57 protein-coding genes and 2 pseudogenes (2 of these 59 cut by a window edge) are annotated in these 55,559 nt (G+C 64.3%); 31 read left to right on the forward strand and 28 right to left on the reverse strand.

From position 1 onward, the window contains the following. From XH92_RS12795 to XH92_RS12820, 6 genes are all read left to right on the forward strand, one after another. Window positions 1-238, forward strand: partial view of an MFS transporter gene (locus XH92_RS12795; RefSeq protein ID WP_194459527.1) — the 3' portion only. The gene continues 953 nt to the left of window position 1, outside the view; only the last 238 of its 1,191 coding nucleotides appear in the window; its start codon lies off the left edge, out of view; its stop codon occupies window positions 236-238. Window positions 239-448: 210 nt separating this feature from the next. Further along, on the forward strand, window positions 449-1,987 hold the full coding sequence (locus XH92_RS12800; protein ID WP_194459528.1) for an SUMF1/EgtB/PvdO family nonheme iron enzyme: 1,539 nt from the start codon (window positions 449-451) through the stop codon (window positions 1,985-1,987). Between the two features lie 24 nt (window positions 1,988-2,011). Next, window positions 2,012-2,437, forward strand: coding sequence for a DUF4399 domain-containing protein (locus XH92_RS12805; protein ID WP_194459529.1), 426 nt, complete (start codon window positions 2,012-2,014; stop codon window positions 2,435-2,437). 154 nt (window positions 2,438-2,591) lie between these two features. After that, window positions 2,592-3,338, forward strand: a complete 747-nt coding sequence (locus tag XH92_RS12810) for a transporter substrate-binding domain-containing protein (RefSeq protein ID WP_194459530.1) — start codon at window positions 2,592-2,594, stop codon at window positions 3,336-3,338. Between the two features lie 499 nt (window positions 3,339-3,837). Further along, entirely contained in the window at window positions 3,838-4,656 is an 819-nt protein-coding gene (locus XH92_RS12815; protein WP_050403146.1) for a formate/nitrite transporter family protein, read from the forward strand. A gap of 60 nt (window positions 4,657-4,716) precedes the next feature. Then, a complete protein-coding gene (locus XH92_RS12820; protein ID WP_194459531.1) occupies window positions 4,717-6,453 on the forward strand; it encodes a bifunctional protein-serine/threonine kinase/phosphatase in 1,737 nt (578 codons plus the stop codon). Between the two features lie 165 nt (window positions 6,454-6,618). Here the strand turns inward: XH92_RS12820 and XH92_RS12825 are convergent, their stop codons facing one another. Both XH92_RS12825 and XH92_RS12830 read right to left on the reverse strand, forming a co-directional pair. Then, entirely contained in the window at window positions 6,619-7,410 is a 792-nt protein-coding gene (locus XH92_RS12825; protein ID WP_194459532.1) for an extracellular solute-binding protein, read from the reverse strand. 131 nt (window positions 7,411-7,541) lie between these two features. After that, on the reverse strand, window positions 7,542-8,765 hold the full coding sequence (locus XH92_RS12830; protein ID WP_194459533.1) for a polyhydroxyalkanoate depolymerase: 1,224 nt from the start codon (window positions 8,763-8,765) through the stop codon (window positions 7,542-7,544). A 175-nt stretch (window positions 8,766-8,940) separates the two neighbouring features. On the opposite strand from XH92_RS12830, the gene XH92_RS12835 reads away from it, so the two are divergent. After that, window positions 8,941-9,597: a glutathione S-transferase gene (locus tag XH92_RS12835; protein WP_194459534.1), complete on the forward strand. Its 657-nt coding sequence runs from the start codon at window positions 8,941-8,943 to the stop codon at window positions 9,595-9,597. A gap of 318 nt (window positions 9,598-9,915) precedes the next feature. After that, on the forward strand, window positions 9,916-10,350 hold the full coding sequence (locus tag XH92_RS12840; RefSeq protein ID WP_194459535.1) for a cupin domain-containing protein: 435 nt from the start codon (window positions 9,916-9,918) through the stop codon (window positions 10,348-10,350). Between the two features lie 247 nt (window positions 10,351-10,597). Here the strand turns inward: XH92_RS12840 and XH92_RS12845 are convergent, their stop codons facing one another. Beyond that, window positions 10,598-10,822 (reverse strand): hypothetical protein, encoded by a 225-nt coding sequence (locus XH92_RS12845; RefSeq protein ID WP_194459536.1) that lies wholly within the window; start codon window positions 10,820-10,822, stop codon window positions 10,598-10,600. 194 nt (window positions 10,823-11,016) lie between these two features. Between XH92_RS12845 and XH92_RS12850 the strand changes: the two genes are divergently transcribed. Then, window positions 11,017-11,388 carry a hypothetical protein gene (locus XH92_RS12850; protein WP_194459537.1) on the forward strand — a complete coding sequence of 124 codons (372 nt, stop codon included), beginning with the start codon at window positions 11,017-11,019 and terminating at the stop codon, window positions 11,386-11,388. A 96-nt stretch (window positions 11,389-11,484) separates the two neighbouring features. Here XH92_RS12850 and XH92_RS12855 read toward each other — a convergent pair whose 3' ends face one another. Continuing rightward, window positions 11,485-12,588, reverse strand: coding sequence for a mandelate racemase/muconate lactonizing enzyme family protein (locus tag XH92_RS12855; protein ID WP_194459538.1), 1,104 nt, complete (start codon window positions 12,586-12,588; stop codon window positions 11,485-11,487). A 217-nt stretch (window positions 12,589-12,805) separates the two neighbouring features. Next, window positions 12,806-14,044, reverse strand: a complete 1,239-nt coding sequence (locus XH92_RS12860; protein WP_194459539.1) for an ABC transporter substrate-binding protein — start codon at window positions 14,042-14,044, stop codon at window positions 12,806-12,808. Window positions 14,045-14,284: 240 nt separating this feature from the next. On the opposite strand from XH92_RS12860, the gene XH92_RS12865 reads away from it, so the two are divergent. After that, a complete protein-coding gene (locus XH92_RS12865; protein WP_194459540.1) occupies window positions 14,285-15,124 on the forward strand; it encodes an AraC family transcriptional regulator in 840 nt (279 codons plus the stop codon). 343 nt (window positions 15,125-15,467) lie between these two features. Here the strand turns inward: XH92_RS12865 and XH92_RS12870 are convergent, their stop codons facing one another. Further along, window positions 15,468-16,478, reverse strand: a complete 1,011-nt coding sequence (locus XH92_RS12870; RefSeq protein ID WP_194459541.1) for a polyprenyl synthetase family protein — start codon at window positions 16,476-16,478, stop codon at window positions 15,468-15,470. Window positions 16,479-16,613: 135 nt separating this feature from the next. Between XH92_RS12870 and XH92_RS12875 the strand changes: the two genes are divergently transcribed. From XH92_RS12875 to XH92_RS12910, 8 genes are all read left to right on the forward strand, one after another. Continuing rightward, the gene (locus XH92_RS12875) at window positions 16,614-16,841 is read left to right on the forward strand and encodes a DUF2007 domain-containing protein (RefSeq protein WP_095735930.1); all 228 of its coding nucleotides are present in this window, start codon (window positions 16,614-16,616) and stop codon (window positions 16,839-16,841) included. Further along, a complete protein-coding gene (locus XH92_RS12880) occupies window positions 16,834-17,661 on the forward strand; it encodes a tRNA1(Val) (adenine(37)-N6)-methyltransferase (RefSeq protein ID WP_246788387.1) in 828 nt (275 codons plus the stop codon). The genes XH92_RS12875 and XH92_RS12880 overlap by 8 nt, the downstream gene beginning before the upstream one ends. A 244-nt stretch (window positions 17,662-17,905) precedes the next feature. Beyond that, window positions 17,906-18,829 (forward strand): S49 family peptidase, encoded by a 924-nt coding sequence (locus XH92_RS12885; protein ID WP_194459542.1) that lies wholly within the window; start codon window positions 17,906-17,908, stop codon window positions 18,827-18,829. Between the two features lie 116 nt (window positions 18,830-18,945). Beyond that, entirely contained in the window at window positions 18,946-19,137 is a 192-nt protein-coding gene (locus XH92_RS12890) for a hypothetical protein (RefSeq protein WP_021080015.1), read from the forward strand. Between the two features lie 118 nt (window positions 19,138-19,255). After that, complete coding sequence (locus XH92_RS12895) at window positions 19,256-20,191, forward strand: glycine--tRNA ligase subunit alpha (RefSeq protein WP_194459543.1); 936 nt, start codon at window positions 19,256-19,258, stop codon at window positions 20,189-20,191. Continuing rightward, window positions 20,191-22,287 (forward strand): glycine--tRNA ligase subunit beta, encoded by a 2,097-nt coding sequence (glyS, locus tag XH92_RS12900; protein ID WP_194459544.1) that lies wholly within the window; start codon window positions 20,191-20,193, stop codon window positions 22,285-22,287. The genes XH92_RS12895 and glyS overlap by 1 nt, the downstream gene beginning before the upstream one ends. A 3-nt stretch (window positions 22,288-22,290) precedes the next feature. Continuing rightward, entirely contained in the window at window positions 22,291-22,884 is a 594-nt protein-coding gene (locus tag XH92_RS12905) for a bifunctional 2-polyprenyl-6-hydroxyphenol methylase/3-demethylubiquinol 3-O-methyltransferase UbiG (RefSeq protein WP_194459545.1), read from the forward strand. Between the two features lie 121 nt (window positions 22,885-23,005). After that, window positions 23,006-24,106: a hypothetical protein gene (locus tag XH92_RS12910; protein WP_194459546.1), complete on the forward strand. Its 1,101-nt coding sequence runs from the start codon at window positions 23,006-23,008 to the stop codon at window positions 24,104-24,106. Window positions 24,107-24,251: 145 nt separating this feature from the next. On the opposite strand, the gene XH92_RS12915 is transcribed toward XH92_RS12910, so the two are convergent. After that, complete coding sequence (locus XH92_RS12915) at window positions 24,252-24,611, reverse strand: DUF1236 domain-containing protein (RefSeq protein ID WP_194459547.1); 360 nt, start codon at window positions 24,609-24,611, stop codon at window positions 24,252-24,254. Between the two features lie 235 nt (window positions 24,612-24,846). Between XH92_RS12915 and XH92_RS12920 the strand changes: the two genes are divergently transcribed. The 7 genes from XH92_RS12920 (at window position 24,847) to XH92_RS12950 (ending at window position 33,719) form a co-directional block, all read left to right on the forward strand. Further along, window positions 24,847-25,002, forward strand: coding sequence for a DUF3096 domain-containing protein (locus XH92_RS12920; RefSeq protein WP_076865695.1), 156 nt, complete (start codon window positions 24,847-24,849; stop codon window positions 25,000-25,002). A gap of 91 nt (window positions 25,003-25,093) precedes the next feature. Continuing rightward, window positions 25,094-27,997 carry a pyruvate, phosphate dikinase gene (gene ppdK / locus XH92_RS12925; RefSeq protein WP_194459548.1) on the forward strand — a complete coding sequence of 968 codons (2,904 nt, stop codon included), beginning with the start codon at window positions 25,094-25,096 and terminating at the stop codon, window positions 27,995-27,997. A 417-nt stretch (window positions 27,998-28,414) separates the two neighbouring features. Then, on the forward strand, window positions 28,415-29,911 hold the full coding sequence (locus tag XH92_RS12930) for a cell wall hydrolase (RefSeq protein WP_194459549.1): 1,497 nt from the start codon (window positions 28,415-28,417) through the stop codon (window positions 29,909-29,911). A gap of 392 nt (window positions 29,912-30,303) precedes the next feature. Then, window positions 30,304-31,548, forward strand: coding sequence for an MFS transporter (locus XH92_RS12935; RefSeq protein WP_194459550.1), 1,245 nt, complete (start codon window positions 30,304-30,306; stop codon window positions 31,546-31,548). Window positions 31,549-31,594: 46 nt separating this feature from the next. Further along, window positions 31,595-32,581: an MDR family oxidoreductase gene (locus tag XH92_RS12940; RefSeq protein ID WP_194459551.1), complete on the forward strand. Its 987-nt coding sequence runs from the start codon at window positions 31,595-31,597 to the stop codon at window positions 32,579-32,581. A 187-nt stretch (window positions 32,582-32,768) separates the two neighbouring features. Continuing rightward, window positions 32,769-33,347 carry a hypothetical protein gene (locus XH92_RS12945; protein WP_194459552.1) on the forward strand — a complete coding sequence of 193 codons (579 nt, stop codon included), beginning with the start codon at window positions 32,769-32,771 and terminating at the stop codon, window positions 33,345-33,347. Between the two features lie 138 nt (window positions 33,348-33,485). Then, the gene (locus XH92_RS12950) at window positions 33,486-33,719 is read left to right on the forward strand and encodes a hypothetical protein (protein ID WP_050403167.1); all 234 of its coding nucleotides are present in this window, start codon (window positions 33,486-33,488) and stop codon (window positions 33,717-33,719) included. Between the two features lie 28 nt (window positions 33,720-33,747). Here the strand turns inward: XH92_RS12950 and XH92_RS12955 are convergent, their stop codons facing one another. The 5 genes from XH92_RS12955 to XH92_RS12975 all read right to left on the reverse strand — a co-directional run bounded on the left by XH92_RS12955 (window position 33,748) and on the right by XH92_RS12975 (window position 39,306). Then, the gene (locus tag XH92_RS12955) at window positions 33,748-36,453 is read right to left on the reverse strand and encodes a DUF2339 domain-containing protein (RefSeq protein WP_194459553.1); all 2,706 of its coding nucleotides are present in this window, start codon (window positions 36,451-36,453) and stop codon (window positions 33,748-33,750) included. Window positions 36,454-36,563: 110 nt separating this feature from the next. Beyond that, window positions 36,564-37,070 carry a tyrosine phosphatase family protein gene (locus XH92_RS12960; protein WP_194459554.1) on the reverse strand — a complete coding sequence of 169 codons (507 nt, stop codon included), beginning with the start codon at window positions 37,068-37,070 and terminating at the stop codon, window positions 36,564-36,566. Between the two features lie 123 nt (window positions 37,071-37,193). After that, the gene (locus tag XH92_RS12965; protein ID WP_194459555.1) at window positions 37,194-37,805 is read right to left on the reverse strand and encodes a YfbR-like 5'-deoxynucleotidase; all 612 of its coding nucleotides are present in this window, start codon (window positions 37,803-37,805) and stop codon (window positions 37,194-37,196) included. Then, a complete protein-coding gene (locus tag XH92_RS12970; protein WP_194459556.1) occupies window positions 37,802-38,428 on the reverse strand; it encodes a DNA-3-methyladenine glycosylase I in 627 nt (208 codons plus the stop codon). The genes XH92_RS12965 and XH92_RS12970 overlap by 4 nt, the downstream gene beginning before the upstream one ends. Continuing rightward, window positions 38,425-39,306 carry a folate-binding protein YgfZ gene (locus XH92_RS12975; protein WP_194459557.1) on the reverse strand — a complete coding sequence of 294 codons (882 nt, stop codon included), beginning with the start codon at window positions 39,304-39,306 and terminating at the stop codon, window positions 38,425-38,427. Before XH92_RS12975 ends, XH92_RS12970 begins: the two co-directional genes overlap by 4 nt. Window positions 39,307-39,435: 129 nt before the next feature. On the opposite strand from XH92_RS12975, the gene XH92_RS12980 reads away from it, so the two are divergent. Continuing rightward, window positions 39,436-40,770, forward strand: coding sequence for a dihydroorotase (locus tag XH92_RS12980; protein ID WP_194459558.1), 1,335 nt, complete (start codon window positions 39,436-39,438; stop codon window positions 40,768-40,770). A 71-nt stretch (window positions 40,771-40,841) separates the two neighbouring features. On the opposite strand, the gene XH92_RS12985 is transcribed toward XH92_RS12980, so the two are convergent. The 5 genes from XH92_RS12985 to XH92_RS13005 form a co-directional block, all read right to left on the reverse strand. After that, complete coding sequence (locus tag XH92_RS12985) at window positions 40,842-41,108, reverse strand: hypothetical protein (RefSeq protein ID WP_028332620.1); 267 nt, start codon at window positions 41,106-41,108, stop codon at window positions 40,842-40,844. A 155-nt stretch (window positions 41,109-41,263) separates the two neighbouring features. Continuing rightward, window positions 41,264-41,920 carry an HAD family hydrolase gene (locus XH92_RS12990; protein ID WP_194459559.1) on the reverse strand — a complete coding sequence of 219 codons (657 nt, stop codon included), beginning with the start codon at window positions 41,918-41,920 and terminating at the stop codon, window positions 41,264-41,266. Next, a complete protein-coding gene (locus tag XH92_RS12995) occupies window positions 41,910-42,287 on the reverse strand; it encodes a TIGR02301 family protein (RefSeq protein WP_176529752.1) in 378 nt (125 codons plus the stop codon). The genes XH92_RS12990 and XH92_RS12995 overlap by 11 nt, the downstream gene beginning before the upstream one ends. Window positions 42,288-42,372: 85 nt before the next feature. Continuing rightward, window positions 42,373-42,792 (reverse strand): NUDIX hydrolase, encoded by a 420-nt coding sequence (locus tag XH92_RS13000; RefSeq protein WP_194459560.1) that lies wholly within the window; start codon window positions 42,790-42,792, stop codon window positions 42,373-42,375. 42 nt (window positions 42,793-42,834) lie between these two features. After that, window positions 42,835-43,335, reverse strand: a complete 501-nt coding sequence (locus tag XH92_RS13005) for a hypothetical protein (protein WP_194459561.1) — start codon at window positions 43,333-43,335, stop codon at window positions 42,835-42,837. Window positions 43,336-43,397: 62 nt separating this feature from the next. Here XH92_RS13005 and XH92_RS13010 point away from each other — a divergent pair, with 62 nt between their 5' ends. Further along, entirely contained in the window at window positions 43,398-44,159 is a 762-nt protein-coding gene (locus XH92_RS13010; protein WP_194459562.1) for an SOS response-associated peptidase, read from the forward strand. A gap of 82 nt (window positions 44,160-44,241) precedes the next feature. Here XH92_RS13010 and XH92_RS13015 read toward each other — a convergent pair whose 3' ends face one another. From XH92_RS13015 to XH92_RS13030, 4 genes are all read right to left on the reverse strand, one after another. Further along, window positions 44,242-45,183, reverse strand: coding sequence for an IS110 family transposase (locus XH92_RS13015; RefSeq protein ID WP_194455593.1), 942 nt, complete (start codon window positions 45,181-45,183; stop codon window positions 44,242-44,244). A 328-nt stretch (window positions 45,184-45,511) separates the two neighbouring features. Further along, window positions 45,512-45,907, reverse strand: coding sequence for a RidA family protein (locus tag XH92_RS13020; RefSeq protein WP_194459563.1), 396 nt, complete (start codon window positions 45,905-45,907; stop codon window positions 45,512-45,514). A gap of 4 nt (window positions 45,908-45,911) precedes the next feature. Continuing rightward, entirely contained in the window at window positions 45,912-46,391 is a 480-nt protein-coding gene (locus XH92_RS13025) for a DUF6691 family protein (protein ID WP_194459564.1), read from the reverse strand. 2 nt (window positions 46,392-46,393) lie between these two features. Next, complete coding sequence (locus XH92_RS13030) at window positions 46,394-47,029, reverse strand: YeeE/YedE family protein (protein WP_371818002.1); 636 nt, start codon at window positions 47,027-47,029, stop codon at window positions 46,394-46,396. Between XH92_RS13030 and XH92_RS13035 the strand changes: the two genes are divergently transcribed. Continuing rightward, a complete protein-coding gene (locus tag XH92_RS13035) occupies window positions 47,017-47,451 on the forward strand; it encodes a hypothetical protein (protein ID WP_194459566.1) in 435 nt (144 codons plus the stop codon). The two genes, XH92_RS13030 and XH92_RS13035, sit on opposite strands and share 13 nt — an antisense overlap. 42 nt (window positions 47,452-47,493) lie before the next feature. Here the strand turns inward: XH92_RS13035 and XH92_RS13040 are convergent, their stop codons facing one another. Next, window positions 47,494-48,009 (reverse strand): mismatch-specific DNA-glycosylase, encoded by a 516-nt coding sequence (locus tag XH92_RS13040; protein WP_194459567.1) that lies wholly within the window; start codon window positions 48,007-48,009, stop codon window positions 47,494-47,496. Between the two features lie 80 nt (window positions 48,010-48,089). Here XH92_RS13040 and XH92_RS13045 point away from each other — a divergent pair, with 80 nt between their 5' ends. Continuing rightward, window positions 48,090-48,635, forward strand: coding sequence for a phosphohydrolase (locus XH92_RS13045; protein WP_194459568.1), 546 nt, complete (start codon window positions 48,090-48,092; stop codon window positions 48,633-48,635). A 298-nt stretch (window positions 48,636-48,933) separates the two neighbouring features. On the opposite strand, the gene XH92_RS13050 is transcribed toward XH92_RS13045, so the two are convergent. Next, entirely contained in the window at window positions 48,934-49,329 is a 396-nt protein-coding gene (locus XH92_RS13050) for a hypothetical protein (RefSeq protein ID WP_194459569.1), read from the reverse strand. Window positions 49,330-49,494: 165 nt separating this feature from the next. On the opposite strand from XH92_RS13050, the gene XH92_RS13055 reads away from it, so the two are divergent. Next, window positions 49,495-51,153, forward strand: coding sequence for an NAD(P)/FAD-dependent oxidoreductase (locus XH92_RS13055; protein WP_194459570.1), 1,659 nt, complete (start codon window positions 49,495-49,497; stop codon window positions 51,151-51,153). Between the two features lie 472 nt (window positions 51,154-51,625). On the opposite strand, the gene XH92_RS13060 is transcribed toward XH92_RS13055, so the two are convergent. From XH92_RS13060 to XH92_RS13070, 3 genes and pseudogenes are all read right to left on the reverse strand, one after another. Further along, complete coding sequence (locus XH92_RS13060; RefSeq protein WP_194459571.1) at window positions 51,626-52,066, reverse strand: hypothetical protein; 441 nt, start codon at window positions 52,064-52,066, stop codon at window positions 51,626-51,628. Beyond that, a complete protein-coding gene (locus tag XH92_RS13065; RefSeq protein WP_194459572.1) occupies window positions 52,063-52,950 on the reverse strand; it encodes a ParA family protein in 888 nt (295 codons plus the stop codon). The genes XH92_RS13060 and XH92_RS13065 overlap by 4 nt, the downstream gene beginning before the upstream one ends. A 118-nt stretch (window positions 52,951-53,068) precedes the next feature. Beyond that, window positions 53,069-53,260: pseudogene (locus tag XH92_RS13070) on the reverse strand (hypothetical protein); the annotation flags it as partial. Between the two features lie 243 nt (window positions 53,261-53,503). Here XH92_RS13070 and XH92_RS13075 point away from each other — a divergent pair. Further along, window positions 53,504-54,883, forward strand: a complete 1,380-nt coding sequence (locus XH92_RS13075; protein ID WP_194459573.1) for a hypothetical protein — start codon at window positions 53,504-53,506, stop codon at window positions 54,881-54,883. 73 nt (window positions 54,884-54,956) lie between these two features. Here XH92_RS13075 and XH92_RS13080 read toward each other — a convergent pair. After that, a pseudogene (locus XH92_RS13080) lies at window positions 54,957-55,210 on the reverse strand (phosphomethylpyrimidine synthase); the annotation flags it as partial. A gap of 253 nt (window positions 55,211-55,463) precedes the next feature. Then, on the reverse strand, window positions 55,464-55,559 hold the end of the coding sequence (locus tag XH92_RS13085) for a LysR family transcriptional regulator (RefSeq protein ID WP_194459574.1). It continues 753 nt past the right edge of the window; only the last 96 of its 849 coding nucleotides appear in the window; the start codon falls outside the window, past its right edge; the stop codon is at window positions 55,464-55,466.

Raw genomic sequence — 55,559 nt, forward strand, 5'->3', positions numbered from 1 at the left:
GAACGATGCCATGGTCGGCAAGTACACGACCGAGGAATGGCGCTCGCGCGCCTATGCGGTGCGCTATTTCGTCGGCTTCACCGCGGCGGGCGCTTCCGTCGGCCTGGTGGCCTGGCTGTATGATCAGGGCGGCTTCTCCATGATGCTGCGCGCGTTCGCGGCGCTGTGCCTGCTGGCGATCGCGGCCGCGATTATCCTGCCGCGCGAGATCCGCACCCCTGCCACGCAGGTGGGCTGACGCGGCGCAGCTTCGACAGCCGGTTCGTCGTTGAGACAAGGTGCTCCCGCCGACCGGCGGGAGCGCCGCTCGGCCAATGGCGGCAATCCGTGACTTGGTCACGCTTGGCGAACTTGTTCCAACCCAAAGGTGTGGTAGATTCGAGCGGGCCTCGGGGACGAAGGCGCCGGTTGCGCCGCGTGCACGTATTTGTGGAGCAGCCGGAGCGCCATGGGAGAAATTCGCGACTTCAAGTCAGGCCGGTCACAGCCTGACAATACACAGCCTCCCGGCACTTCAATGCCGCGGCGCCTCGCTGCGATCGTTGCCGGTGACATCGCCGGCTACAGCCGCCTGATGCAACTTGATGAAGAAGGCACGCATGCCCGCGTCAAGCGGACCTTGCGCGACCTGATCGAGCCAACCATTGCCGAGCACCACGGCAAACTGGTCAAGACCGCCGGCGACGGCTTCATCGCGATGTTCGACAGTCCGGTCGAGGCGGTCCGCTGCAGCATCGTGATCCAGCAGAACATGATCGGCCGCAACGCGGCGATCGCGCGCGATCACTGGATCGAGTACCGGATCGGCGTCAATCTCGGCGACGTCATCATCGAGCCCGACGATATCTATGGCGATGGCGTCAATGTGGCTTCGCGCCTGGAGGGGATCGCGGCGCCCGGTGATGTCTTCATCTCCGGCGGCATCTACGAGCAGATCAAACACAAGATGGTCTGCGGCTACGAATCGCTCGGCGACAAGAAGGTGAAGAACATCACCGATCCGGTGCGGGTTTATCGCGTGCTGCCGGATGCCGCCGCGTACCAGAGGACGCGCAGGCGCCGTGAGTCGATCCTGCTCACGCTGCTCGGATTGGCGGTCGCGATCATCGCAGGCGGTGTGCTTTGGTACCTGCTCACGCAATCGCGCGGCAAGCTGGCCGAGGTGGCGCAGGCACCTCCGGCATCGACGCCCGCGCCGCAGCCGGCACCGAGCCCGGCGCCGGCGCAAACCGCAAGTCCGAGCCCAAGCGCCGCACCGATCCAGCAGGCGTCACCTCAGGCGGCGCCCTCCGCCAGTCCCACAGCGTCAGTGCCGGCGCCCGAAATGGTCTCGCTGCAGGGTGGCAGCTTCTCGATGGGGAGCAATGACGACCCCTCGGAACGGCCGATCCGCCGGGTGACGGTCAAGCCGTTCGCGATGGGCAAGTATCCGGTCAGTGTGCGGGAATGGAACGCCTGTGCGGCGGCCAAGGCCTGTAGCTTCATGGCCGGCGGCAAGGACGACGCTCCGGTCACCAATGTGAGCTGGAGCGATGCGAAGCAATATGTGGCCTGGCTCGCCGAGGCGACCAAGAAGGCCTACCGGCTGCCGAGCGAAGCCGAATGGGAATACGCGGCGCGTGGCGGCACGCAATCGAAATACTGGTGGGGCGACCAGATGCAATCGGGCAATGCCGGCTGCAAGGACTGCGGCGGCGACAGTGCCGCCGAGCAGCCGGTCAAGGTCGGCAGCTTCAAGGCTAATCCGTTCGGCCTTTACGATATGGGCGGCGGGGTCGATCAGTGGGTCGAGGATTGCTGGCACAGGAATTACCAGGGCGCCCCGGCCGACGGCGCGGTGTGGTCCGGCGGCGACTGCGCCTCGCATGTCATTCGTTCCGGCTCCTGGAAGAATGACGCGCGCTATGTCCGTCCGGCCAACCGGGACAATTACGACACCAATGTTCGCTACCCGACTCACGGTTTCCGGGTCGCGCTGTCTCCCTGAGGGATAGGCACGTTTGGAGGGGCTATGAAAAGTGCAGGCTTGATCGTGCTCGCTGCAGCACTGACGTTGCTCGCCGGTCCGGCCGGCGCGCAAAACAAGCCGGCCGGGAAAGACACCAAGCTGTATTTCATTTGGCCGCGCGACGGAGCCAAGGTCAAAAGCCCGTTCGCTTGCCGCTTCGGGCTGCGCAACATGGGCGTCACGCATGCCGGCGACGACTACCCGAACAGTGGCCATCACCATCTTCTGATCGATGTGGATGAGCCGCTCAATCCGAATGAGCCGATCCCGTCGGACAAGTCTCACCAGCACTTCGGTGCGGGCCAGACCGAGACGCAGCTCGACCTGGCGCCCGGCAAGCATACCCTGCAGCTGGTGCTGGGCGACGCCAAGCATTATCCATTCAACCCGCCGGTCGTCTCCGAAAAAATCACCATCCGGGTCAAATAGACCGACACGGATAGCTCCCTTGCGCGAACCGCCGCTTGCGCAAGGCGGCCTCGTGCGGTCTGTTGCGCGCCGCCGGGCAAAGACCCGGCGTGGAGGAAGTCCGATGTTGTCTCGACTGCTGCGTCTGGCTGGCCTCGTTCTGGGAGTGATTGTGATGGCCACGTCAGTTCATGCCGACGCCTTGAAGGATCAGATCGCGCCGACAGGAAAGCTCCGGGTCGCGATTGCGATCAGCCCGGCGGGCGGCGCGTTCTGGTCGACCAGGACCGCGAACGGCTATGCCGGCGTTCCCGTCGATCTCGGCCGCGAGATGGCGGCGCAGCTCGGCGTTTCCGTCGAATATGTCGTGCACCAGAATTCCGGACAGATCACCGACGCTGCGGCGAAGGGCAGCTGGGACGTCACGTTCCTGCCCAAGGATCCCGAACGCGAGACCAGGATGACGTTCGGGCCGATCTACGAGGTCGCCGACGCCACCTATATCGTCAGGCCGGGTTCCAAAATCACGAACTTCGCAACGCTCGACCAGGACGGCGTCAAGGTCGCCGCCGTCAACAACACCACGACCATGCGTGGCGCGATCGCGCATCTCAAGCATGCCAAGGTCACTGGCTATCAGACCTATGACGAGATCTTCCATCTGCTGGAGAACGGCGAGGTCGACGCCTTCGCGTTGTCGCGCGATCAGCTGATGGCGATGGCCAGGAAGATTCCGGGCACCTGCGTGCTGGACGAGACCTTCAAGCAGACGGTCACCGCGGTCGCGGTGCCGCTCGACCATCCGCTCGCCGCGGCGTTCGTCGGCAAGTTCATGACCGAGGCGATCGCCAACGGCACGCTGCGCAAGGCCTATGACAATAACGGGCTGAAGGACACGCCGGTCCGCACCGAGGTGAAGTAGGCCGGCACGTCCCGACCCTGTCTCCGCCTCTCCATTCCGTCATCCTGAGGTGCGAGCGCAGCGAGCCTCGAAGGATGAATCGGCCCCGCTAGTGGCCGTCGATCCTTCGAGACGCCGCTGCGCGGCTCCTCAGGATGACGGGGATGGAGGGCGCGCATCCTCTGGGCGACATCTGGGCATGCTGCATAATTCTGCGCCATTTCGCCGGACGGTTCCGGTGCGAGCTATATAACTCATTATATTAAAAGAGATTTTTTTCCCGCCGGCGGCAGCCGCGCTTGGCATATCCATTGCTTTTAGTTGCACCAGTCAATGACGACTGCCGTTCTCCGGATTGCCGAAGCCAGTGCTGGCCGCGGCGAGGGGATCAAGGCGCCCGGCCCGGGCGCCGCGAGCAATCGTTGCACCCCATCTCCCCGGACGGACGAACATTGCAACCAACCCGCGTCGCTTCCGGCAGGCAACCGGCGCGGCCGAATTGCGCAAGGGGAATTCACGAATGGCCTATCTCGCACCGTCCGAATTCGTCACCAAGATGGTGGACGCCGGCGAATCCAAGATCTTCATGTCGACGCGCGACACCGTGATCCGCGCCTATATGGCCGGCGCGATCCTCGCGCTGGCTGCCTGGTTCGCCGTGACGATCAACGTCAACACGGGGCAGCCGCTGGTCGGCGCATTGCTGTTTCCGGTCGGCTTCGTGATGCTCTATCTCTTGGGCTTCGACCTGCTGACGGGCGTGTTCGTGCTATCGCCGCTGGCGCTGCTCGACAAGCGGCCCGGCGTCACGCTCGGCGGCGTGCTGCGCAACTGGGGCCTCGTCTTCATCGGCAACTTCGCCGGCGCGCTGACGGTGGCGTTCATGATGGCGTTCGTGACCACCTTCGGCTTCACGCAGGAGCCGGACAAGGTAGGCATGACCATCGGAAACGTCGGCGAGGCGCGAACGCTGGGCTATGCGGCGCACGGCGCGGCGGGCATGGCTACCCTGTTCATCCGCGGCATGCTCTGCAACTGGATGGTCTCGACCGGCGTGGTCGGCGCCATGATCTCGACGACCGTGCCCGGCAAGGTCATTGCGATGTGGATGCCGATCCTGGTGTTCTTCTACATGGTGTTCGAGCATTCGGTGGTGAACATGTTCCTGTTCCCGTCGGGACTGATGCTCCATGCGAAGTTCTCGATCATGGACTATTTGATCTGGAACGAAATCCCGACCGTGCTCGGCAACCTCGCCGGCGGCCTCGCCTTCACCGGGCTCACGCTCTACACCACGCATGTGAAGACGGCGCCGAAGCGCCAGCGCCTCGCGGCTTGATCCCGGGCGGCTTATGGGGCTCTCCTGTCACGGAGGGCCCCATTCGCATTGGGACGGTCGATGCCGCGCGCGCTGACAATATCGGTCGGGCAATTCTCTGATCAGGGCCGCAAGGACACCAATCAGGATTTCCACGGCGTCTTGATCCCCGACGAGCCGCTGCTCGGCCTGAAGGGCATCGCCGTGGTGCTTGCCGACGGCATCTCCTCGAGCAGCGTCAGCCGCATCGCCGCGGAGTCCGCGGTCAAGAGCTTCCTGACCGATTATTACTGCACCTCGGAATCCTGGTCGGTGAAGACCTCGGCGCAGCGGGTGCTGGAGGCGACCAATTCCTGGCTCCACGCGCAAACGAGACGCAGCCAGAACCCCTACGACAAGGACAAGGGTTACGTCTGCACGCTGAGCGCGCTGGTGATCCGCTCGACCACGGCGCATCTGTTCCATGTCGGCGACTCCAGGATCTACCGCGTCGCCGGCAACAGCCTCGAGCAATTGACCAACGACCACCGCGTCGTGCTGTCGTCGCAGCAGAGCTATCTCGGCCGCGCGCTCGGCGTGAACCCGCAGCTCGAGATCGACTACCAGAATCTGCGGCTGGAGCCGGGCGACACCTTCCTGCTGGTCACCGACGGCATCTACGAGCACGTTCCGGCGCGGCAGCTGGCGAAGGCGATCAGGGACGGCGCCGCCGATCTCGACGCCGCCGCGAAGTCGATCGTGGAGCAGGCCTATGAGAACGGCAGCCCGGACAACCTCACCGCGCAGATCATCCGGATCGACGAATTGCCTGACGGCGACGCCAGCGAGGTGTTCGGCCAGCGCACCGAGCTGCCGCTGCCGCCGCTGCTCGATGCACGGATGCTGTTCGACGGCTACCGCATCGTCCGCGAGCTGCATGCCTCGCACCGCAGCCACATCTATCTCGCGGTCGACGAGGAGAGCGGCACCACGGTCACGATCAAGATCCCCTCGATCGACCTGCGCGACGATGGCGCCTATCTGAAACGCTTTGTGATGGAGGAGTGGGTCGCAAGAAGGATCGACAGCCCGCATGTGCTGAAGCCGTTTCTGCCGCAGCGCAAGCGTAATTTCCTCTATGTCGCGATGGAGTACATCGACGGCCAGACCCTGACGCAGTGGATGATAGACAATCCCGCGCCGTCGCTCGAGACGGTGCGCGATATCACCGAGCAGATCGCAAAAGGGCTGCGCGCGTTCCACCGCAAGGAGATGCTGCACCAGGACGTCAGACCCGACAACATCATGATCGATAGCACCGGCACGGTGAAGATCATCGATTTCGGCTCGACGCGGATCTCTGGTGTCGCCGAGGCGGTGCCTGCCGGCGTCGAGGACATTCTCGGCACCCAGCAATACACCGCGCCGGAGTATTTCCTCGGCGAGGGCGGCACCGCGCGCTCCGACCTGTTCTCGCTCGGTGTCGTCACCTATCAGATGCTGACCGGACGCTTGCCCTATGGCGCGCAGATCGCGCGCGCCCGCACAAGGTCCGACTTCAACCGCCTGGTCTACCGTCCGGCCGCCCATCGCGGCCGCGCGATCCCGAACTGGGTCGACGGCACGCTGGAGCGCGCCGTGCAGGTCAATCCGCTGAAGCGCTACGACAGTTTTTCCGAGTTCCTGTTCGACCTGCGCAATCCCAATGCGAGATATTTGACGACGTCATCGACGCCGCTGATCGAGCGCAACCCGGTGCTGTTCTGGAAGTCGACCACGCTGGCGCTGGCGCTGGTCGTGGTGCTGCTGCTCGCCTGCGGCGCGCATCATTGGCGGTAGGGGAGTCCGCCGACTTCTCTCCGTCATCCTGAGGAGCGCGTAGCGCGTCTCGAAGGATGAACGGCCCCGCTGGTGGCCGATTCATCCTTCGAGGCTCGCTCCGCTCGCGCCTCAGGATGACGGGGAAGGGAATGAGGATGACGGGGAGAGAGACGTTGGGCGCCGCTAATGCGTCGCGCCGGCGGCAATCGGATCGAGGCCGCTCTTGACCAGCGCGTCGCGCGCATCCGGCGAGGCGAGGAAGCTGATCAGCGCCTTGCCGGCGTCGGGCTCTTTTGAAGCGGTCGCGATCCCTGCGGAGAACACCGTGATCTTCTGCAACGGCTCCGGCAAGGGACCTATGATGTCGATGCCGGCGACCGGCTTCAGCTCCGAGATCTGCTGCAGGCCGATCTCGGCCTCGCCCTTGGCCACGATCTCGCCGACCGGGGTCGCCGGGATCATCCGCGCCTTGTCTTTCATCTGGTCGGCGATGCCGAGTTTTGCGAACATCTCGGTCGAGACATAGACGCCGCTGGCGCTGTCGGAATAGGCGACCGATTTCGCCGAAAGCAGCGCCTGCTTGACGGCGTCGGCCGAGCTGATGTCCGGCCTCAGTGCGCCTGACTTCACCGCAATGCCGATCGGCGACTTCACGAGGTCGACGCGGCTGTCGGCCGCGACCTTGCCCTGCTTGATCAGGTCACTCAGCGCATAGCCGACCATGATCAGCACATCGGCCGGCTCGCCGCGCTCCAGTCGCACCGGAATGGCGTTGGTCGTGGTGCCCATCGACGGCCCGAAGGCGGTCACCACCTTGTGCCCGGTCTTGCGCTCGAACTCCGGCACCAGCGCCTTGTAGGCCGCGGTCAGCCCGCCCGAGATCATGACATGGACTTCGGCGGCGAATGCGGCTGACGTGAAGGCGAGGGTGCCGATGACGGCGAGCGTGAGGGCACGGAAGGCGCTGACGCGCATGGAGTTTCTCCCTGGACGATTCTTAGGGCGCGGGGGTCGTCGTGGCCGGGGAGACTACTGCGCGAGGGGATGCGTGGCTAGGGTTGCGCCGCCGTCATTGCGCAATGACGGGAAAAGAGCATCGCGCCCCCTCACGAATTCACATGCACGAAATCGCGCAGCAGCGGGTAGATCTCGTTGTTCCAGCGCTTGCCGGAAAATACGCCGTAATGGCCGACACCGGCCTGCATGTGGTGCACCTTGCGATAGGTGCGCACGCCGGTGCAGAGGTCCTGGGCGGCGAGCGTCTGCCCGATCGAGCAGATGTCGTCCTTCTCGCCTTCCACCGTCATCAGGCCCATGCGCCGGATCGCCGCCGGGTTCACCGCGCGGCCGCGATGCATCAGCATGCCCTGCGGCAGCAGATGCTCCTGGAACACGTCGCGCACCGTCTCGATGTAGAACTCCGCGGGCAGATCCATCACGGCGAAATACTCGTCATAGAACGTCTTGATCACCTCGGCCTTGGCGGTCTCGCCCTTGGCGATGTGGTCGGCGAGGTCGATGTGCTGCTTGATGTGACGCTCGAGGTTCATCGAGACGAACGCCGTCAGCTGCACGAAACCGGGATAGACCTGACGCAGCGCGCCCTTGCACTGCATCGGCACGTAGTTGATCAGATTGTCCTCGAACCATTTGATCGGCTTGCTCTTGGCGAATTCGTTCACCTTGGTCGGCAGGATCCTTGTGTCGATCGGCCCGGCCATCAGGGTCAGCGACGCCGGCCGCGCCGGATGATTGTCCTCCGACATGACCGCGGCAGCCGCCAGCGCCGACACCGAAGGCTGGCAGATCGCCACCATATGCGCGCGCGGGCCGAGCTGCCCGAGGAAGTCGATCAGGTGGTCGGTGTAGTCCTCGAGCCCGAAGCGGCCCTCGCTGCGCGGGATGTCGCGCGGATTGTGCCAATCGGTGATGTAGACGTCGTGGTCCTGCAGCAGCGTCTTCACGGTGCCGCGGAGCAGCGTTGCGAAATGACCGGACATCGGCGCCACCAGCAACAGCCGCGGCTGCTCCGGCCCGTCCACCTTCCTGAAATGCAGCAGCGAGCCGAACGGCGTCGCATAGGCGACCTCCTCGGTCACCTCGTATTCCCTGTTGCCGGAGGTCACGCCGCCGATCGCGTAGTCGGGGCGGGCGTAGGTCAGGGTGGAGCGCGAGATCAGCTCGAGCGCGGCGGCGAGCCGGCCGAACGTCCGGTCGGAGGTGCCCCGCGGCACCAGATTGAGATACCGTAATGCCGCCGCGGCGCCGGTCCGCCACGGCGCCGTGAGGTCCATGTGGTTCTGATAGGCCTGGTAAAGCATTGACATCATACGCATCCGCCCTTGCCCGGCTGGATATGCAATATCGACGCCAGAGAGGGGGCAGGCTGCCCGGCAAATTGGCACGTGGCTTGCTGCAAAAACGGACGGCTCCGGGGGCGCGGCGGCTTGGACCGGCGCGCCGCGTCCGGGAGCCAAGGACGCGTTCAGGGCGTGAGGGACTGGCATGGCGAAGGCGACACTCACCATCAGCAGCAAGAACTATTCGTCCTGGTCGTTGCGCGGCTGGCTGCTGGCAAAATTCGCCGGGCTGGAGTTCGAGGAGGTGGTCACCGCGCCCGACGACCCCTCGGCGCGGGCCGAACTGCTGCTGCTGTCGTCGTCGATCCTGGTGCCCTGCCTGCGCCACGAGGGCGCGACCGTCTGGGACACGCTGGCGATCGGCGAGTACCTCAACGAGATCATGCCGCATGCCGGGCTGCTGCCGGAGGACCGCATCCAGCGCGCGCATTGCCGCTCGATCTCCGGCGAAATCCATTCCGGCTTCACCACGCTGCGGGCCTCGCTGCCGGTCAACCTCAAGGGGCATTTCCCCGGCTTCAAGATCTGGTCGCGGGCGCAGGCCGACATCGACCGTGTCTGCACGATCTGGCGCGATTGCCTCGGCAAATCCGGCGGGCCGTTCCTGTTCGGCGAACGCCGCACCATGGCGGATGCGATGTACGCCCCGGTGGTGACCCGCTTCATGACCTATGACGTCAAGCTCGACCCTGTTCTGGCGGCGTATGCCAGCACCATCATGGCGATGCCCGAGATGCAGGAGTGGATCGAGGCCGCCAAGGCCGAGCCTGCCGACGTCGAGGAGCTCGAGGTCGAATATTAGGCAGCGGAGCATCCGGCTTGCCTGCGCCGGTGGCTCAAGCTCCAGGCAGATCTTGCTCAATGGACGTGCCGCCAGCGCCCGGCATCCGCGTCGCGCGGCAATCGGACACGGCACGCGCCGAACGCAAATTCGCGCCTCGCTCCAAATGCTTCCGCTGCGATATCGGTGCATGACGAGACCGATCGCCGCAGCACAACCGGGCTGGCAAGGATTTCGCATAGCAACAAGCGAGCTGTGACCGCGACGATGCGACGCTGCCGAAAATTTGGACGCTGAGCCGCCGCGATCTCGCGAACACGAGAACCGTGGAGGCTTGAAATGAACCAGCACGCCGTCGTCAGCAAATTCTCCCACGTCAAACCCGGTGACACCGAGTTCAAGGGCGGAGGTCTGCGCGACTTCTTCCTGTATCGCGATCTCGGCATCGCCGATGCCACCGGCGGGCAGGTGATCTGCCATCTGGTCAAGGCCAATCCCGACCTGCCGCCGGAAGAGGGCACCGGCTGGCACAAGCATCTGTGCGATTTTCAGATCGTCATCATGACCAAGGGCTGGGCGCGCTTCATGTACGAGGACAAGGAGACGCTGGTCGAGGCCGGCGACGTGATCCATCAGCGCCCCGGCATCACCCACTATCTGTTCGATTACTCGAAGGACATGGAATACCTCGAGATCGTCAGCCCAGCCGATTTCAAGACCGTGGATGTGCCGCCGGCAACCGAGACGGTGCCGCCGGTGACGCCGTGGAAATGATTGAGAGGAGGGACCGCAAATGTCGTCTGCGGAGGAGTTAACCTTTGTCGTCGGCCGCTGGCTGCGGCCGATCGTCATGCTTCTGTATGTGGTGCGCCGCCTCGGGCTGATGACCACATCTAGCCGTGAACAACGGAGTACGTCACTCAATCAGTGATTCGGACGCGGTTCGTTCCATCCGCGTTCCAAATCTTAAGACGCTGCGCGCGCGCGTTGCGTTTTGAAACAGCGCGCGCCGATGCGAGCCTCAGGCCATGCCCGCCTGTTTGACGCGCGGCATCCGCCAGGCGATGACGTTGGCTTCCAGCGCGCCACCGGTTGCGTCATTGCGCCACTGCCCGTCGATGAAACGGCAGGCGAACGGCAGCTGATACGTTCCGCTGTGATCCTCACAAAGCACTTCCACGCGTTGTTCCGGCGGTGGTTCGCCATTGCCATCGAATTGCGCCAGACGTTTTTCGCGCGTAGCCATGCGATCTATCTCCACTGCCCAAGGTCGAGCCAAAGGGGTCGAACCAAACAAGTTCCGAAGGCCCCCGTCCCCACGAGTAGTCCCCGTAATGGGTGAAGCACACCGCTCGAATGCGGTTTCAGTGTGGTATGTCTGCCCGGCTTTCAGCGTCGCGAGCACAAATCTGTGAATGACGCATGTGATTGGGGATGCCGATGATCGCTCGTTTCGCTCTTGTCCCGCTCATGCCGCTTGCGCTCGGCATCATCGGAACCGCGCATGCGCAGGACGTTCCCGGCATCGAGATCTGCACCGTCGAGAAAACCATGGAGCGGCGCACCAGCTGTCTGCAAAGCAATGTCGATTTCCTGCAGAAGACGATCAGCAAGCTCACCACGGATCATCAGCAGAAGCTCGACGCCGCCAACCGGCAGGTTGCGAGCTTGCAGAATGCGCTGGCAAGCTTGCAGAAGCTCGTCACCGATTTGCAGGCGGCGCAGCTCAAGCTGACCGAGGATGTGAAGAAGAAGGCCGACGCGCCGCCGGCCAAGGATGCCGCGCCTGCTGCGAAGGACGGGACGAAGTAGCTTCGTCATTGCGAGTGTAGCGAAGCAATCCACCTCTCAGCTTGCCGAGATATGGATTGCTTCGTCGCTTCGCTCCTCGCAATGACGGGGAGAGCGTCACGCCACCCGATACGTCTCCATCACATCGTGATCTGGCTCGTAGCCCAGCCCTGGGCCCTGCGGCACGGCGACGTGGCCACGGGCGTCGACGGCGATGCGGTCGCCCCACAGGCAGGCGGGGCGCTTCATGAAGAACACCTCGATCAGCCCGGCGTCGCGGATCGCCATCAGGTGCAGCGTGGCGAGGAAGCCCGGCCCGAAATAGGGTGAGTGCGGAATCACCTCGACGCCGAACTCGTCGGCGAGCACGGCCACGCGCAGGAATTCGGTGACGCCGCCGACCTTGATCGCCGACGGCTGCGCATGGCTGACGGCGCCTGCGGTCATCATCTGGCGGAATTGATGCACCGTGCAGGCGTTCTCGCCGGCCGCGATGTCGAGCCGGCCCTCTCTGCGCACCTCCGCGAGCGTCGCGAAATCCTCCGGCGGCCAGACCGGCTCCTCCAGGAACATCGGTGCGGCCTGCTTGCAGTCGCGGGCGAACTGGATCGCCGCCGGTCCATCCAGCGGGCAATTCATGTCGACCATCAGCGGCACGCCGGGGCCGATCGCTTCGCGCGCGGCGGTAACCGCGGGCACGGTGGTCTCGTGCAGCTTGATCGCGGCATAGCCAAGCTTGATCGCCTTCTTGCACTCGGCGGCGATATGCGCGGGATTGCCGATCCGCATCAGGCTCGCATAGGCCGGGATCGTGCTGCGCCTGGCGCCGCCGATCAATTGATGCAGCGGCACGCCCTTCACCTTGCCGGCGAGATCCCACAGCGCGATGTCGAGCGCGGAGATCGCAAACATCGTGATGCCGTAGCGGCCGAACAGATGCAGATTGCGCTGGATCTGCTCCATCGCGGCGGGAATGCTTGCGGCGTCGGGCACCTCGAGGCCGCGGGCCTGCGGCGCGATCATCTCGGCCACCGCCGTGCAGCTCGTCTTCGGGCAGACATAGGCGAAGGCATCGCCCCAGCCGGTCAGGCCGGCATCGGTCGAGACCTCGACCAGCACCATGTCGAGCGCGGAGATCGCGGAGGCGCCCTGGCGGAAGCTCGCAGGGCCTGCGTCATAGGGAATGCGAATATGGTGGGCGCGGACGTCGGTGATTTTCATTGTTGTTGTCCTTCCGATCGCAGGATGTAGCTGGAGCCCGTGAAAGCCGGACGCAGCAGCCTGGACGGCGTTGCTTCGGCTCGCCCGGGTTCCAGCCCTTGCAGGTCTTGGTTGTAAAGCCTTGCTTGTGACGAGTCTTGCTCGTGAATCGTGTCGAAGACGTGGATGCCCGGAGCTATGCCGGGCATCCCGAACACCGAATGTGTGGAGAAGGCTGTTACGAGCTCTTCTCGCCGCTCATCACGGGGCCGAACCGCTCCCAGCTCTCGCCCTTGAAGCGCATCATCTGCAACTGCTCGATCGGTGCGTAGTCGTCCGGCCCGGTCTTGATCTTGGTGCCGGGCAGATAGATGCCGATCTCGAAGCTGAGGCTGGCCGCCTGCTTCATCAGGTTCTCGCGGGTGAGGTTGTCGCCGCATTGCCGCAGCACCTGCTCCAGCCCCTTGGCGACGCCGTAACCGAACACGGTCGAGGCGTCGTTCTGGTCGCCTTCAGGATACCACTTGGTCATGAAGGCGCGCCAATCGTTCATGGCCGGATCGTTCTTCCACTCGTGATCGGCGGGATCCTTCAAATACTGGGTCGACAGGATGTCCTGGCTTGCTTCAAAGCCGGCCGGCTTCATCACGCCGCCGATCGAGACCGAGACGTTGGTCAGGAACTGGACCGGATGCCAATCGAGCTCGGCGGCCTTCTTGATCGCCTGCGCCGCGAATTTCGGCGTCGCGATGTTGACGAAGATGTCGGGGTTGGCGCCCTTGATCTGCACGATCTGCGAATCCACCGTGGGCGACGAGGTCTCGTAGGAGGATTCGACGACGATCAGTTTCTTGGCCTGATCGCCAAGTCCCTCATGCAGTCCGATCAGATAGTCCTTGCCGAAGTCGTCGTTCTGATAGAGCACGCCGATGGTCTTGCCGGGATATTTCTGCAGGATGTACTTGGCATAGATGCGCGCCTCGACCTGGTAGCTCGGCTGCCAGCCCATGGTCCACGGAAAATTCTTCGGATCATTCCACTTGGCGGCGCCGGTGGAGACGAACAGCTGCGGCACCTTCTTGGCGTTCATGTATTTCTGGATCGCGGTGTTGCCCGGCGTGCCCAGCGGATTGAAGATCAACAGCACCTCGTCGCTCTCGACCAGCTTGCGGGCCTGCTCGACCATCTTCGGCGGCGAGTAGGCGTCATCGTAGGAGATGAAATTGACCTTGCGGCCGTTGATGCCGCCCTCGCTGTTGAGCTTGTTGAAATAGGCCGCTTCGGTCTTGCCGATCGTGGCATAGGCGGATGCCGGGCCTGAATAGGGCATGATGTTGCCGACCTTGATCTCGGTGTCGGTCGCGCCCGGATCGTATTTCTTCTGGGCGTTGGCGGCGCCGGCGGCGGCGATCGTCAAAAGCCCCGCAAGCGCCGCTGATATGACGCAGTTGGCATAGCTCAGGCGTTGGTGGTGCATCCTTGTCCTCCCTGACATGCTGGCCGCGGCTCGTGCAGTCTTGATTTTCGGGCAGCTTGGTGAGCCGTCGGATCGATGCAATTGCGAGTATGCACGATTGCAACGGTGTTGCCAGCGACGGCTTTGCGGTAAAATTTCGCTGAGCGGAACCAGGGTTTCACCGCTGCGCAGCAAGGACTGTCAAATGCGTGCGCCGCAGCCATGCATGATGCCCGAGCTTTGCAGGAGGGCCGCCGTCCAATGAATCCAGCCCAGAAGGCGCTCTGGTACATCGAAGGCCATCTTCACAGGTCGCTGACGCTCGACGACATCGCTGTCGTTGCCGGGGTCTCGCGCTTCCATCTGGTGCGGGCGTTCGCCGAGGCGACCGGGTTCTCGGTGATGCGCTACGTACGGGCCCGGCGGCTGAGCGAGGCCGCGCGCGAGCTCGCGGCCGGTGCGCCCGACATTCTTACCCTCGCGCTGGATGCGGATTACGGCTCCCACGAAGCATTCACCCGCGCGTTCCGCGACCATTTCGGCGTCACGCCCGAAACGGTGCGCGCGACGACGCGCCTGACCAAGCTCAAGCTCCAGGAGCCGATCACCATGATCTCGACCGCTCTCGACCACATCGATCCGCCGCGCATCGCGACCGGCAAGGCATTCCTCGTCGCCGGTGTCGGCGAGCGCTACAACCACGCCAATGACAGCACGGCCGGCATTCCGAACCAGTGGAGTGGCTTCCACCAGCAATGCGCGCACATTCCCCGCCGGGTCGGCGGTGTCGCCTATGGTGTCTGCTGCAATGGCGACGACGCCGGCAATTTCGACTACATCGCAGGTGTCGAGGTCGCTGACTTCTCCGACCTGCCGCGCGAGTTCGCGCGGGTCCGGATTCCGGCGCAGAAATACGTGGTGTTCACCCACGCCGACCACATCTCCACCATCCGCCGCACCGTCAACACGATCTGGAACAGGTGGCTGCCGCAATCCGGCATGAAGGTCGCCGACGCACCGAACTTCGAGCGCTACGACGAGAAGTTCGACAAGAACAGCGGCAACGGCGGGCTGGAGATCTGGGTGCCGGTGGAGGAGTAGCTGCGCGCTCGTACAAATCATGTTGCGAGAATGCGAAGCTGCGCCCCCATTTGTGGTGTCATCGCCCGCTCGACCGGGCGATCCAGTACGCCGCGGCCTCTCGGCTCAAGCACAGCCGTCTCTGGAATACTGGATCACCCGCTTTCGCGCAGGCGGGTGATGACAACGAACAAGGTCGTTCGACCGTTGAACCATATCAGCGCCGTCATCCTGAGGTGCGAGCGGAGCGAGCCTCGAAGGATGCACGGCCACAGCCGGACCGTCGATCCTTCGAGACGCGCGCAAGTGCGCGCTCCTCAGGATGACGGGACCGACAGCCGTGTCTGCGGTGGGTGTGGCGAGCCTAGTGCGACCGTGCCAGACAGAACGCCACGACCTGTTCTAGCGCCGTCTTCATCGGTGACGACGGGAACAGCGCCAGTGCGTCGACCGCCATTGCGCCGTAGTGCTGGGCGCGGCTGATGGTGTCCTCCAGCGCGCGGTGCTTGGTCATCAGGCCGATCGCGTGATCGAGGTCGGCCGATCCGATCTCGCCGCGCTCCAGCGCGCGGATCCAGAACTGGCGCTCGGTGTCGTTGCCGCGGCGGAAGGCGAGCACCACGGGGAGCGTGATCTTGCCCTCGCGGAAATCGTCGCCGACATTCTTGCCGAGCTTTGCGGATTTGCCGCCATAGTCGAGCACGTCGTCGACGAGCTGGAAGGCGATGCCGAGATTCATGCCGACCGAGCGGCAGGCGGTCTGCTCGGCCTTGGGCCGGTTTGCGATCACGGGGCCGACCTCGCAGGCGGCGGCGAACAGCTCGGCGGTCTTGCCGCGGATCACGGCGAGATACTCGTCCTCGGTGGTCGCGGTGTTCTTGGCGGCGGCAAGCTGCATTACCTCGCCCTCGGCGATCGTGGCGGCGGCCGCGGAGAGGATGTCGAGCGCGCGCAGCGAGCCGACCTCGACCATCATGCGGAATGCCTGGCCGAGCAGGAAGTCGCCGACCAGCACGCTGGCCTCGTTGCCCCACAGCATCCGCGCCGACAATTTGCCGCGGCGCAGCTCGCTTTCGTCGACCACGTCGTCGTGCAGCAGGGTCGCGGTGTGCATGAACTCGACCGCGGCGGCGAGCTTGATGTGGCCGTCGCCTGCGTAGTCGGCGAGCTGGGCCATCGCCAGGGTCAGCATCGGGCGCAGCCGCTTGCCGCCGGACGAGATCAAATGATTGGCGACCTCGGGGATCATGGTGACCTCGGAGCCGGTCCGCGAAATGATGGTCGCGTTGACGCGCTCCATGTCGGCGGCGACAAGTCCCACCAGCCCGTCGATCGAAGCATTGGACGGGCTTTCGAAGGGTACAATAACCGCCACGCTGGTCTCCAATTTTGCCGAATTCGCACTATCCTCAGCTATAACAATAGAAACTGCGCGGTGCAGCGGCAAGGCCTCGAAGTTGTTGACATGTGACGCATTCGCTGCACTGCCGGGGCGACAGGAGAGCGTATTTTGCGGGAATTGGTACGGACCAATGACATGGTGCTGGTCTCGGCCGTCGGCGCGCTGCTCGACAGCGCTAACATCCATCATCTGGTGCTGGACCAGAACATGAGCATCATCGAGGGCTCGCTCGGCGTGCTGCCGCGGCGGATCCTGGTGCACGAGGACGACAACCACGAGGCCCGGCAGCTGCTGACCGACGCCGGCCTCGGCCACGAATTGCGGGCCGATGACTAGAGTTTTTTCAAGCGAAGTGGGTCCCGGTTCGCGTGAAGAAAACGCGTCAAAAACGGAGTCTGCGGCCGCCGAGATCACCGAGGACGGATTCCTCGGCGGGCAATTGCGGCTGCGGCAGCCCCGCAGCGGCCACCGCGCCGGCCACGATGCGATCCTGCTGGCCGCGGCGACGCCGGCCCAGACAGGCGACCGGGTCGTCGATCTCGGCGCCGGCGTCGGCGCCGCCGGGCTTGCGGTGGCGCGGCGGGTCGGCGGGATCGATCTGGTGCTGGTCGAAATCGACCCCGCATTGGCCGAGCTTGCCCGGAATAACGCCAGCGCCAACGCGATCATGGCCGACGTGATTGTGCTCGATGTCGAGGCCGGCGCCGCCGCGTTCGATGACGCCGGCCTTGGGCCTGACAGCGCCGACGTCGTGCTGATGAACCCGCCGTTCAACGATGCCACCAGGCACCGCGCCTCGCCGGACGGCGTGCGGCAGCGCGCCCATGTCGCGACCGCGACGACGCTTGCCAGCTGGGTTCACGCGGCGCGGCGGATCCTCAGGTCGAGCGGACAGCTTGCGATGATCTGGCGGGCCGACGGGATTGCCGAGGTGCTGGCTGCGCTGGACCGCGGCTTCGGCAGCCTCGAGATCCTGCCGGTTCACGGCGAGGCGACGTCGCCGGCGATCCGAATCCTGGTGCGGGCCACCAAGGGCGGCCGGGCGCCGACGCGGCTGCATGCCGCACTGTTGCTCAATGAAGAGTCAGGTGTGCCCAATAAATGGGTGCAGGAGATTTTGGCTGGAAAGGGAGAATTGCCGCTTGCGCGGCGCTAGCGAGCAGTTCGCTGCCCGCGTCGTCACTGGCACAAAGTTACTGCGAGGCCGTTTCCGACTGGCGATCCGGCCTGGACGTGAAGTGGATCGCCGTCAGGAGCGTCCCGATCAGCAAAATCAGCAGGTAGATCTTCATGAGTCCCTCTCCGTCGCGAATTGCGTCCCCAATGACAAAATGCAAAACGCGTTCCACGGAATCCAATGACAGTGGCGTGATAAAAAGTGGTTAATTCGAGGTAACGGCATGAGTGAACAAATAAGTGACCGCCAAGGATATTCCGGAGGACGTTCGGGGCTGCTCGATCGCGTGCAGGGAATGCTTCCGGCGCGGTTCAGGCGCGGCATGGCGGTCGTGCCGGTGGTGCGGTTGTCAGGCGTGATCGGCGCGGTGACGCCGCTGCGGCCCGGCATGACGCTCTCGGGCGTCGCCAAGATGCTGGAGCGCGCCTTTGGCACAAGGAATGCCAAGGCCGTGGCGCTGGTGATCAACTCGCCGGGCGGCTCGCCGGTGCAGTCGCGGCAGATCTATCTGCGCATCCGGCAACTGGCCGCCGAGAAGAAGCTTCCGGTGCTGGTGTTCGTCGAGGACGTCGCGGCCTCGGGCGGCTACATGATCGCCTGTGCCGGCGACGAGATCTATTGCGACCCGTCCTCGATCCTGGGTTCGATCGGCGTGGTCGGCGGCAGCTTCGGCCTCGAGGGGTTGATCAAGAAGATCGGGGTCGAGCGGCGGCTCTACACGGCGGGCGCGCACAAGGCGATGCTCGATCCGTTCCTCCCCGAAAACCCCGATGACGTCGCGCGGCTGAAGTCGATCCAGCGCGAGATCCACGCGATCTTCATCGCGCTGGTGAAACAGAGCCGCGGCAGCCGCCTCAAGGGGCCCGACGAGGAGTTGTTCACCGGCGAATACTGGGCGGGCGAGACCGCGATCGGACTCGGCCTCGCCGACGGGATCGGCGACCTGCGCGCGACGCTGCGGGCCCGCTATGGCGAGAAGGTGCTGACCCCGGTGATCGCGCCCGCAAGCGGCATGCTGTCCGGCCTGCTCGGCCGGCGGGCGCCGGGGGCGGGATCGATGGCGGTGCTGGACGGCGTGGCAAGCTTGCCGGACGACCTGATCTCGGCGGTGGAAACCCGGGCGATTTGGGCCAGATTCGGGCTGTGAACACGGGGATTTGAGCGCGCCATTTAGCCCCAAAACCGCGATTGCGGCGCAGGCCGCCTTGGGCGAGAATGGCCGTCATTGGGGGCCTGACAGACGTGAACGACAAGGATCGACCGATGCCGCCGCTGATTGCATTCGCAGGCGTCCTGGGTGGCCTGGCCGTGGTCCGCTGGGCATACAAGACGGCCGTCCGGATCAACCAGGAACTGGAAGAGGCGCGATTGTCCCGCGTGGCCGAGGCCTCGCGTGCGAGCGAAATCAAGACCCTGCGCCGCGACCCCGTGACCGGGGCCTACCGCCCGGGCTAACAGCTTCAGATTCCGCAAGATGGCGGTGCCGGATTTTCCGGCATCGCCTTGATTCCATTGGCTGCCGCCGATACGGTCCCGCGCGTTTTCACACCCCCTCGCGAGATCGATTCCAACGATGGACGCCCTGCCTGACCACATGCGCCCGGAACGTTCGTTCCAGGGCTTGATCCTGGCCCTCCAGCGATTCTGGGCCGAGCAGGGTTGCGTCATCCTGCAGCCCTACGACATGGAGATGGGCGCCGGCACCTTCCATCCCGCCACCACGCTGCGGGCGCTCGGGCCCAAGCCCTGGAACGCGGCCTATGTGCAGCCCTCGCGGCGGCCGAAGGACGGCCGCTACGGCGAAAATCCCAACCGGCTGCAGCACTACTACCAGTTCCAGGTGATCATGAAGCCGTCGCCGCCGAACCTTCAGGAGCTGTACCTGAAGTCGCTGGCCGCGATCGGCATCGATTCCGCCGTCCATGACATCCGCTTCGTCGAGGACGACTGGGAGAGCCCGACCCTCGGCGCCTGGGGGCTGGGCTGGGAATGCTGGTGCGACGGCATGGAAGTCTCGCAGTTCACCTACTTCCAGCAGGTCGCCGGCGTCGAATGCGCGCCGGTCGCGGGCGAGCTCACCTACGGGCTCGAGCGGCTCGCGATGTATGTGCAGGGCGTCGACCGCGTCTACGACCTCAACTTCAATGGCCGCGAGGGCGCCGAGAAAGTCACCTATGGCGACGTCTTCCTGCAGGCCGAGCAGGAATATTCGCGGCACAATTTCGAGTACGCCGACACCGCGATGCTGTTCGAGCAGTTTAGAATGGCGGAAGAGGCCTGCCGCAAATATCTCGCCGCCGGCTGGCGCGAGGGAGGCAATCAAAAGGAACATCTGATGGCCTTGCCGGCCTACGACCAGTGCATCAAGGCGAGCCACGTGTTCAACCTGCTCGACGCCCGCGGCGTCATCTCGGTGACCGAGCGGCAGAGCTATATCGGCCGCGTGCGCGACCTGGCGAAGGCCTGCGGCGAGGCTTGGATCCACACTGAAACGGGCAGGGCGGTCTGATGCCCGATCTTCTCCTCGAACTGTTCTCCGAAGAAATCCCCGCCCGCATGCAGGCCAAGGCGGCGGACGATCTGCGCCGCATGGTGACCGACAAGCTGGTCGCCGAGGGCCTCGTCTATGAAGGTGCCAAGGCGTTCGCGACCCCGCGCCGCCTTGCGCTCACCGTGCACGGCATTCCCGCGCGCCAGCCCGACCTGAAGACCGAACGTCGCGGCCCGAAGATCGGCGCCCCGGATGCGGCGGTGCAGGGTTTTCTGAAAGCGACCGGTCTCAAGTCGCTGGATGAAGCGAAGATCCAGAAGGACGCGAAGGGCGACTTCTACATCGCGCTGATCGAAAAGCCGGGCAGCGCCGCGATCGACGTCATCGCGGAAATGCTGCCGGTGATCATCCGCACCTTCCCCTGGCCGAAATCGATGCGCTGGGGCGCGCGCTCGGCCAAATCAGGCTCGCTCACCTGGGTGCGGCCGCTGCACGCCATCACCGCGACCTTCGGCCTTGAGACCGAGGAGCCGGATATCGTGAAGTTCTCGGTCGACGGCATCGAGGCCGGGCAGATCACCTACGGCCACCGCTTCATGGCACCTGGCGCGATCTCCGTTCGCCGCTTCGAGGATTACGAGGCCAAGCTGAAGGCCGCCAAGGTGATCCTCGATCCGCAGGCCCGCAAGGACATCATCGTCGAGGACGCCAAGGAGCTGGCGTTCGCGCAGGGCCTCGAGCTGGTCGAGGACCAGGTGCTAGTCGACGAGGTTTCCGGCCTCGTCGAATGGCCTGTTGTGATGATGGGATCGTTCGAGAGGGAATTCCTGTCGATCCCGGACGAGGTGATCCGTGCCACCATCCGCAACAACCAGAAGTGCTTCGTGGTCAAAGATCCCAAGACGGGCAAGCTGACCAACAAGTTCGTGCTGACCGCCAACATCGAGGCACCCGACGGCGGCAAGACCATCGTCGCCGGCAATGAGCGCGTGATCCGTCCGCGGCTGTCGGACGCGAAGTTCTTCTACGAGACCGACCTCAAGACCAAGCTGGAAGACCGGCTGCCGAAGTTCGAGCAGATCGTGTTCCACGAGAAGCTCGGCACGCAAGCGGAGCGCATCAAGCGCATCGAGCGGCTCGCCGCCGAGATCGCGCCGCTGGTCGGCGCCGATGTCGAGAAGACCAGGCGTGCCGCGCGCCTCGCGAAGGCGGATTTGCTGACCGAAGTGGTTGGCGAATTCCCCGAGTTGCAGGGCCTGATGGGCAAGTACTACGCGCTGGCGCAGGGCGAGGATGCCTCCGTCGCTGCTGCAAGCGAGGAGCACTGGAAGCCGCAGGGGCCGACCGATCGCGTGCCGACCGATCCGGTCAGCGTCGCGGTGGCGTTGGCGGACAAGCTGGATACGCTGGCGGGGTTCTGGGCGATCGACGAGAAGCCGACCGGCTCGAAGGACCCATACGCGCTGCGTCGCGCGGCACTGGGCGCGATCAGGCTGATCGTCGAGAACACGTTGCGCCTGCCGATCCTGAAGGCGGCCAAATCCGCGCTGCTCGGGCTGTCCGTCAAGGCTGATGCAGAGACACTGCCGAACGACCTGCTTGCCTTCTTCGCCGACCGCCTGAAGGTCCAGCTCCGCGACCAGGGCGCGCGGCACGATCTCGTCGATGCCGTGTTCTCGCTCGGCGGCCAGGACGATCTGCTGCTGGTCGTCCGCCGCGTCGAGGCGCTCGGCAAATTCCTCGACAGCGACGATGGCAAGAACCTGCTCGCTGGCACCAAGCGCGCCAGCAACATCCTCGCCATCGAGGAGAAAAAGGACAAGCGGACCTTCGACGGCGCGCCCGACCCTGCACTCTACAAGCTTGACGAAGAGAAGACATTGGCTGCGGCGATCGATCAGGTGAAGGCCGAGGCCTCCGCCGCGGTCGCCAAGGAAGACTTCGCCGGCGCGATGAGCGCGATGGCCAAGCTGCGCCCGGCGGTCGATGCGTTCTTCGACAAGGTCAAGGTCAACGACGATGACCCGAAGGTGCGCGAGAATCGCCTGAAACTGCTCAACGAGATCCGCGCCGCGACGCGGGCGGTGGCCGATTTCTCCAGGATCGAGGGCTGACCGATGGACCGCGCAACGCTCGCCGCTTACGACAAGGAGGCGGCGGCGTTTGCGCAGGACTGGCACGACCAGCCGGCACCTCGCGATCTGCAGGAGATCGTCGGGCAATTCTTCATCAAGGGCGGTGCGACCGCCGATATCGGCTGCGGCAGCGGGCGCGAGGTGGCCTGGCTCAATGCCAACGGCTTCCCGGCCGAAGGTTTTGATGCCTCCGAGGGCCTGCTCGCGGAAGCTCGCACCCGCTACCCTGCGCTGCGCTTCATCCGCGCCGAACTTCCCGAGCTGTCCGGCATCGCGGCCGACAGCTTCGACAATGTGCTGTGCGAGACCGTGATCATGCATCTCGATCCCGCGCTGATCGCCCCGTCGGTGCGCCGCATGTTCGAACTCGTGAAGCCCGGCGGCATCTTCTATCTGAGCTGGCGCGTGACCACCGGCGACGATGCGCGCGATACGCATGGCCGGCTCTACGCGGCGTTCGATACCGCGCTGGTACGGGCCGAACTGGCGGCGGCCGAGTTGCTGCTTGACGCGGAAGTCGTCAGCGCCTCGTCCGGCAAGGTCATCCACCGCATCGTGGCGCGGAAGCACGGCTGACCCGAGTTCCTGGAAATATTTGGACACAATTTGCAATTTGTTAACCATGCCCTGCAAAGGTCCTGGCGGGTCAACGATTTCTTAAGAAATCGCCCTTTGCGCCAATGCAGGGACCTCCCCGATGACCTCGATCGGCACCTCACCCAACCCCTACGGCCAATATGGTTCGGCCTATGCGCGGGCAGCGGCGACGCCCTCCCTGGCGGCGACCCTGTCGGGCGACGGCAGCGCCGGCGATCTGTCGGCCTCTGCGACACCGGGCGCTGCGACCAACCTGACGCTGTCGGACGGCGCCCGCGCGCAGCTCGCCAAGGCGCCGCTGCCGGATTTCGCGACCGTCACCAACGATGCGCGCGTCACGCTCGACCGGCTCTACACGGTCGCTGGCGTGAAGAAGCCGATCGTCGACGGCAAGACCACGATCGATCTCTCGACACTGGATCGCCGCTCGCTGTTTGCGATCTCGACCAACAATGGCGGCAAGTTCACGCCGGACGAGCAGGCGGTCGCAGCCACCGAACTGAAGCAGCGTTTCGACAAGGCGCTCGCGCCGTCACTTGCGACCACCCGCCTGACCGGCGACTACAGCGTCAGCTACAAGGCGGCGCTCGACTATCTCGACGGCGCCAGCGACGAGGAGAAGGCAACCGCGACCTGGGCCAGCCAGCGCGCCGCGGTGCTGAAAGGCTATCAGGCGACGCAGCAGGATCCGAACAAGGCACCGATGGGAATTTCAGGCGACCCGGTTGCAGCCGCGCTGGCGGGAACAACCACTCCTGCGACAGGGACCACACGTGACTTCAGCAGCGTAGCGAGTGACGTGCGCGCCTTCCTCGATCGGCAGAAGAGCGAGGCGGCGAAGAGTGGCAAGGAACTGGTCTTCGATGCCAGGCGCAAGACCGGACAGCTCGCCGAACTGTCCTCGCTCGACAACCGCTCGCTGTCGGCGATCTCGCTGAACCAGGACAAGAAGTTCTCAGGCGAGGAGAGTTTCGCGGCAAAGCAGGAACTCAACACGCGGACGCGTTTGGCCGTGCTCGACGCGCTGAAGCAAAGCCAGTCCGCCGGCGATCCGCGCCAGTTCAGCCTCGGCATCCTCAAGCAATATTCGTCGATGAGCGCGGAGGAACGTCAGGCCGCCAACTGGACGCAGGATTTCCAGGACGCTGCGATCAAGAGCTACAAGTCGACCTCGACATTGCTCTCGATCCTCAAGTCGTAAGCCGCGCGACAAATCCCGCGACACAACAGAAGAGCCCCGCCCGGAGGGGAGGCCGGGCGGGGCTTTCTGGTCCGGTCGATCCTCGCGCACATCCGCTTGCGCGGCGCCCGGACTGTACGTTCAGGCCATCGCGCTGACGTTTGCTCTAGTCGACCACCTGAACGATCCGCCGCGAACGCGGCTCGACCAGAACGGTCTCACCATTCACGACGGTGTAGCGATACGGTGTTGCGCCGAACCGTTGCGGCACGTCGTAAGTGGTCACGCCGGCGTCCGGCAGTATGGTGCCGACCACGACGCGATCCGGAACGGTGTAGTTCGGCACGCGCTCGCGCACGATGTATTCGCGGAATGCCGGGCGCTGCTCGACGGCAATGCCCTCGTCATCCTCGACTGCAACCGGCGGGCCACCGTGGACCACGCCAACGGTCTGGGCCTGTGCGGCAACAGCCGGCACCGTGATCGCAGCAGCAACCGCTGCAACGGCAAGTATTCTGTTTCGCATGGCTCGCTCCATTCTTTTCACGCGCGCGCCGGCCTTCGCCGATGCGCACGGCGAGCCAATGCATCGGATGCGGTGATGTTCCGGAAAATCCGCCGCCACATACGCGGCAATTTGGAGCAATTTTCGTGAGTTGCGGGAACTCTCGGGCCGCGCAGGCGTCTTGATGTGGGAACCTCCTCAGCGGATAAACTGCCGCTCGATTCGCTCCTCCAAAAAACTGCCGGAGAAAACTTCAATGACCATCACCGCTGGGCATCTGCCTGCCATCGTGGCTCTGGTTGCAGGCGTCCTGATCCTGATCATGCCGCGGCTGCTCAACTACATCGTCGCGATCTACCTGATCTTCGTCGGGCTCGTGGGAATGGGTCTGCTGCGCTGGCTGCACCTGTAGCGGGAAAGCGGGGTTTCGCGGCTTGCGCGGAACCCCCCAAAATGGTGTAAGGCGCGCATCTTCGACCCCTCTTTTCGGATTGTTGTCTGACATGGCCAAAGCCGTCGCGAAGTCCAAGAAAACTGCCGAGAAAACTGCAGCGAAATCAAAGTCCTCGGCACCGGCCCGGAAGGCCGCTCCGGCGCGCAAGGCGCTGAAGAAGAGCGTCCCGAAGGCGGCGCCGAAACCCGCCGCCAAATCGGCGGCAAAGCCGGCCAGCAAGGTGCCGGCGAAGGCCGTCACCGCTGCGAAAAAGGCGGCTCCGCCCGCGATCAAGGCCGGCAAGTGGGTCTATACGTTCGGCGACGGCAAGGCCGAGGGCCAGGCGACCCTGCGCAATCTGCTCGGCGGCAAGGGCGCCAACCTCGCGGAAATGGCCAATCTCGGCCTGCCGGTGCCCCCCGGCTTCACCATCCCGACCTCGGTCTGCACCTATTTCTACGACCACGACAAGACGTATCCGAAGGAATTGAAAGCACAGGTTGAGAAGGCGCTCGACTATGTCGGCAAGCTGACCGGCAAGAGCTTCGGCGACGCCAAGAACCCGCTGCTGGTCTCGGTCCGCTCGGGCGCGCGCGCCTCGATGCCGGGCATGATGGACACCGTGCTCAATCTCGGCCTCAACGACCGCACCGTCGAAGCGCTCGCCGAGCTCTCCGGCGACCGCCGCTTCGCCTATGACAGCTATCGCCGCTTCATCACGATGTATTCGGACGTGGTGCTCGGCTTCGAGCATCATCATTTCGAGGACATCCTCGACACCTTCAAGGACGGCCAGGGCTACTCGCTCGATACCGATCTCACCGGCGACGACTGGGTCGAGCTGGTCGGCAAGTACAAGGAGGCGGTCGCCAAGGAGACCGGCCACGAGTTCCCGCAGGATCCGCACGACCAGCTGTGGGGCGCGATCGGTGCCGTGTTCTCGTCCTGGATGAACGCGCGCGCGGTGACCTATCGCAAGCTGCACGACATCCCGGAATCCTGGGGCACCGCCGTCAACGTGCAGGCGATGGTGTTCGGCAACATGGGCGAGACCTCGGCGACCGGCGTTGCGTTCACGCGCAATCCCTCGACCGGCGAGAGCAAGCTGTACGGCGAGTTCCTGATCAACGCGCAGGGCGAGGACGTCGTCGCCGGCATCCGCACGCCGCAGGACATCACCGAAGAGGCGCGGCTGGAGTCCGGCTCCGACAAGCTGTCGATGGAGGCCGCGATGCCGGCCGCGTTCAAGGAGCTGACGCGGATCTACACGCTGCTCGAGAAGCACTACCGCGACATGCAGGACATGGAGTTCACGGTCGAGCAGGGCAAGCTGTGGATGCTGCAGACCCGTGGCGGCAAGCGGACCGCGAAGGCGGCGCTGCGCATCGCGGTCGAGCTCGCCAATGAGGGCCTGATCTCGCGCAAGGACGCGGTGACGCGGATCGATCCGGCTTCGCTGGACCAGCTGCTGCACCCGACCATCGATCCCGCCGCCAAGCGCGACGTGATCGCGACCGGCTTGCCGGCATCGCCCGGCGCGGCGTCGGGCGAGATCGTGTTCTCGTCGGACGAGGCGGCCAAGCTGCAGGCCGACGGACGCAAGGTGATCCTGGTCCGCATCGAGACCAGCCCGGAAGACATCCACGGCATGCACGCCGCCGAAGGCATCCTGACCACCCGCGGCGGCATGACGTCGCATGCGGCGGTGGTCGCGCGCGGCATGGGCAAGCCCTGCGTTTCCGGCTGCGGCACCATTCGTGTCGACTACGGCCGCGGCACCATGAGCGTGGGCTCGCGCACCTTCAAGACCGGCGACGTCATCACCATCGACGGCTCGGTCGGGCAGGTGCTGGCCGGCCGCATGCCGATGATCGAGCCGGAACTGTCCGGCGAGTTCGGCACGCTGATGGGCTGGGCCGACGAGGTCCGCAAGCTCGGCGTCCGCGTCAACGGCGACACACCCGATGACGCGCGCACCGCGGTGAAGTTCGGCGCCGAGGGCATCGGCCTCTGCCGCACCGAGCACATGTTCTTCGAGGAGACCCGCATCCGCACCGTGCGCGAGATGATCCTCTCCGAGGACGAGCAGTCGCGCCGCGCCGCGCTGTCGAAGCTGCTGCCGATGCAGCGCGCCGACTTCGTCGAGCTGTTCGAGATCATGAAGGGCCTGCCGGTCACGATCCGTTTGCTCGATCCGCCGCTGCACGAGTTCCTGCCGCATACCCAGGCCGAGATCGAGGAAGTGGCGCGCGCCATGAACACCGATCCGCGCAAGCTCGCCGACCGCGCCCGCGAACTGTCCGAGTTCAACCCGATGCTCGGCTTCCGCGGCTGCCGTCTCGCGATCGCCTATCCCGAGATCGCCGAGATGCAGGCGCGCGCGATCTTCGAGGCGGCGGTCGAAGCCGGCAAGCGCACCGGCAAGCCGGTCGGACTCGAGGTGATGGTGCCGCTGATCGCGACCAAGGCCGAGTTCGATCTGGTCAAGGCGCGGATCGATGCGACCGCCAATGCGGTGATGAAGGAAACCGGCGTCAAGCTGACCTACCAGGTCGGCACCATGATCGAGCTGCCGCGCGCCTGCCTGATGGCCGGCGAGGTGGCGCAGACTGCGGAGTTCTTCTCCTTCGGCACCAACGACCTGACGCAGACCACCTACGGCATCAGCCGCGACGACGCCGCGAGCTTCCTCGGCACCTATGTCGCCAAGGGCATCCTCGAGATCGATCCGTTCATTTCGGTCGATCGCGACGGTGTTGGCGAGCTCGTTAGGATCGGCGTGACGCGCGGCCGCAAGACGCGGCCGAGCCTCAAGGTCGGCATCTGCGGCGAGCATGGCGGCGATCCCGCATCGGTCGCGTTCTGCCACGAGGTCGGGCTCGACTACGTCTCGTGCTCGCCCTATCGCGTGCCGATCGCCCGTCTCGCCGCAGCGCAGGCCGCGCTCGGCAAGGAGATCGCCAGCCAGGCGTAAGCGATCAGTTAGTTTGGATATGACAATGGCCGGGACCTCGTCCCGGCCATTGTGTTTGTCGAGACAGTCGCCAATGCACTGTCATTGCGAGCGAAGCGAAGCAATCCATCTCACCGGCGCACGCGGGTCGATGGATTGCTTCGTCGCTGTCGCTCCTCGCAATGACGATGGGGTGGCTAGCGTGCCTGCAACACTTTGTTCACCATCCTCGTTGACCCGTTGTTTACGACTTTCATGCGCCGCGCATTTACCAAGGCGCGCGATGCAACGCCTGTCTCATGCGCGATCGCTTGAGTGTAGCGCGCGGGCAACGCCGATTAACTCCGCGGCAACCTAAACAAGTTAGCAACGGGAAAGGTCGAATTGCGCGGATGGACCGCGTTCGATTGCACTCAGTAAGCGTTGCGTGAGCGTACGATGTTTGTGTCGCGTAACCAGCCGAAGGGCGCACGTCTCGCGCTCTTCGGTCTCGGTCTTGGCATCTTCGCCTTGATGCCGACCGAGCTCGGATATCAGGATATTGCCTCGCTCCTGGCCCGGCAGCCCGGCGTCGCCGAGCGCTGGCAGAAGCGCGTCTTCGCCTCCGCGTTCGGCTCCATCCAGGTCGCCACCTACAGCTTCGGCCGTCCGATCGGCACCTCCGCGCCGCAGGATCCGCAGATCCTGCTCGCAAGGCTGGACAGTCCGAGTGTCGACATCACCGGCACGGTGACGCGCAATCCGATCACGGCACCGCCGCCGCGCTACCAGGCATCCGATTTTCCAAAGGTCGATCGCACCCTGAAGGGCGATCGTCTCGTTGTCGGTCGGCCTGGCCAGGCCGATCCTGCGCAGCCCCTGAACCCGGCGCCGGCGAACGAGGATCCCGCGACGTCGAATGCGTCGGTCAAGGGCATGAAGACCGCGACTGCGCCCGCCGACAACGCCCCGCTCGATCCCGAATTGCAGGAGGCGCTGCGTGCGCCGCCGCTGCCGCAATATGCCAAGCCGTCGCCGCAGCAATACGACGTGTCGATGTCGCTCGAGGCCAACCCGCTCGACGATCTGAAACCTGTGCCCGCCAAGCCTGTGCCTGCCAAGCCTGCCGCTCTGCCGCCTGTCGATGCGGCGCACGAGCGTGACCCGTTTGCATTCAAGACCGCCAGCCTGTTCTTCGGCTCCTCGCTCGGCACGCCCGAGAACCTCGAGCGCTGGCAGCCCGGCGAGGCGCCGGTCGTCGTGGCGCCCGTGGTGCAGCCCGATCCCGATATGAAGGTGATGGCGTCGCTGCCGGTCGATGCCGACGGTCCGGTCAAGGCCGGCGAGATGGGCGAGAGCATCGCGCCGAAGGGCGAGGTCAACGCCGACGATCAGCACACCAAGACGCCGGCCGAGCGGCTCGGCCTGTTCGACGAGAAATCGCGCGCCAAGTCGGAGAAGTGCCTCGCCGAGGCGGTCTATTTCGAAGCGCGCGGCGAAGCCGTGCGCGGCCAGATCGCAGTCGCCCAGGTGGTGCTGAACCGCGCCTTCTCCGGCAAATATCCGGAGACGGTGTGCGGCGTGGTCTACCAGAACAAGAACCGCCACTACGCCTGTCAGTTCACCTTCGCCTGCGACAACATCCCCGACGTCGTCCGCGAGCCCGACATGTGGGATCGCGCCAAAAAGATCTCGAAGGCGATCCTCGACGGCAAATTGTGGCTGCCCGAAGTCGATCGCTCGACCCACTACCACGCCTATTGGGTGCGGCCGTCCTGGGTCAGTGAAATGAAGAAGACGTACAAGTTCGGCGTCCACACCTTCTATCGCCCGCGCGCCTGGGGCGACGGCAGCGACGCGCCGAGCTGGGGCAGCGCAGCCGAGACCGCCAAGATCTCGGCGCAGCTTGCCGAAGCCGCCCAGAGCTCGGCCGAGCAGGCCAGCGCCAAGCGGTAGGTGTGCCAGCCTAACCTCCCCTTGAAAAGGGGAGGTTGCTTTGCTCGTCAGAGCAAAGCGGGTGGGTTCTCGTCTCACCGCGAGCAGCGATGCGTGTGGCCGACCCCCATCCCGACCTTCCCCCTTTCAGGGGGAAGGAGAAGACGACGTTCCCAGCCATTCGGACTGAGCCGCCGCGACATTCGGGCAATGCTTCGCCGCGCCGTGACCTCGCGACGTCATTCCAGGAAGGGCCGCAGGGCCAGGACCCGGAATGACAGTCGCATAATCTGCAGGGCTGCCTTGCGGGCGAATATTTTTCTCCGCCGCCTCTTGGGCTTTCCATGCAGATGCATTAACTCCCGGTAACGTTTCGCGGGGCGGTTCCCCCGCCAGTCGCGGGGGAAGACAACATGGCTGTTACCACCGGGGATCTTCGACCGGCGTCCGGCACCTGGCGCACGCCGCTCGTCATCATCGTCTGCGGCTGCGCCATTGCGCTCTTGAGTTTCGGCCCGCGCTCCAGCCTCGGCTTCTTCGTACAGCCGATGGGCCGCGAATTCGCTTGGGGCCGCGACGTGTTCGGCCTCGCCATCGCGCTGCAGAATCTGTTGTGGGGGCTCGGCCAGCCGATCGCAGGGGCCATCGCCGATCGCTTCGGCCTGCTGCGCGTCATGATCGTCGGCGCGCTGCTCTATGCCGCCGGCCTGCTGCTGATGCGCTATTCGACCACCTCATTGTCGCTCGACATCAGCGCCGGCGTGCTGATCGGCTTCGGCCTGTCGGGCTCGTCGTTCAACCTGGTGCTGGCGGCCTTCAGCAAGCTGTTGCCGCCCGAGAAGCGCGGCATTGCGCTCGGCGCCGGCACCGCCGCCGGTTCGTTCGGCCAGTTCCTGTTCGCGCCGTTCGGCGTCGCAATGATCGACAATTTCGGCTGGCAGACCGCGCTCGTGGTGTTCAGCGCGCTGATGCTGCTGATCCTGCCGCTCTCGCTCGCGCTTGCGACGCCACCGGCCGAGACCGCCAAGGTGCCGGCCGCCGACCAGCAGTCGTTCAAGACTGCGCTGGCCGAAGCCTTCGGCCATCGCTCCTATGTGTTGCTGGTGCTGGGTTTCTTCACCTGCGGCTTCCAGCTTGCCTTCATCACCATCCACCTGCCGGCCTATCTGGCCGACCGCGGCATTCCGGCGACCACCGGCGGCTGGGTGGTCGCGGCGATCGGCCTGTTCAACATCGTGGGCTCGCTCAGCGTCGGCTGGCTGCAGAACTTCGTTCCGAAGCGCTATCTGCTCTCGGTGATCTACTTTTCGCGCGCGCTGGCGACGGTCGCCTTCATCTCGTTCCCGGTGACGCCGTTCTCGGCGATCGCATTCGGCGCGGCCTCGGGGCTGCTGTGGCTGTCGAGCGTGCCCCCGACCTCAGCGCTGGTGGCGCTGATGTTCGGCACCCGCTGGTTCTCCACCCTGTATGGCTTCGCCTTCGTCAGCCATCAGGTGGGCGGCTTCCTCGGGGTCTGGCTCGGCGGCGTCGTGTTCGAGCAGTATGGCTCCTACACGCCGATCTGGTGGCTGTCGGTGCTGTTCGGCGTGCTGTCGGCGCTGATCAACCTGCCGATCGTCGAAAAGCCCGTCGTGCGCCCGGTTGCGCAGCCTGCCTGATGGGTTAAACACTCCCCCGAAACCAGAATTACGGGGAGTGCTCATCGTGGCAACGTTCAAGGCAATCAGGATCGACAAGGCGGACAAGGGTACCACCGCCGCACTGACCCAATTCGACGACACGGAATTGATGGATGGCGACGTTACCGTCCGCGTCGAATGGTCGACGCTGAACTACAAGGACGGCCTGGCGCTGACCGGCAAGGCGCCGGTGGTGCGCCGCTTCCCGATGATCGCCGGCATCGATTTCGCCGGCACCGTCGAGCAATCCAGCCATCCCGACTGGAAGGCGGGCGACAAGGTCGTCTGCAACGGCTGGGGCATGGGCGAGACCCATCTCGGCGCCTATGCCGAAAAGGCCCGCGTCAAGGGCGACTGGCTGGTACGGCTGCCGGACGGCATTTCGGCCCGCGACGCGATGGCCGTGGGGACTGCCGGCTATACCGCGATGCTCTCGGTGCTGGCGCTGGAGAAGCATGGTCTGACGCCGAAGAGCGGCCCGGTGGTGGTCACCGGCGCCGCCGGCGGGGTCGGCTCGGTCGCGATCGCGGTGCTGTCGAAGCTCGGCTACCACGTCATCGCCTCGACCGGGCGGATGTCGGAGGCCGACTATCTCAAGGGGCTCGGCGCCGCCGAGGTGATCGACCGCGCCGAGCTGTCGGGCGCCCCGAAGCCGCTTGCGAAGGAGCGCTGGGCCGGCGGCGTCGACAGCGTCGGGTCGACCACGCTCGCCAATCTGCTCTCGATGACCAGATACGGCGGCGCCATCGCGGCCTGCGGCCTGGCGGCCGGCATGGACCTGCCGTCGTCGGTCGCGCCTTTCATTTTGCGGGGTGTGTGCCTTCTCGGCATCGATTCCGTGATGTGCCCGATCGAGCTCCGCAGGACCGCCTGGCGTCGCCTTGCCAGCGATCTGGACAAGGCAAAACTGGCTGATATCACTCATGAAATCGCCCTGGACGAGGTCATGAGTTACGGCGCGAAAATCCTTGGCGGCGAGGTCCGTGGCCGGATCGTGGTAAAAATAGTCTGAGGACGTTCAGACTTTACCAACCAAGCTGCTCCAATGTTGCCACTGTTGGTATGGTAAGCAGCGGGTAAAGAGACTTGCGGCATGATCCCGGGGGGCCGGGTTTCCTCGCGCAGACGTTCGAGTAACGTGCGTGCGGGGGTCATGCTCAACAAGGAGCGGGTGCCCGCGCTCGTAAGTGGAGTAGCTCATGCTTGCGCGTTTGGTGTTGGGGGCCGTCACGGCCGGAGCGATGGTCGTGCCGGCATTCGCAGGCATGATGAACGCCGATGAGGCCCGCAGGTTCGTGGCCGGCAAGGTGTTCGCCTTCACCTGTTTTGACGGTACCCGCGGCGCCGGCCGTATCCTCGACGATCTGGGCGCCACGGGCTCGATCCAGTTCTCCGGCTCCGGCCCGATCCGCCACGTGCGCCTGCCCGGCAATACGCTGCAAATCCGCGGCCAGAGCGTTTGCGCGTCGCTGAAGGGCATTCCGTTCGAACCGTGCTTCAATCTCGACAAGCAGGACGACCGCACGTTCCGCGGCTCGGTCTCCGGCATGGGCTTCGCCTACTGCGATTTCCATCACCAGGGCGGCCAGCAGATGCTGATGGCGCGCGCGGCGGCGCGTCCGCGTTCGCTGCATCCGCGCACCCGGTCGGCGGACGCCTCGCAGGCCGAAGTCTCGCGCGTTGAGACGCCGCAGGTCGAAAGGGCGAAGCTCGAGCCGGTCAAGGCCGAACCCGCCAAGGTCGAGAGCGCGCCGGAATTGCGGCGCTCCACCGACTAATTTCTCATCTGCGCGCTAGCGGGAATAGCTGCCGAGCCGTAGTCATACGGATGGCGGTCGCCACGCGTTGATAGCTACTCAATATCCTTAGCGTTCGCCGAAAGGCGGGATGGTGGGGACACCGATTTGAGTAGTCATATGGCGCAATATTTTTTCCGTATCAGTGATGGCGATTACGCTGGTGCGTCCGACCACGCGACGGAGTTCGAGAGCCGTGACGTGGCCTGGGCCGAGATGACCAAGGTGTGCGGCAATTTCCTTGGCAGCATTTCGCGCAACATGAAGCAAGACAGCGAATGGCACATGGAGCTGCTCGACGAGAGCCGCAAGCCCGTGTTCAGGATTCGCCTGGTTGCCGAATCCGTCGACTGAGGCTTCTCGTCGTTCAGGACCACAAGTTTCAAGCCTCAGCCTGCGGGACAGGCGGAGCGGCCCGCCTGCGGAACAGGATCCGCTGATAGAGCCAGCCGATCGCAACCAGCACGACGCCGAGGCACATGAACGACAGTGCCCGGTAGACGCCAGTGAGCGTCGACATGTCGACCAGGAACGCCTTCAGGATCGTCAGCCCGATCACCGCAGCGGAGGCGAGCCGCGCCCGCTGCGAGTTGACGACGATGCCGATGCCGAGCAGCGCGACGCCGAACATCAGCCAGGCGATCGAATAGGTGTATTGCTCCGCGCCGGTGGTCTCGCCGTGCGTCAGCACCGGTCCATGATAGAGCCTGCGGATTTCGAACGTGACATAGGCGAGCGCAAGCACCAGCGCGCCGGCGGCGATCGTGTTGGCGTAGGGCGCGGGACGATGGCCCGCCACCGCATAGGACAGCAGCAGTGCCAGCACGGCCGGCAACGCGTAGCCGAGCAGCAGCAGATTGATGAAGCTGCCGCCGACGTCCTGCCACCACAGCATCGGGTTCTCCAGCCCCAGCAGCCCGAACAGGCTGGCAAGTCCGGCAAACGCGGTCAGCAGCACCGCGCCGACATTGTGGACGATGCTGCCGCTGCGCAGCCGCAGCCGCTCCAGCCCGATCGCCATCGCCAGCGTCACGCCGACTTGCAACGCGACCTCGGTCAGCCCGGCGCTGGCGTAATAGACATCGCCGGCATTGACCGCGTGGCGGATCTCCATGAAGGCGAGCAGCACCGTGAACAGGATCGCGGCTGACTCGACCATGCGCAGCGGGACGTCGTCGCCGTTGCGGCGCAGGAAATGGCTTGCCGCCCAGAACGACAGCGCCGGAACGCCATAGCCCCACAGCAGCCAGTTGAAGATCGGCGTGGTGCCGACGGCATCGCCGGCGATCCGCGGCTCGTAGCCGATGCGCAGCACTACGATGCCGGCCAGGATCGCGGCGAGCCAGCGCAGGAACGGGATCGGCCGCTGCACCGACAGCCACGCCGTGCCCATCGACACCAGCGCCAGCGCGATGGTGAGCCAGCCCTTGTCGAGCGCGAAGGTGAGCGCCAGCGCCAGCGAGGCGAGGGCGCCGGTTGCCGACAGCGCAATCGAGGAGGACAGCTCCGGCCGCTCGCCGCGCCGGGTCAGCGCTTCGGTCGCGGCGGCGTAGGCGGCGGCAAGCAGCACGGCTGATATCGCGAACGGGATCGAGCGATCGAGATGCGCGATGCGTGCGTAGAGTGCGACCAGCAGTGCGACCGGCGTGAACACGGCCGCCGCGGCCCAGGTCACCGTGATCTTCGTCGTGGCAAAGCGGAATTGTGCGAGGAAGCCGGCGATGCCGAACGCGGCCGCGAACAGCGCCGCGGTGACGAGATGCAGCGAGACCGAGCCATCGGTCGCGGACGGGCCGATGCCCGGGATCGCACCGCCCGGCAGCACCAGCATGTCGACGTTGCGGCGGACGGCCCACTCGCCGAACACGATGAAGGCGAATAGCGACGCGGCGGCGATCGCGCCCGCTGCGGCCGGCGCGCGCCAGGCCACGAAAAGGCTCGCTGCCGTCAGCAGCGCGAAGCCGATCATTGCGATGTCGGCGTGCGCGCTGTTGAGCACGATCAGCATCGCGCCGAACAGATAGGCCGCGAGCGAGCCGGAGGAGATCGGCTCGGTCTCCTCGCCGTCGCCGTCGGGGCCGAACATGAAGCCGCAGACCACCAGCAGCGCTGCCAGCACGAAGCCTGCGATCACGTGGAAGACGTGCGGTGCGATCATCTCCGGCCCGCATTGCAGGCACGGGAAGGTCCACAGCAGCGCGAAGGCGATCGTCGTCACGGCAAGCCAGCGCCACAGCCGGATGCGCGCGAGGCCGAGCGCCGCCGCCGTGACGATGGCGAGATAGATGTAGAGCGACCAGAAGTCGGGGTTGTCGGACGAGACCAGGATCGGGGTGACGAAGGCGCCGACGATGCCAAGCCCGGCCAGCGCAGGTCCGTGCAACAGCGCCGCGGCGAGCGTGCCGAGCGCGACCATGCCGAGCAGGATGAAGGCGGTTGCCGGCGCGAGGAAGTCGTACAATGCGTAGGCGGCGTAGACGGTGGCGAACGCCACCGCGGTGCCGGCGGCGGTGAGGATCGCTGGAATGTTGGCAACCGGCAACGCCTCGATGCTGGAGATGCTTTCCTTGCGCCGTGTCCACTCGCCGGCGCCGAGCAGCGCGAGCGCAAACAATCCGCCGAGCATCGTGCGCACGCCGGGGCCGAGCAGCCCGGCCTCGATCGAATAGCGCACCATGAAGAAGCCGCCGAGCGCGAGCGTCAGGCCGCCGATCCACACCACCCAGCGCGTGCCGAGCGTCTCCTCGAAGCCGGGCGTCGGGGGCGGCGGAGCGGGAGGCTCTGGTAGCGGCGGTGGCGCGGCACCTGCCGCGTCCGTGACTGGCTCTGCATGCGCAGCCGGTTCGCTCGGAGCCGCTTCGGGGAGCGGCGGTGGCGCGATGGAAGGCGCCGCCGGAAGCGTCTGCTCGAACGCCTCGAGCGGCGCCAGCGGTGGCGGCACGGCCGTCCGCGCGACGGCCACGCCCGTGGCCTCGATCGCATCCAGCCGGCGCTGCAGCACCGAGATCTGGCCCAGCGCCTTGCGCGCGAAAATGATCGCGACAATGGCGATGACGAGCGTCAGGAAATCGAACGGCGAATCGAACATTGGGCCTCCGGCGGGACGCGCCGGACCATCGGCCAGCCGGCCGCCCGTCGCAACCTAGTAGTGCCGTTGGGAGGACCGGAAGTTCAAGCGACCCTGCGTGGCAGGCCGCGCTAGTCCAGGTCGATGCGGAAGGGCCGGCCTTCGACGCTCATGCTGCCGGGGCCCATCGCATCGAGCGCGCGCAGCATGCGGCCCTCGCGCCCCAGCGCCTTGTCGGCGAGGCTGACGATCAGCCGGTTGGGCGCCGCGATCGGTGAGGCCGCGCGGATCAGCCGGGCGATGGACATTTCGTCGCGGTGCGGATTGAGCGCGCAGACGGTGGCGAATGCGCTTGCGGTCGAACGGCTGATGCCGGCGTAGCAATGCACCACCATCGGCGCGCGGCGATCCCAGCCGCGCACGAAGCTCAGCACGCGCTCGATATGCGTCTCGTTCGGTGCAACGAACCCGTCCATCTGTTCGACGATGTCGTCCATCGACACTTTCAGATGGTTGGCCGGCAGCACCGAGGGCGGCCGCTGCACCTGATCGACATTGGCCATCACGGTCAGCACATGGCTGGCGCCGGTGGCACGAACCGTGTCGGAGAGCGCGGCAAGCGAGCAGACGTGAAGCATGATGGTCCTTAGGTGTCGGGTGCGCCCGATTATAACGGCTGCTCCCGCGTGGGCAAAGGCGGGCGGCGTCATGCCCGCTCCTCGTTTTGCAGCGCAACCGGCAGCGCGTTACGCGGTCCGCACCTATGACGCGTGCAATGTCTTGAAGCGCTCGAGGAACTGCTTTTCGGCCCGCGCTGCAGTCCACGGCGTCAGATAGTCGCGCTCGGTCGCTTCGGGCAATTCCGGATCGCGGCCGAACAGCCGCTTGGCTTCGGCCTGCGAAAATCCCGCCAGATGCGTCGCTTCGAGATAGGCGGCGCCGCGATCGGCGGCCTTGATCTGCTGGGTGATCTCGTCCGCCAGCACCGCGGGCAGACCGAAGCGGATATGGATCGCCGACAGAAGGCGCTTCTCCACCACCTTGTATTCGCCTGCGAGCACCGCCTTGAACGGCGAGATCATGTCACCGATGACGTATTCCGGCGCGTCGTGCAGCAGCGCGGCGAGACGATGGCTGATATCGACACGCGGCGTCTGCTGGCGCATCACGGCCTCGACCAGCAGCGTGTGCTGGGCGACCGAGAAGATATGCGCGCCGCTGGTCTGGCCGTTCCAGCGCGCGACCCGCGCCAGGCCATGCGCGATGTCGACGATCTCGATATCGAGCGGTGAAGGGTCGAGCAGGTCCAGCCTGCGCCCCGACAACATCCGCTGCCAGGCGCGGGCGGCCTCCGTCGATTTGTGCGCCGTCATTTCTTCTTGAGCCGCGGCACGCGGAGCTTGCCGCTGCAGGCCTGGTGGCAGAAGCAGGTCACGAGGTGATCGTTGACCATGCCGGTTGCCTGCATGAAAGCGTAGACGATGGTGGGGCCGACGAATTTGAAGCCGCGCCCGCCGAGCTCCTTGGAGATCTTGATCGAGAGCGGCGTCGAGGCCGGCACGCTCGCCGTGGTCTTGAACAGATTGACCTTTGGCTTGCCGTCAACGAAGTCCCACAGGAATTTCGAGAAGCCGGGACCTTTCTCCATGATTTCGAGATACGACTTGGCGCTCGCCACCGTGCCTTCGATCTTGGCGCGGTTGCGGACGATGCCGGCGTCGTTCATCAGCGCATGCACCTTCTTGTCGGTGTAGCGCGCGATCTTCTCGGGCTGGAAATCGTCGAAAGCTTTGCGGAAGTTCTCGCGCTTGCGCAGGATCGTGATCCAGGACAGTCCGGCCTGGAAGCCGTCGAGGATCAGTTTTTCATAGAGCGCGCGGTCGTCATATTCCGGCACGCCCCATTCATTGTCGTGATAGGCGACGTAGAACGCGTCCTCGCCCGGCCACGGGCAGCGCGTCTTGCCGTCGGGATGCAGTTGCGCGGTACGGGTCATGCAACGGTCTGCTTGGGTGTGATGCGGACGGCGTCCGGCTCGGCGAGATGAAGCGCGAGGCCACCCGCGGTCAGCGGCAGGCCGGCGTCGAGCGCGTCGGCGACGCGGTCGATGCGGACCAGCGCGAGCCCTTTCTCGCCGGCGGTCGAGCCCATGGTGCCGACCTGCTTGTCGCCGGCCTGGATCGTCGCGCCGGTCTCGGGGGCGGGGCCGTCGAGAATGATCTTCACCGTGCGGGTGCGCGCGGTGCCGCGGTGCTGCATGCGCGACACCACCTCCTGGCCGACATAGCAGCCCTTGTCGAAATCGACGCCGTTGAGGCGGTCCATGTTGGTCTCGTGCGGGAAGGCGTCGCCATACATGAAGTCGAGCCCGCCGCGCGGCACGCCGGTCGCGATGCGATGCGCCTCATAGACGCTGGAGTCGATGAGATCGGCGCCGATCAGCTCGGTGAGTTTTTGCTTCAGATCGTCCGGGATCAGGATGCGCCAGCCGAGCGCTGCGTTGCGCGGATCGGCGAAAGCAAGATCGGGAATCGTCGCCGGCTCGCCATCCCAGGCCGCAAGCACACCGAGGCTGTCGGAGAGGTTCTCGACCACGACCTTGGCGCGCAGCTTGTAGAAGCCGAGCTTGTCGGCAAGCCCCTTGGTGAGCGCGCGCGGCGCGTCGATCAGGAAGCCGCCGCCGTGACCTGCGGGTATCTCGGTGATCAGGAAGTCGACGATGATCTTGCCCTGCGGCGTCAGCAACGCGCCGAACCGGGCCTGTCCCGGGGTCAACTGCTCGACATCGGTCGTGATGAGGCCGTTGAGGAAGTTGCGGGCGTCCTCGCCAGAGACCTTGATCACGCCCCGATCTGGAAGAAACGCTGCTTTCATTCGCAAAATTGGCTCTTTTCCGAAGTTCCTTGGGAAACGCTGTCCTCGCGGATATCCCCAGCCAAGCTAAGGCGCTACAGTGCCCCGAACAAGGCCCGCGCGACACCCGAAAGCGGGCGCCGAGGACCGATGAATCAGCAATTTGACACCATTCTAAAATCCGGCACCGTGGTCAATCAGGACGGCGAGGGCGTGCGCGATATCGGCATCACCAATGGCCGTATCGCCGCGATCGGCTCGCTCGGCCGAGCCTCGGCCGGTGAGGTGATCGACTGCAAGGGCCTGCACATCCTGCCGGGCGTGATGGACACCCAGGTGCATTTCCGCGAGCCCGGGCTGACGCAGAAGGAAGATCTCGAGACAGGCTCGCGCAGCGCCGTGATGGGCGGGGTCACCGCGGTGTTCGAGATGCCGAACACCAACCCGCTGACGGTCACCGAAGAGGCGTTCACCGACAAGATCAAGCGCGGCCACCATCGCATGCATTGCGATTTCGCGTTCTTCATCGGCGGCACCCGCGAGAACGTGCAGGACCTGCCGGAGCTCGAGCGCGCGCCGGGCTGCGCCGGCGTCAAGGTGTTCATCGGCTCTTCCACCGGCGCGCTGCTGGTCGAGGATGACGAGAGCCTGCGGCGGATCTTCCAGGTGATCCGGCGCCGCGCCGCGTTTCACGCCGAGGACGAATACCGCCTCAACGAGCGCAAGCCGCTGCGGATCGAGGGCGATCCGCGCTCGCATCCGGTGTGGCGCGACGAGACCGCGGCGCTGATGGCGACCGAACGGCTGGTCAAGCTGGCGCGCGAGACCGGCAAGCGTATCCACGTGCTGCACATCTCGACCAAGGAAGAGATCCTATATCTGCGCGACCACAAGGATGTCGCCTCCTGCGAGGCGACGCCGCACCACCTCACGATGGCCGCGCCGGAATGCTACGAGCGGCTTGGCACGCTGGCGCAGATGAACCCGCCGGTGCGCACGGCCGATCATCGCGCCGGCATCTGGTACGGCATCGAGCAGGGCATCATCGACGTGCTCGGCTCGGACCACGCGCCGCATACGCTGGAGGAGAAGGCCAAGACCTATCCGGCGTCGCCGTCGGGCATGACCGGGGTGCAGACGCTGGTGCCCTTGATGCTCGATCACGTCAACGCCGGGCGGCTGTCTCTACAGCGCTTTGTCGATCTCACCAGCGCGGGTCCGGCGCGGCTGTTCAACATGGCCTGCAAGGGCCGTATCGCGGCGGGCTATGATGCCGACTTCACCGTGGTCGATCTGAAGCGCAGCGAAACCATCACCAACAAATGGGTCGCCTCGCGCGCGGGCTGGACGCCCTATGACGGCGTACGGGTGCAGGGCTGGCCGGTCGGCACCTTCGTGCGCGGCAAGCGGGTGATGTGGCAGGGCGAACTGACGACGCCCTCGCTCGGGGAGCCGGTCCGGTTCCTGGAGACGCTGAAGGCCTAGCGCATCAAATGCGCTGGAGTGTTGACGCGTTTTCTTTCACGCGAACCGGTGCCCGAAAACGCTTTGTGGGATCACTGCCGGGCGAGAGCCAGCGAGAACTCGCCGTTGCGCACCCGCGCGGCGAGGCCCTCGGCGAACTTCGCCACCGCATCCTCGCCATAGGTGCCGACCAGCTCGGCGAGCGCCGCAAACAGGCTCGCCTGCGCGAGGCAGTCGCCATCGACGCCGTCGTGACGCGCTTCCGCCCAGGCCTCGTTCAGGTAGCCCAGTGCGGCCTGCTTCTGCTCGTGATCGGGACGCGGGTCTTGATGATGGGGGAAGGACGCTGGATGGCGCATGAAACTCTGCAAAATGAATGCGCGCGGTCCGAGGAGCGAACCACTGCGACCCGCGAGATGTATCACGCATGCGGGTACCGCCAACCCCACATCTTTCGAAAAGGTTAACGGCCGTCACGGCATTTGAAGGGGAATTCCGGGTGTTCCCGCCGCCGTCAGCCAAATGAGCTGTGGATATGGTCCAGCACCGCGCGCGGCGAGGCGCACAGATGGCTGGCGCCGGCCTCGGTCAGCTCCTCCGGCGTGCCGTAGCCATAGGTGACGCCGACCGCGCGGATGCCGTTGCGCGTAGCTCCGATCACGTCGTGGCTGCGGTCGCCGATCATCAGCGCCTGCGCCGGATCGGCCCCGGTCTGCTCCAGCGCATAGACCAGCAGGTCGACCTTGTTGACCCGGGTTCCATCGAACTCCGAGCCGAACACGTGGTCGAAATAGCTGCCGAGGCCGAAATGCGCGACGATCCGCGTCGCGAACACATGCGGTTTCGAGGTCGCGACGAAGATGCGGCCAGGCCGCCCGCGCAGCTCCGCCAGCACCTCGGCGATATCGGGATAGACCGCATTCTCGAACAGCCCGACATCGCCGAACCGCTCGCGGTACAGCTCGACCGCGCGGTCGGCGAGTTCCTCGCCGCCGAGCAGCGTGGCAAAGCTTGCCCGCAGCGGCGGCCCGATGCACCAGGTCAGCTCATCCTGCTTGGGAACCGGGCGGCCGAGCTTTTCCAGCGCATACTGGATCGAGCCGGTGATGCCGGGTTTCGGGTCGGTCAGGGTGCCGTCGAGGTCGAAGAAGATCGTGCGGTCAGTTGGCATAGCGGGCCGTCAGGTCGCGCGAGATCTTCGAGCCTTCCTCGATGTAGCGGCGGATCGCCACCGTGGCCGCTGGCGTGCAGGTCCGGTAGGTCTGCTGGAAGCCGTTATAGCCGCGGTTGAAGCCCGCAACCATGCGGGCGCGGCGGTCGCCGGAGGGGGTTTCGGCGTCGATCAGCGCTTGCATCTCGTTGCGCCATTTGGCGCCCTCGTTGGAGCCGCAGATGCCGCGCAGATAGTGCAGGGCGCCGAGGATCTCGGCCAGCCGCTGCAGGTCGCCGTCGAACGGCGCAGCCGCGTCCTGCGCCCGGGCGGGCGTCGCGAGGCAGGCCGACATCAGGATCACAACGGCGAGAAAGGCTCTGATCATCAGGGGTTCCGGAATCGCCGTGGTATGCCCCCTCAATGCGCCCGAGGCAAGGCGGCAGGACGGTCCAAAGCGCCCGAAACGGCCCTCAAACCAGCCGCCGGGCGGCCGCAATCACCTCGTGCAGCCCGCCGGTGACCTTGAGGTCGCCGATCTCCTCCGGCGCCAGCCATTTGAAATCGTCGTGCTCGTCGTTCAGCACGGGTTCGCGGGAGGCCCAGCGCGCTGCGAACGTCATGATCAGGTAATGCCCGGTGCCGGGACCGGTCGGCAGCACCTCGCGCCAGCCGGCCAGACCCAGGATCTCGACCCGCAGCCCAGTTTCCTCGTCGATCTCCCGGTGCAGGGCGGTGTGCAGCGTCTCGCCGAACTCGACCCGGCCGCCGGGCAGCGAATAGAAGCCCTTGCCCGGCGAGCGGGCGCGGCGCACCAGCAGCACCTTGCCGTCGCGGAAAATCACGCCTGATACGGCGAGCTGCGGGCGGATCGGAGGTTCGGGAGAGGTCAAGGCAATCAACAATCGGGTTCGAGCATCATCATGCCCGACAAGTCAGGCATCCGCCATGATCCTGTCGACATCGGCCTTCGCGGCGCCGTTGATGACGCCGGCGGTCTGCATCACCAGCGGCTTGACCCAGACGATCGCCTGCTCGGCGAGCGCGACCCGGCTCTTGTCCTGCTGCAATTGCCGCATGGCGGCGCCAACCTCGGTCAGAATCTTGGTCATGCTGTCGGTGAGCTGATCGAATTCGGCCCGGATACCGGCGTTGGCCATCTCATAGGCCTCGATCGCGAGGTCGCGTGCCTTGAAATTGGACGCGGTGAAATGCTCGGCATAGGACAGCGGCTGCCATTCCAGGAAATCGTCGGCGCATTCCGGCAGGTCCGGCACCATCTCGAGCAACATGATGGCTTCGTTGAAGTGATTGAGGTAGTCGGTCGCAAGCCCGGTGCGGGGATTGATGTTGGCGGCACGCAACTGCGCAGCCCGCGCCTCGTCGGGGTACGTCGGTCGCGGGGAAGAGCCCGCTATGGCGGCCGTTGAGGTCATTGCTCGCAGTCTTTAACGGTCCAAGTTAAGGCGGAATAAACGGATACCACCCGGGACAGGATATGTGCGGACGCTTTGTCATTACCTCGCCGCCGGCGGCCTTGCGAGAGATGTTCGGCTACATCGAACAGCCGAATTTTCCGCCGCGGTATAATGTTGCGCCGACCCAGCCGATCCCCGTCGTGGTGCTGCAGAATGGCGGCCGGCATTTTCAATTGATGCGCTGGGGCCTGATCCCGTCCTGGGTCAAGGACCCCCGCACGTTCTCGCTGCTGATCAACGCCCGCTCCGAGACGGTGCGGGAGAAGCCCGCCTTCAAGAACGCGATCAAGCGGCGCCGCGCGCTGATCCCGGCCGACGGCTATTACGAATGGCAAGACGCCGGCGGCCGCAAGCGGCCGTTCTTCATCCATCGCCGCGACGGCCATCCGCTCGCTTTCGCAGCGCTCGCCGAAACCTGGATGGGGCCGAACGGCGAGGAGCAGGACACGGTCGCGATCGTCACCGCGCCCGCGAGCCCCGATCTCGCGCAGCTGCATCATCGCGTGCCCGTCACGATCCGGCCCGAGCAATTCGCGCGCTGGCTCGATTGCCTGCCGAACGATGTCGACGACGTGATGCCGATGCTGAAGGGGCCTGACGTCGGTGAGTTCGCCTGGCACCAGGTGACGATGCGCGTCAACGCCGTTGCCAACGACGATGCGCAGCTGCTGCTGCCGATGACCGCGGAAGAGATCGCCGCGGAGGATGCGCCGGTGGCGAAGAAGGCCGCGCCGCGCAAGGCGCCGGTGCGCGAGGATGACGGGCAGGGGTCGTTGTTTTGAGGGCCAATTGAAGTTGCGTGTGCTCCGTGAGGATAACGCGCCGCTCTTCCCACATCGTCGTCCCGGCGAAGGCCGGCAACTGTTATGTTGGTTTGGTCTGCAGGTACGGCTTTCGGTCTCGCATCATGGCATTGAGGACCGTTAGCAGCTTCCTGGCGACGGCGATGAGGGCGAGTTTGGCTGGTTTTCCGGCCTGTCGCAGCCGTGCATAGAAGGCCTTGAACGGATCAGCTCTGCGAACTGCGTTGAGGGCCGCCATATAGAGGGCGTCACGAACGCGCTTTCGGCCGCCCGCAATCTTGCGCTTGCCGCGGAAGGCGCCGCTGTCGACGTTGAAGGGAGCCAGGCCAGCGAGCGCTGCGAGTTGTTTCGGCCCGACCCGCCCGAGTTCCGGCATCTGCGCGATCAGCTGCATGCAGGCTACCGGACCCACGCCGGGCAGCGAACGCATTAACTTGGCATCGTCCGCGATCTCCGCTTCGGCTTTAATCAATGCACTGATGTCCGCCTCGATCTCGGCGATCTCGCTGTCGAGGACCTCGATGAGGCGGCCAATGCGTTCGGCCATTGCGCGATCGTCGGCCTCGCTGCGCCGGTTCTTCTCCTGGGCGCGCATGAGGACCAGCTGATCCCGCCGTTTTGCAAGCCTCGCCAAAGTGTTGCGTGCAGGATCGGCGACCTGCTCGGGGGCAGGCTGCATGGCCCGTGCAAAGGCCGCCAGCATCCGCGCATCGATCGGATCGGTCTTGGCGAGTAGGCCGCTAGCCCGTGCAAAGTCGCGGGCACGGGCCGGGTTGATCCGTGCGAACTGGATCCCGGCCTGACGCAGCGCCTCGCGAAGCGCGAGGTCATAGATACCCGTCGCCTCGAAGACGACCAGCGCAGCGCATTGCCAACGCGCCACCTGCTGTGTGATGGCCTGTGGCGCGTTGGCAATGCGCCTCGGCACGCCGTCAGCCTCATCAAAGATATCGAGGTGTTTCTTGGAGATGTCGATTCCAACGTAACGAAGAGCTATGATCACGGTGCCTGTCCCTGTGATGCGAGGTCTGTTGGCGCAGCCTCGTGCAACTGTTCAGGTTTGTAGATGGAACGGGCGGGAGACCGAGCCGGCTCACGGCGTCAAGCGCCAAGGACCCAACGGCTTCCCGCCCACCCTCATCATGACAGACTTCCAAGACACAGGGACCCATACGCCGCGGCGGATGTTGTAGGTAGGACTCGTCGTTGCAATAGCGCTTAACAATTCGCAACGGCGGTTATGGGTCCCGGCCTTCGCCGGGACGACAGCGAATATGTGGCGCGATCGCGAGCAAGTTCGGTGTCATCACCCGCGCATCAGGAGGGAAGCATCACCCCTTCACCGACGCCACGCCCTCGATCTCGATCAGCATCTTCGGATTGGGCAGCGCCACCACGACGCAGGTGGTGCGCGCGGGATAGGGCGCGGGGCCGAACGCGCCGGCATAGAGCGCGTTCATCGTGGCAACGTCGCTGGCGCGGGTCAGCAGCACGTTGACCTTGACGAGATCGCGCATCGTCGCGCCGGCTTCATTCAGCACGCGTTTGAAATTGGTCACGACATTGGCGAACTGCGCCTCGAAGCCGTCGGGCAGCTCGCGGTTGGCGTCGAAGCCGGGAATGCCGGAGATGAACAACAAATCGCCGACGCGGGCGCCGAGCGAGAGCGGCGGCGCCTGGATGCCGGGCGGAGGAGGGAAGTGCTTGATCGCTGTGTTGTCTGTCATGAGGTCACCCGTCTGCGCGAGATGGAAGGGGAGAAGGTTCGATGGCGCGCGGCGAAGCGGCACGCCGGCGCCAAAGATTCTTGCCGAAGAGATTCTGGCCGATCATGCCGGCCAGCATCGCGGCGACGAACACCACGATCGGCAGCGAGAGCCCGGCGAGATTGACCAGCGCGGGGCCGGGGCAGATGCCGGCGAGACCCCAGCCGATGCCGAACAGCACGGCGCCGCCGACCAGCGGCGCATCGATGTCGCTGCGTTCGGGCCACAGGAAGCGCGCCGAGAAGGCCGGCGCGCTACGCTGCCGCGCGATCGCAAAGCCGGTTGCCGCGACCGCAACCGCACCCGCCATCACGAAGGCGAGCGTCGCATCCCAGGCGCCGAACAGATCGAGGAAGCCGAGCACCTTCTGCGGATCGGTCATGCCCGAGATCAAGAGGCCGGCGCCGAAGATCAGGCCGCAAATGAAGCTTGCAAGAACCGGCATCGCTAGCCTCCGATCCCGTGCCTGACGATCGCGACCGTTATGATCGCCGCCGTCATGAAGATGAACGTGGCCACGATCGAGCGGCCGGACAGCCGCGCGAAGCCGCAGACGCCGTGGCCCGAGGTGCAGCCATTGCCCATCCTTGTGCCGAACCCGACCAGAAGGCCCGCGATCGCAATCACCACGAGGCTCGTGTTCATCGCCGGTCGCGGCAGCGGTGCGCCGAACAGCGCCGCAATCAGGGGCGCTGCAATTAACCCCGCGATGAACGCGATGCGCCAGCGGCGGTCGGCGGTATCGGGCTGGAGCAAGCCGCCGACGATGCCGGTGACGCCGGCGACCCGCCCAGTCAGCAGCATCAAGAGCGCCGCGGCGAGGCCGATCAGTGCGCCGCCGAGTAGGCCGGAAACTGGGGTGAAATCGTGCATCGATGCGGCTCCCTGTTGCGCAAACTCCTCAGCGATGGCGCAAAGCGGCGGGCGCACATGCGCCGATGGTCGCGCGACCATGTGGGCGATGATAGACTCTGCGACAACATGAACAAGCGCAATCCCGCGTGTTTTGCCGGCATTTCGAGGTGCCGCCGCCCGGTCGGATTGCCGCGATTCGATCTGGAGAACTTCCCATGAAATTGTCATCCGCCGCCCGCGCCGTGCTGCTCGCGCTGGCGCTGCTCACCGGATCGTCCGCCGCGCTGGCCGACGAGGGCGCGGTGACGCTCGTCATCTTCAAGGGCGGCTGGGTCTTCGGCGGCTCCGCCGGCAAGGGTGTCCTGACCTTCCACGGCCAGACCTACGGGCTGACGGCCGGCGGGCTGGACTACGGCCTCGTGTTCGGCGGCTCCCAGACCACGTTGCAGGGGCGGGTGCGCAATATCCGCCGCGCCCAGGATATCGCCGGCGTCTATGCCGCGGCGGGCATGGGCGTTGCGCTCGGTGCCGGCGTGCGCGGCATCCTGCTGACCAACCAGAACGGCGCGGTGCTCGAACTGAGCGGCAAGCAGATCGGCCTGATGGCCAATGTCGACCTCAGCGGGCTTGCGATCACGTTGAAGGAATAGGGGCGGACTTCGCAGGATGGGTTTCGCTTCGCTCTACCCATCCTACGATTTCGCGATCCATTCAGCCAGCTCACGCCACGGCTGCAAGGTCCAGCTTCCCGATGCCGCACCCGACGGCGACGGCAACACGAACACGTCAGGAAAACCGCTGATCGGTGGCTGCCGTCCGAGCACAAGCGCACTGGTCGGCCTGTTGTAAAACAGGCTCGCCGCTTTCTTGCTGGTGAAGGCGATGGTCTTCGGCCGATATGTCTCGATCTTCGTCCTGAAGCCGATCACGTCGAACGAGCCCCGCGCGATCTCATGATCCATCCCGGCGCCGGTCTTGCAGAGATCGGTGAAGCCGATGCCGAGTGCGAGCAAGGCTGCAAAGTCGTCCGGCCGATAACGCCGCGGCGTGATGCCGGCCTCATGCAGCGCGCGCCAAAAGCGGTTGCCGGGATGCGCGTAGTAATGCCCGACCGCGGCCGAGCGCGTGCTGGCCGCGGTGCCGACGAAGACGAGGCGCAGATCGGCGCGGAGCTGGTCGGGGAGGCGGTGGCTGTCGCGGTCGGGCATTCGAGGGATCGTGGAGGTTGCCGTCGGTGTGACGGACCCGACCGCTACCATTTCGGCCGCTCTCGTCATATACCTCGGCAATGACCCGCGATGAATTAGTCGCCGCCTACACGGCGCCCGGCCGCCACTATCACAACCTCGCGCATATCGAGGACTGCCTCGCGGCGCTCGCGCGTGTCGACGGGCTCTCCGCGGCCGAACGCGAGATCCTGTCGGAAGCGATCCGGTGGCACGATGTGGTCTACGATCCGACCCGGCCGGACAATGAGGAGCGCAGCGCGCAGCTCGCCGAGCAACACGTGCGCGCCGGGATAGGAGACGAGGTCGGCCGCCTGATTCGCTTGACGAAGACGCACGACGTCCAAGTCGGCGATCGTCTCGGCGCGATCCTGATCTCGATCGACCTCAGCATCCTCGGCGCCGAGCCCGCGCGCTACGACGCCTATGCCGCGGCGATCCGGCAGGAGTTAATCCATGTCGGCGACGCCGACTATCGCGCCGGCCGCGCCAAGGTGCTTCGCCACTTCGCAGCACGCGAGGTGATTTTCCCCGATGCCGGTTTCGCCGCTGCATACGACGGCCGCGCCCGCGACAACCTCGCGCGCGAGCTGGCGGCGCTGGGCTGAGCGCTGTCGGTAAATCTCCCTGGCCCCGTTCTTACGGGGAGCGGGCCGGGGTGAGGGGGCTCTCACTGCATATGGCCTGCCTCCGCAGGGGCGCATGGACAAAATATCGAAAACAACCCCATGCACAGTAGCCGGCGGCGTGCCGGCATTCGACACGGCCACTTGACATGTCGGGCAACTCAGTGGCATTATTCTATTATTCCGAAGTACGTAGGCGCGCGCCTCACCCTGCGCTATGGGGCGTGTCCTGCCGCAAGCGGGGCGAGGTCGCGGCTCGATTCTCTGATCTCATCAGGTGCTAGCGCACCGGCTCCTTGATCTCGTCTTCGGCTGCCACCGTCTGCGCCGGCCCCGTCGCGCGCACCATCAAAAACGTTCCCGAGAACGCCGTGCCGCGGATGCTCCAGCGGCCGTCGATCTCGGTCGCGTCGGCATTGACCGCGCCTTCATAGTGGACGGTGTCGTAGCCGCAGCCCGGCGGCTCGTAGCGTTTGACGAACGACACCGTGCTGCCGGACCGCTGGCCCGCGAGCGAGGCGTTGTGGGTGCTGAGCGGGCAGCCCGGCATCGCGCAGGGTTCGGTCACGCTGCCGCCGAGCGCGCCGCCGGCGTCGATCAGCGTCGCCAGGAACGTGACCATGCCGGCTGGCTGAACATAGCTGCCGTCCCAGACGCCGGTGAGATTGTCGGTCATGGTGCTCGTCCGGATCTCGTGCGCCGAATTGCAGTGATCGATGTGGTGCAGGCAGCGCCTCAACGCAAGTCGCATGAGCGGAACGCACGTCGCGCCCGGTTGCCTGATCAGGCAAAAGGGTCTGTAATCCAGCCCAACAGATCAAGAAGAATTTTGGGAGCGGACATGACGGGAGAGGCGAAAACCCATTACGAGGTGATCGTGGTCGGCGCCGGCGTCGCCGGCATCTACCAGATCAAGCGGCTCGCCGATCTCGGCGTCGACGCCACCGTGCTGGAAGCCGCGCCCGATCTCGGCGGCACCTGGTACTGGAACCGCTATCCCGGCTGCCGTTTCGACTCGGAGAGTTACACCTACGGCTTCTCGTTCTCGCGCGAGCTGCTCGACGAATGGCACTGGAAGGAGCGCTTCTCCGGCCAGCCGGAGAATTTGCGCTACCTCAATTACGTCGCCGACAAGTTCGACCTCCGCAAGTACATGCAGTTCGGCTGCAAGGTCGAGGCGATGCAGTTCGACGCGACGCGCGATCTCTGGCAGCTCAAGCTTAGCGACGGCCGCACGTTGACCTGCCGCTTTGTCGTGCTGGGGATCGGCCTGCTCTCGGCGCCGACCATGCCGCGCGTGCCCGGCATTGACGACTTCAAGGGCCGCTCGTTCCATACCTACTACTGGCCGCACGAGCCGGTCGATCTCACGGGCAAGAAGGTCGCGGTGATCGGCACCGGCGCGACCGGCATTCAGGTGATCGGCGAGATCGCCGACAAGGTCGGCGAGCTCACGGTGTTCCAGCGCCGGCCGAACTGGAGCGCGCCGCTCAACAACTCCGAGATATCGGAAGCTGAAATGGCCGACATCCGCGCGCGCTATGACGAGATTTTCGCCGCCTGCGCGCTGACGCCGGGCAGTTTCGTGCACGGGCCCGACAAGCGCGGCTTCTACGAGGTGAGCCGCGAGGAGCGGCTTAAGCTGTGGGACAAGCTCTACGACGAACCCGGCTTCGGCATCTGGCTCGCAAACTTCCGCGAGATCTTCATGGACGAAGCCGCCAATGCGGAGCTGTCCGAATACATCGCCGATCGCATCCGCGGCCGCGTCAATGATCCGAAGGTCGCCGAAAAGCTGATCCCGAGGGATCACGGCTTCGGCGTGCAGCGCCTGCCGCTGGAGACAAGGTATTTCGAGGCCTACAACCGCGACAACGTGCATCTCGTCGATCTCTCCGAGACGCCGCTGGTGCGCGTCACCGAGACTGGCCTGCGCACCACGGCGCGCGACTACGAGTTCGACATCATCGTCTACGCCACCGGTTTCGATGCCATCACCGGCGCCTATGATCTGATCGACATCGAAGGCATCGGCGGCGAAAAGCTCGCCGACAAATGGAAGCACGCGCCATCGACCTTCCTCGGCATGATGGTCCACGGCTTCCCGAACCTGCTAATGCCGACCGGTCCGCAAAGCGCCTCCGCATCCACCAACTTCCCGCGCGGCATCGAGAACGGTGTCAACTGGTGCACCAATCTGCTGCAATACATGTGGGACCGCGGCCTGACCCGCGCCGACGCAACTCTTGAGGCACAGGAGCGCTGGACCGCGCATGTCGTCAAGATGTACGAGATCATGCTGATGCGCAAAGCCAAGTCGTGGTTCACCGGCTACAACTCCAACGTCGCTGGCCACGAGGAGGGGACGGTGCGCTACTTCGTCTACAACGGCGGCACGCCGAAGTTCTTGGGGATCATCAACGGCGTGGCGGCGGAGGGGTATCGGGAGATTGAGTTTGGGGTGGGGACGAGTGGGCTGTGGGCAGTCGGTCGCGGCTAGCGTGTCGTCATAGACGTTCTGTAGCGGTCTTGCAGTCCGCATATGCGGACACTCTTGACCCGGGATGTCGCTTTCGCTCATCCGGGCTAAGCAGCTAACTCACGCAGAAGTCATAGCTCGAGGAGCCGTCGGTTGAAGCATATTTTACAACAACTTAAGATTTAAGTAATCTGTGGACTACCTTTTTACTTCAAAGATTCGATCGGAGGGGCTTATGGCAAGGAAGCGGAAAGTGGTTGAACCTCGCTATGCAGTTAACGTTTCGATGCAAGCGTGGGACATCGCGAAAGCTGGCGCAGCAATTAGCCTTAGAGTACGTGGACGAGGAGGACTACTGCTCGGTACCATTGAGATTGGACAAGGCACCTTCGGCTGGAAGAGTGCGCGCGGAAAAAGCGGCTTCAGGCGTTTCCCGTGGAAGGAATTTGCCGCAATGCTCGACAACAACTCCTAGTGCGTAGGGGGCTAGAGTTCATTCTCTTCGACTATGTCGTGACAGGAGTATGCTTTCTCGAACCTTCCCGAGAATAGCGTCGCGCATGGCGCGAACGGAGGGTTTGCTAGATGGAAACGTGACGCCGACCTCCTTCGCAATGGCAAATAGATCTGCGCTAGCTTGGCGCGCAAGATAGGTTTCCGCTTCCGAAGTGGCGCCGGACGATGCAAGATTGACAATGCGATCAAATTTCCCAAGAGCCTGTTCGGAGGAAAGCGTACTAGTTTTCAAGGCTGAATTTGCCGTGCGTCGATCATTCAAAGTCTTGGCTGCCTGGGGAAAGGCTCCTTTGACGCGGGCTTCGATGCGGGCCAGTTGAGAGCTAATCGTTTTCAGGGTTCGCCTGAGCTCTCCGCATTCCTCAAGTAGTTTCAGGACTTCCTCGTCAGTGTTTCGGAATCCAGATTCAGTCGTCACTTCATAGCTCCCAAGCAAGCATCCCAAAGTCTCTGGAAGTCCCCCACTAGTTCCGACGGAACGCCACCACCTGTGATGGCCCGCTTTATGCCAACTCTTTCGCGAACCCAGGCTTCGTCAAAGAAGGCCGCACGAATTCCGTGCTCTTTGTTCGCTCGATTACATATCTGCTCAATCTGCCTCATATAAAACGTGGTCTCCTTGGTAGGAGCATTTGCCCAAGTCTTGGTCTTGTTCATAAAAACCGCGATTTGAGGCGTCGGATGGGGTTCAATTCGCATCTTGAGGGAATTCAATAGCAAGCTGACGCCTCTCGATGCAAAGAAGTCTGGATTAACAGGTATGAGAACCAAATCGCAGCACGAAAGTACGCTGTACGACAACAGCGTAAATGAAGGAGGGCAATCGAAGAGAACGTAGTCGTACTCCGTGACTTTATTGGAGTGCTCAATCTTTCCTAGCAGTCGCCGCATAAAGTCCTTCATTTGATCGCGGTCGAAGAGTTCGAGTTCTAGCCAATAGAGATCCTCCACGGACGGAACGAAGTGAAGTCCCTTGGTTATTTGATAGATAAAATCGTACGCGATTGGGAAATTGAAATGGGCGCCCGGCTTAGTGTATTGATCGATTGCGTCGAAGACTGTTCTTCGATCTGTGACACATTTGTCGTACCAAGTCCCAAAGGCGGCGTGCAGCGAGCCGCTGTCTTCGTTCAGACCCACAGCTTGAGTCAGAGACATCTGCGCGTCGAGGTCAAACATTAGAACGCTCGCATTGGAGTAAGTTGCGAGGGTGTCCGCAAGGCACCACGTAACCGTTGTTTTTCCAACGCCGCCCTTGAAATTGATTGTAGCAATCGTCTTGGGACTCTTGTTGCCAGCCATAGCCTCCCCCAAAATGCAGTATGCTTTGAAAAATGGAAGCATTGCGGAAAATAAGCCGACCGGCAACCAAAAGTTGCCGGTCGGCGAGGTTTCCTCTTGAGGACAGTTGCGAGACCCTTCACAACACCCTGTTACTCTCGTTCACCTTCTCCGCGTCGAGATACACGCTCTCGCCCATCTCCTTGAACTTGGCGCTCATCTGCGCCATGCCCTGTTCCTTGTCGTTCAGCGTCGCGGCGTAATCCCGCACGTCCTGGGTGATCTTCATTGAGCAGAACTTCGGGCCGTACATTGAGCAGAAATGCGCGACCGTGGCGTTGCACGCATAGCTTGACTTTTTGACTTTATGCCACCATTGTTTAGGGGTTCCCGTGAGGGAATCACCGCCGGACGGCGGTGTTCACGCCCGGAAGGGCAAAGTTGGACCGAACCGGTTTCGGTCGTCAGTCGCTGAAAAGCGGACGCTTGATCACCTGTGATAGGTGGGGCCAGCGTAACGTGATCCTGTGCCTGTACGGCAAGACCGGTTCTCTTTTGATGGACAAAGAGAACCATGAATACCACCTCCCCCTACAAGACGATCATCAGATTTGAACAGGCCGCCGAACAGGCTGATGGCCCGATTAAGCGGGTTATTGGGTTTGTGCCGGCTCGCAATATCTTGAGCTTGTTCGACGATGCGACGCTCGATGCAAACCCCCGCTCGGCCAAAGCGAACGGGGTCGTTGCGGATATCATCGGGAGCGTTCGCGATACGCCTGAGATCTTTCAGTTTAAGACCAAAGGCATTCTTTTGGGGACGTCAGACTTTACAGAACTTGATCGCAAACGTTACGAGCTGAACTTCGCCGATCCGGCCTACGAGGGGTTGTTGGATGGTGGTCACAACATGTTGGCTCTCGGCACCTTTATTCTCAGTCATGTGATGGATGAGAAGGAGGTTAAAAAGCTGAAGCTCTGGGAAGACATGAAAGCTGCATGGCTTGCTCACCGCGACGAGGTGTATGCCATGCGGGATCAATTCAACTTCAAGGTCCCGGTCGAACTGCTCTTGCCCTCAAACCCCGACGACGAAGGGACGGTGAACGACTTTCGGCTGGCGTTGATCGAGATTTGTGCTGCTCGCAACAACAATGCGCAGCTCACCACAGAGGCTAAGGCCAATCAACGGGGCTTCTATGAGGAGATTCGCAAGCGTATGCCCAAATATCTTGCCGACCGGATTGAGTGGAAGACGAATGAGTGGGGCAGTGATGACAATCGTCCGATCAAGGCTAGGGATCTGATTGCCTTGGCTTGGATCCCGCTTACAAACTTGAGCGATGCCGGATTGCTTCCGACGCAAACGGAAAAGGGATCGCCGCTTAACTTCTCGGTGCTGCCCCAGAACATTTACCGAAACAAGGGGGAGCTTTCGATGCTCTTTGATAAGTTGATGGAGCATCCGGCGGTATCGAAGCAGAAGAATGGTCCTCAGTACGAAATGCATAATCCCGCAATCGGGAGCGCGTTTGACGTTCTGTCGGTTCTGCCCGCGCTTTACGACAAGATCTTTGTCGAAATGGGTGACGCATATAACAAGTCAACCAATGGAAAATTTGGCAAGATCAGCGCAGTCAAGGTCCCCAAGAAGGGGAGCGCATATTCTCCCTTCACGCAACAGCCCTCCAAATTTGGCGTTCCTGATGGCTTCGTTCTTCCCATCCTCTACGGATTGAAGGCGCTAATGGAGATTAGCGACGGAAAGATCCGTTGGCTGACGGATCCGGAAGCTTTCCTTGATCGCCATATGAAAATCTTGGTCGGCGCTTTCAAAATGCCCATGGAGATGGCGGGATTCGACCCTCAGAAGGTCGCCAAGAGCGAGAACTCGTACTTGTTCATGGTAGGCGAGTTTGAAAAGCAGCTGATCAAGGAACAGGCGGCCGAGTGAGGTTTATTGGTCCGGCCTAGATTTCGTGGATGTTGGCCCGACGGAGTTGTCACCGTCGGGCCAACGCTGTGCCTCACAACACCCGATTGCTCTCCTTCACCTTATCCGCGTCGAGATACAGGTTCTCGCCCATCTCCTTGAACTTGGCGCTCATCGTCGCCATGCCGTCTTCGATGGTGCCTGAGATCGACGCCCCGACGCCGGGCGGATCGTTCAGCGTCGCCGCGTAATCCCGGACGTCCTGAGTGATCCTCATCGAGCAGAATTTCGGGCCGCACATCGAGCAGAATGCGCGACTTTGTGGGCTTCCTTCGGCAGGGTCTCGTCGCCACTCAATCGGAGGCCTCCGGCTAACCCACCCTACGGACTGGCGACCCGCATGAGCGCGCGATGTGCGGGACACGCTCAACCCCGGATGCCGCTTCGCTCATCCGGGCTCGCTTGAGCACGCGGTCTGACATTCCGGAGTTAAGCCGCCGCTAAAGCGCGATGAGATCAGGTTGAATCGTCGTCGCGCTTTAGCTCTTTGTTTGAGCATGATCTTTCCGGAAAACCGCTTCGCACTTTTCCGGATCATGCTTTAGGTCATGACCTGCTCGATCCATGACATCACCGCTCTGACGCGCGCCAAATGCTTGAGATCGGGATGGACGATCAGCCACATTTCGCGAGAGAG

This window comes from Bradyrhizobium sp. CCBAU 53421 (assembly GCF_015291625.1).
In the GTDB taxonomy this organism is placed as follows: domain Bacteria; phylum Pseudomonadota; class Alphaproteobacteria; order Rhizobiales; family Xanthobacteraceae; genus Bradyrhizobium.

Bases quoted from the DNA above. Each gene is read 5' to 3' on its own strand.
- XH92_RS12800 (WP_194459528.1), top strand. From the start codon at position 449: ATGGGAGAAATTCGCGACTTCAAGTCAGGCCGGTCACAGCCTGACAAT.
- XH92_RS12805 (WP_194459529.1), top strand. From the start codon at position 2,012: ATGAAAAGTGCAGGCTTGATCGTGCTCGCTGCAGCACTGACGTTGCTC.
- XH92_RS12810 (WP_194459530.1), top strand. From the start codon at position 2,592: ATGGCCACGTCAGTTCATGCCGACGCCTTGAAGGATCAGATCGCGCCG.
- XH92_RS12815 (WP_050403146.1), top strand. From the start codon at position 3,838: ATGGCCTATCTCGCACCGTCCGAATTCGTCACCAAGATGGTGGACGCC.
- XH92_RS12820 (WP_194459531.1), top strand. From the start codon at position 4,717: ATGCCGCGCGCGCTGACAATATCGGTCGGGCAATTCTCTGATCAGGGC.
- XH92_RS12825 (WP_194459532.1), bottom strand. From the start codon at position 7,410: ATGCGCGTCAGCGCCTTCCGTGCCCTCACGCTCGCCGTCATCGGCACC.
- XH92_RS12830 (WP_194459533.1), bottom strand. From the start codon at position 8,765: ATGATGTCAATGCTTTACCAGGCCTATCAGAACCACATGGACCTCACG.
- XH92_RS12835 (WP_194459534.1), top strand. From the start codon at position 8,941: ATGGCGAAGGCGACACTCACCATCAGCAGCAAGAACTATTCGTCCTGG.
- XH92_RS12840 (WP_194459535.1), top strand. From the start codon at position 9,916: ATGAACCAGCACGCCGTCGTCAGCAAATTCTCCCACGTCAAACCCGGT.
- XH92_RS12845 (WP_194459536.1), bottom strand. From the start codon at position 10,822: ATGGCTACGCGCGAAAAACGTCTGGCGCAATTCGATGGCAATGGCGAA.
- XH92_RS12850 (WP_194459537.1), top strand. From the start codon at position 11,017: ATGATCGCTCGTTTCGCTCTTGTCCCGCTCATGCCGCTTGCGCTCGGC.
- XH92_RS12855 (WP_194459538.1), bottom strand. From the start codon at position 12,588: ATGAAAATCACCGACGTCCGCGCCCACCATATTCGCATTCCCTATGAC.
- XH92_RS12860 (WP_194459539.1), bottom strand. From the start codon at position 14,044: ATGCACCACCAACGCCTGAGCTATGCCAACTGCGTCATATCAGCGGCG.
- XH92_RS12865 (WP_194459540.1), top strand. From the start codon at position 14,285: ATGAATCCAGCCCAGAAGGCGCTCTGGTACATCGAAGGCCATCTTCAC.
- XH92_RS12880 (WP_246788387.1), top strand. From the start codon at position 16,834: ATGACTAGAGTTTTTTCAAGCGAAGTGGGTCCCGGTTCGCGTGAAGAA.
- XH92_RS12885 (WP_194459542.1), top strand. From the start codon at position 17,906: ATGAGTGAACAAATAAGTGACCGCCAAGGATATTCCGGAGGACGTTCG.
- XH92_RS12890 (WP_021080015.1), top strand. From the start codon at position 18,946: ATGCCGCCGCTGATTGCATTCGCAGGCGTCCTGGGTGGCCTGGCCGTG.
- XH92_RS12895 (WP_194459543.1), top strand. From the start codon at position 19,256: ATGGACGCCCTGCCTGACCACATGCGCCCGGAACGTTCGTTCCAGGGC.
- glyS (WP_194459544.1), top strand. From the start codon at position 20,191: ATGCCCGATCTTCTCCTCGAACTGTTCTCCGAAGAAATCCCCGCCCGC.
- XH92_RS12905 (WP_194459545.1), top strand. From the start codon at position 22,291: ATGGACCGCGCAACGCTCGCCGCTTACGACAAGGAGGCGGCGGCGTTT.
- XH92_RS12910 (WP_194459546.1), top strand. From the start codon at position 23,006: ATGACCTCGATCGGCACCTCACCCAACCCCTACGGCCAATATGGTTCG.
- XH92_RS12915 (WP_194459547.1), bottom strand. From the start codon at position 24,611: ATGCGAAACAGAATACTTGCCGTTGCAGCGGTTGCTGCTGCGATCACG.
- XH92_RS12920 (WP_076865695.1), top strand. From the start codon at position 24,847: ATGACCATCACCGCTGGGCATCTGCCTGCCATCGTGGCTCTGGTTGCA.
- ppdK (WP_194459548.1), top strand. From the start codon at position 25,094: ATGGCCAAAGCCGTCGCGAAGTCCAAGAAAACTGCCGAGAAAACTGCA.
- XH92_RS12930 (WP_194459549.1), top strand. From the start codon at position 28,415: ATGTTTGTGTCGCGTAACCAGCCGAAGGGCGCACGTCTCGCGCTCTTC.
- XH92_RS12935 (WP_194459550.1), top strand. From the start codon at position 30,304: ATGGCTGTTACCACCGGGGATCTTCGACCGGCGTCCGGCACCTGGCGC.
- XH92_RS12945 (WP_194459552.1), top strand. From the start codon at position 32,769: ATGCTTGCGCGTTTGGTGTTGGGGGCCGTCACGGCCGGAGCGATGGTC.
- XH92_RS12950 (WP_050403167.1), top strand. From the start codon at position 33,486: ATGGCGCAATATTTTTTCCGTATCAGTGATGGCGATTACGCTGGTGCG.
- XH92_RS12955 (WP_194459553.1), bottom strand. From the start codon at position 36,453: ATGTTCGATTCGCCGTTCGATTTCCTGACGCTCGTCATCGCCATTGTC.
- XH92_RS12960 (WP_194459554.1), bottom strand. From the start codon at position 37,070: ATGCTTCACGTCTGCTCGCTTGCCGCGCTCTCCGACACGGTTCGTGCC.
- XH92_RS12965 (WP_194459555.1), bottom strand. From the start codon at position 37,805: ATGACGGCGCACAAATCGACGGAGGCCGCCCGCGCCTGGCAGCGGATG.
- XH92_RS12970 (WP_194459556.1), bottom strand. From the start codon at position 38,428: ATGACCCGTACCGCGCAACTGCATCCCGACGGCAAGACGCGCTGCCCG.
- XH92_RS12975 (WP_194459557.1), bottom strand. From the start codon at position 39,306: ATGAAAGCAGCGTTTCTTCCAGATCGGGGCGTGATCAAGGTCTCTGGC.
- XH92_RS12980 (WP_194459558.1), top strand. From the start codon at position 39,436: ATGAATCAGCAATTTGACACCATTCTAAAATCCGGCACCGTGGTCAAT.
- XH92_RS12985 (WP_028332620.1), bottom strand. From the start codon at position 41,108: ATGCGCCATCCAGCGTCCTTCCCCCATCATCAAGACCCGCGTCCCGAT.
- XH92_RS12990 (WP_194459559.1), bottom strand. From the start codon at position 41,920: ATGCCAACTGACCGCACGATCTTCTTCGACCTCGACGGCACCCTGACC.
- XH92_RS12995 (WP_176529752.1), bottom strand. From the start codon at position 42,287: ATGATCAGAGCCTTTCTCGCCGTTGTGATCCTGATGTCGGCCTGCCTC.
- XH92_RS13005 (WP_194459561.1), bottom strand. From the start codon at position 43,335: ATGACCTCAACGGCCGCCATAGCGGGCTCTTCCCCGCGACCGACGTAC.
- XH92_RS13010 (WP_194459562.1), top strand. From the start codon at position 43,398: ATGTGCGGACGCTTTGTCATTACCTCGCCGCCGGCGGCCTTGCGAGAG.
- XH92_RS13020 (WP_194459563.1), bottom strand. From the start codon at position 45,907: ATGACAGACAACACAGCGATCAAGCACTTCCCTCCTCCGCCCGGCATC.
- XH92_RS13025 (WP_194459564.1), bottom strand. From the start codon at position 46,391: ATGCCGGTTCTTGCAAGCTTCATTTGCGGCCTGATCTTCGGCGCCGGC.
- XH92_RS13035 (WP_194459566.1), top strand. From the start codon at position 47,017: ATGAAATTGTCATCCGCCGCCCGCGCCGTGCTGCTCGCGCTGGCGCTG.
- XH92_RS13030 (WP_371818002.1), bottom strand. From the start codon at position 47,029: ATGACAATTTCATGGGAAGTTCTCCAGATCGAATCGCGGCAATCCGAC.
- XH92_RS13040 (WP_194459567.1), bottom strand. From the start codon at position 48,009: ATGCCCGACCGCGACAGCCACCGCCTCCCCGACCAGCTCCGCGCCGAT.
- XH92_RS13045 (WP_194459568.1), top strand. From the start codon at position 48,090: ATGACCCGCGATGAATTAGTCGCCGCCTACACGGCGCCCGGCCGCCAC.
- XH92_RS13050 (WP_194459569.1), bottom strand. From the start codon at position 49,329: ATGACCGACAATCTCACCGGCGTCTGGGACGGCAGCTATGTTCAGCCA.
- XH92_RS13055 (WP_194459570.1), top strand. From the start codon at position 49,495: ATGACGGGAGAGGCGAAAACCCATTACGAGGTGATCGTGGTCGGCGCC.
- XH92_RS13065 (WP_194459572.1), bottom strand. From the start codon at position 52,950: ATGGCTGGCAACAAGAGTCCCAAGACGATTGCTACAATCAATTTCAAG.
- XH92_RS13075 (WP_194459573.1), top strand. From the start codon at position 53,504: ATGAATACCACCTCCCCCTACAAGACGATCATCAGATTTGAACAGGCC.